This is a genomic window from Streptomyces sp. NPDC046866, from assembly GCF_040704625.1.
Lineage (GTDB): Bacteria > Actinomycetota > Actinomycetes > Streptomycetales > Streptomycetaceae > Streptomyces.
The window spans coordinates 55,039-96,290 of record NZ_JBEYXN010000028.1 but is presented as its reverse complement, the minus strand read 5'-3'; the positions used below and the strand labels follow the sequence as shown (position 1 = coordinate 96,290).

Sequence of the window (41,252 nt, the reverse complement as noted above, 5' to 3'; positions counted from 1 at the left end):
GCGCCCCATCCGCTGGCGAGTCTGGATAAATCCAGCCCGCGCGGCGTTTGAGCGCACCGGGCGCGAAGCGCCCGGAACCGGGTCCGGGCGGAGCCCGGTTTCGGGAACGGGCGGGGAGGGGACACCGCAGCGGCGCGGGCGGCAGGTGGCGCCGGGCCCTCGTGACAGGGCCCGGCGCCGGGCAGGGCCTCGGGGAGGAGCCCCGAGTTTCAGGGAAGCGCCGGCGCCTGGGCGGTGGAGCCGCGCACCACCAGTTCCGGCTGGAAGACGTACTCCGTGCGCTGGACGGGGGTACCGGCCACCGCCTCCAGCAGCGCCCCCACCGCCGCATTGGCCATGGCCCGCACCGGCTGCCGCACGGTCGTCAGCGGCGGATCGGTGAACGCGATCAGCGGCGAGTCGTCGAACCCCACCACCGACACGTCCTCCGGCACCCGCAGCCCCCGCTCCCGCACGGCCCGTATCACCCCGAGCGCCATCGGATCGCTGCCGCAGACGATCCCGGTGCAGCCGCGGTCCAGCAGGGCGCCGCCGGCCGCGTGCCCGCCCTCCACGGTGAACAGCGTCCGCTGGATCAGCCCTTCGGCCTCCGCGTCCGGCACGACCCCGACGAACCCCTGCTCCTTGCGCGCCGACGGCACGTACCGCGTGGGCCCGATGGCCAGGCCGATCCGCCGGTGCCCCAGGTCCTCCAGGTGCCGTACGGCCATCTCGGCGGCGGCCCGGTCGTCCGGCGAGATGAACGGGGCGGTGACCTGCTCGTTGAACCCGTTGATCATCACGAACGGCAGGCCGCGCGAGGCGAGCCGCTGGTAGCGGGCCGGGTCGGCGTGCGCGTCCGCGTGCAGCCCGGACAGGAACACGATGCCGGTGACGCCCCGCGCCTCCAGCTGCTCGACGAGCTCGTCCTCCGTGGCCCCGCCCGGCGTCTGCGTGCACAGCACCGGCGTGTACCCGTGGCCCGCCAGTGCCTGCTCGATGACCTGGGCGAACGCCGGGAAGATCGGGTTGGTCAGCTCGGGTATGAGCAGCCCGACCAGGCCGTTGCTGCGCCGCCGCAGCCGTACGGGCCGCTCGTAGCCGAGCAGGTCCATCGCGGCCAGCACCTTGTGCCGGGTGCCGGCCGCGACGCCGGCCTTCCCGTTGAGGACCCGGCTGACGGTCGCCTCGCTGACCTGGGCCTGCGCGGCGATGTCCGTCAGCCGGAGGGGCCCGTCCCCGGAGGTCACCCCTGCCACCACACCGCCGTGTCGGCGGGCAGCGTGTCCGGCTCCCCGAGTTCGCCGCTGGCCAGCAGTACGGTGCCGGGCGCGGGTATCGCGACCGCCTCGGCGGTGGTGTTGACGGTGCAGACGAACGAGCCGCGGCGGAAGGCGAGCACGCCCTCCGGGGAGGGCAGCCACTCCACGCCGTCGCCCGCGCCGAGGTCGGCCCGCTCGCGGCGGATCCGCAGGGCGCTGCGGTAGAGCTCCAGCGTGGACTCCGGGTCGCCGGTCTGGGCCTCGACGCTCAGGCCGGCCCACTCGGAGGGCTGCGGGAGCCAGCTGCCGCCGTCGCCGAAGCCGAACGGGGCCTCGGTGCCGGACCACGGGAGCGGGACGCGGCAGCCGTCGCGCAGCCCGTCCTGGCCGTTCTCCTTGAAGAAGGACGGGTCCTGGCGGACCTCGTCGGGCAGGTCGAGGACCTCGGGCAGGCCCAGCTCCTCGCCCTGGTAGACGTACGCGGAGCCGGGCAGCGCCAGCATCAGCAGGGCGGCGGCGCGGGCCCGGCACAGGCCGGCGGCCGGGTCGCCCTCGGCGAAGCGGGTGGCGTGCCGGACGACGTCGTGGTTGGACAGCACCCAGGTGGTGGGGGCGCCGACCGGGCGCATCGCGTCGAGCGACTCGTCGATGGTGGCGCGCAGGGCGGCGGCGTCCCAGCCGGTGGTCAGGTAGTGGAAGTTGAACGCCTGGTGGAGCTCGTCGGGGCGCACGTAGAGGGCGGTGCGGGCGACGGTGGGGGTCCAGGCCTCGGCGACGCCGATGCGCTCGCCCGCGTACTCGTCGAGGACCTTGCGCCAGGCGCGGTAGATCTCGTGGACGCCGTCCTGGTCGAAGAAGGGCAGGACCTGGTTGCCGAGCAGCTTGAGCTGTTCGCCGCGGCCGAGGTCGGGCAGGCCGGGGGCCTTGACCAGGCCGTGGGCGACGTCGATGCGGAAGCCGTCGACGCCGAGGTCGAGCCAGAACCGCAGGACGGAGCGAAACTCGTCCTGGACGGCGGGGTGCTCCCAGTTGAAGTCGGGCTGCTCGGGCGCGAAGAGGTGCAGGTACCACTCGCCGTCGGCCACGCGGGTCCAGGCCGGGCCGCCGAAGATGGACTCCCAGTCGTTCGGCGGCTCGGAGCCGTCCGCGCCGCGGCCGGGCCGGAAGTGGAAGCGCTCGCGCAGCGGCGTCCCGGGGCCTTCCCGCAGTGCCTGCTTGAACCACTCGTGCTGGTCGGAGCAGTGGTTGGGGACGAGGTCGACGATGATGCGCAGGCCCAGGGCATGGGCTTCGCGGATCACGGCGTCGGCGTCGTGCAGGGTGCCGAACATGGGGTCGATGGCCCGGTAGTCGGCGACGTCGTAGCCGGCGTCGGCCTGCGGGGAGGCGTAGAAGGGGCTGAGCCAGACGGCGTCGACGCCCAGCTCCTTCAGGTAGGGCAGTCTGCTGCGGATGCCTTCGAGGTCCCCCATGCCGTCCCCGTTGGAGTCGGCGAAGCTGCGCGGATAGACCTGGTAGATCACCGCTTCTCTCCACCAGCCGGGCAGGGTGCCGGGCGTGGTGGGGAGGCCACTGTCGGAAGTCACTGTGGCGAGGTGCTGGGTCATGTCGTCCTTGGAGAGATCGGGCCGGGGGTGTGTGGGGGCGGGCGCGGGTGGTCAGCCCTTGGTGGCGCCCGCCGTCATCCCGGCGACGAGGTGACGCTGGGCGAAGACGAAGAAGATCGCAGCGGGGATCGCGATGAGGACCGAGGCGGCCGTCATCGGGCCCCAGTTGGCGGTGTACTGGGTGACGAAGGTCTGCAGGCCGCCGGCGAGGGTGAGGTTCTCGTCGCCGACCATGAACGCGGAGGCGTACGCGACCTCGCCCCAGGCGGTGATGAAGGAGTAGAAGGCGGTCACGGCGAGGCCGGGCTTGGCCAGCGGCAGGATGAGCCGCCAGAAGGTGCCGAAGGGGGTGAGCCCGTCGACGCGCCCCGATTCGTCGATCTCCGCCGGGATGGTGTCGAAGAAGCCCTTCATCATCCAGGCGCAGAACGGCACGGCGATGGTGAGGTACGTGATGATCAGGCCGACGGGCTGGTTGAGGAGCCCGAGCTGTCCCATGAGGTTGTAGAGCGGGACGATCAGGATGGCCATGGGGAACATCTGCGTGACGAGCAGGGTCCACATGAGGGGCTTCATGCCCGGGAACCGGAACCGGCTGACGGCGTATCCGGTGGTCGCGGCGATGAAGACGCCGAGGACGGTGGTGATGCCGGCGACCAGGACGGAGTTGCCGAACCAGGTGAAGAAGGAGGTCTTGTCCACCAGGTAGCGGTAGTTCTCGAGCGTGGGGTCCTTGATGAAGTCGGTGCTGATCGCGCGGTCGGCGGGCTTGAGCGAGGTCAGCAGGACCCACAGCACCGGGAAGACGGCGACCACGGAGGCGACGACCAGCGTCGCGTGCAGTCCGACGGAGGCGAGCGGCGAGCGCTTGCCGCGCCCGCGGGTGTTCGCGGTGTTCGCGGTGTTCGCGGAGGTTGCCATGGTCACCACACCTCTCCCTGCTTGCGCAGCGAGCGCCGGTAGACCAGCGCGAAGATCATGAGCAGGGCGAGGATGAGCACGCCCCAGGTGGCGGAGCCGGCGAAGTCGCGCGGGCTCGCCACGAAGGCCTCCCGGAAGGCCTGGGTCACCAGGATCTCCGTGGAGTCGCCCGGTCCGCCCCGCGTCAGCAGGAAGATCACCGGGAACATGTTGAAGGTCCAGATGGTGGAGAGCAGGATCACCGTCATGCTGACGGAGCGCAGGCCGGGCAGGGTGATGTGCCGGAAGCGCTGCCAGGTGGAGGCGCCGTCCATCTCGGCGGCCTCGTACAGCTCGCCGGGGATGGACTGCAGGCCGCCGAGGAGGGCGACCATCATGAAGGGCACGCCGAGCCAGACGTTGACGGTGATGACCGAGAGCTTGGCCCAGGTCGGGTCGTCGAGCCACGGGATCGCCGAGATGCCGCCGCCTTCGAGGACCTTGTTGAGGATGCCGTTGTCGCGGTTGAACAGGAACCGCCAGGCGAAGACGGAGACGAAGCCGGGCACGGCCCAGGGCAGGATGAGCGCCATCCGGTAGGCGGCGCGGCCCCTGAACTCCCGGTTGAGCATGTTGGCCAGCACCAGGCCGAGCGTGAAGGTGATGGACACGCAGGCGATGGTCCACACCACCGTCCACACCAGCCGCTGCAGGAACACCGGGTCGCTGAGCACCGCCGCGTAGTTGTCGAGTCCGACGAACTCGTACGTGGCGTCGATGTGGTTGGCGCCGATCGTACGGGCCACGTTGCGCTCGTTGGCATCGGTCAGCGACAGGTAGATGCCGCGCAGGAGCGGCCAGCCGATGATGATGCCGAGGACGAGGACGACCGGGGCGACCATGGCCCAGGCGTACCAGTGCGTGGCGAACGCCCGCTTGAGCCCGCCGCGGTTGCCGGCGAGCTTCCCGCTGTCAGTCCTGCGGCTCCGGCCGCGGGCGACGTCCGTGTCGTCGCCCGCGGCCTTCGCCACCGACTGGCTGGTGTGAGCAGCCATGGTTGTCGTTACTTCCAGCCCTTGAGGATCTTGCGGAACTCGGTGCCGGCGGCCTTGGCCGCGTCCTCGGGGCTCGAGGCCCCGGTGACCGCCTTGGCGTACTCGAGCTTCAGGGGCTCGAAGAGGGAGCCGTTCTCCGGGATCCAGGCGCGCTGGACGGCCTTGTCGACGGCCGGCTTGAAGAACTGGACCATCTCGTTGGACTTGACGTCGGGCTGCTCGTAGGCGGCGGTCCGGGTCGGGAGCAGGCTGAGCTCCTTGGCGGACTGGACCTGGACGTCCTGCGAGGTCATGTACTCGACGAAGGCGTGCGCGGCGGCGCGGTTCTTGGAACCGGCGTAGACGGCGAGGTCGTGGCCGCCCTGCGGGCCGCCCGCCTTGACGGAGCCGGCCGGGACCGGGGCGACGCCCAGGTTGGCCTTGTCCGCGAACTGCTCGCCGGCGTAGGTGTCCTTGATCCCCCAGGGGCCGTTGATCATCATGGCGACCTGGCCGGTCTTGAAGGCCGTCTGCATGTTCTGGTAGCCGTCGGTGGAGTTGGTGATGGCTGCACCGGAGGCGACCAGGTCGCGGGCGGCCTTGAAGGCCTTGACGCCGGCCGGGCCGTCCACCGTGACGGTCTTGTTCTTGGCGTCGACGAGGTCGCCGCCCTCGCCGTAGATGAGCGGCAGGAACCAGTAGGAGTCGTCGCCGCGGAGGTACAGGCCGGTCTTGCCGGTCTTCTCCTTGATCTTGGCGCTGGCCGCCTTCAGCTCCTCCAGGTTGGTGGGGGGCTGGACGCCGGCGTCGGCGAGCATCTTCTTGTTGTAGAAGAGGCCGAGGGTGTCGATGACCTGCGGGACGGCGTAGGTCTTGCCCTCGTACTTGCCGCTGGCCGCGGCCTGCGGCAGGAACTCGGCGTCGACCTTCTTCGCCGTCTCGGCCGGGACCTGGTCCAGGTAGCCGAGCGAGGCGAAGTCGGCGACCCAGCCGACGTCGGCTCGGATCACGTCAGGGGCCTCGGCGCCGCTGCTGAAGGCGTTCTTGACCTTGTTCTGGGCGTCGCCGTACGGGACGTTGACGTACTTGACGGTGACCTTCGGGTGCTTCGCGGTGAAGGCCTCGGCGATCTTCTGGAAGCTGGCCTTCTCGGCATCGTTGGAGGTGTCCCACCACGTGACCGTGCCGGAGAGCTCCCCGCCGGCCTTGGTCTCGCCGTCGTCCTTGGTGTCACCGCCGCAAGCCGTCGCCGCGAGCGCCAGGGTCGCGACCAGCGCGGTGGCCGCTATGCCACGCCGCATATGAACTCCTTCGATGATCCCGGCCGCGCCCTCGCGGTCCCGAGTTGCAGGGAACGTAACAAGACTGAAAGCCGTCCGAAAGAGCTTGCGGCAATTTTCTGCAAGCACGGGGGATCGTTACATCCGTGTGTCCTGACGGTTGCCGCAGCTTGCTGGTCGTTCGAACTTCCTTCGGGGCGTCAGGCCCGCAACCAGGGGGCGTATGCAGGCGTTGACCCCGGTATGACCCATGAGCTGACCGCATCCCGGCTTGCAAGCGCTTCCAGCAAGACCGCCGAAAGCGGTGGCTGGTGGCGCGATGCCGTCATCTACCAGGTGTACGTCCGCTCCTTCGCGGACAGCGACGGGGACGGCGTCGGCGACCTGCGCGGGGTGCGCTCGCGCCTGCCGCACCTGGCCCGGCTCGGGGTCGACGCCGTGTGGCTGACCCCCTTCTACGTCTCCCCCCAGGCCGACGGCGGCTACGACGTCGCCGACTACCGGGCCGTCGACCCCCTCTTCGGGGACCTCTCCGACGCCGACGAGCTGGTCCGGGCCGCCCACGCGCTGGGCCTGCGGATCATCGTGGACGTGGTCCCGAACCACACCTCCGACCGGCACCCCTGGTTCCGCGAGGCCCTCACCGCGGGGCCCGGGAGCGCCGCCCGGGCCCGCTACCACTTCCGGCCCGGCCGCGGGCCCGGCGGGGCGCTGCCGCCCAACGACTGGGAGTCCGTCTTCGGCGGGCCCGCGTGGACGCGGGTCCCGGACGGGGAGTGGTACCTGCACCTGTTCGCGCCCCAGCAGCCCGACCTGAACTGGGAGCACCCCGAGGTCGCCGAGGAATTCTCCTCCGTCCTGCGCTTCTGGCTCGACCTCGGCGTCGACGGCTTCCGCATCGACGTCGCCCACGGCATGGTCAAGGCCCCGGGACTGCCCGACATCGGCCGCGGCGCCCAGGCGACCCTGATCGGCACCGAGCCGCTGCCCTTCTTCGACCAGGACGGGGTCCACGCCATCCACCGTGCCTGGCGCCGGCTCCTGGACTCCTACTCCGGCCCGCGCATCGGGGTCGCCGAGGCATGGGCCCCGACCTCCGAGCGGCTCGCCCTCTACGTCCGCCCCGACGAGATGCACCAGGCCTTCAACTTCCGGTTCCTGAACTGCCCCTGGGACGCGGCCGCGATGCGCACCGTGATCGACGAGTCACTGGCCGCGACCACCGCCGTCGGCGCCCCCACCACCTGGGTCCTGTCCAACCACGACGTGGTCCGGCACGTCAGCCGGTACGGGGGCGGGGCGCAGGGCCTGGCCCGGGGGAGGGGGGCCGCGCTGCTGATGCTGGCGCTGCCGGGGTCGGCGTACCTCTACCAGGGCGAGGAGCTCGGCCTGCCCGAGGTCTGCGACCTCCCCGACGAGGTCCGCCAGGACCCCGCCTTCCGCCGCACCGCCGGGCAGGACGGGCTGCGCGACGGCTGCCGCATCCCGCTGCCGTGGTCCGGCCAGGAGCCGCCGTACGGGTTCGGCCCGGCCGGGACCTGGCTGCCGCAGCCCCGGGACTGGGCGCCGCTGAGCGTGGCGGCGCAGACCGGCGACCCGCACTCCACGCTGGAGCTGTACCGGGCCGCCCTGGAGCTGCGGCGGGCGTTGCCGGGGCTGGGCGCGCCGGAGGCCGGCCCGCTGACCTGGCTGCCGGCCCCCGACGGGGTGCTGCTGTTCACCCGGCCCGGTTTCGCCTGCACCCTCAACAGCCGGCCGAAGGCCCTGGAGCTGGCCTCGCCGGGGCGCCCGGTGCTGTCCAGCGCGCCGGTCGAGACGGACGGCAGGACCGTCCGCCTTCCCCCGGATTCGTGCACGTGGTGGGCTTTGTAGCGTGCGCCCGGTACAGTCCAATCCCGTGACCGCACGGCTTGCCGACATCGCAGCCCAGGCGGGGGTCAGCGAAGCCACAGTCAGCCGCGTGCTCAACGGCAAGCCCGGCGTGGCCGCAGGCACCCGCGAATCCGTGCTGGCCGCGCTCGACGTCCTCGGATACGAGCGGCCCGTGAAGCTGCGCCAGCGCAGCGCGGGCCTGGTCGGGCTGATAACCCCCGAGCTGGACAATCCCATCTTCCCGGCGCTCGCCCAGGTCATCGGCCAGGCGCTGACGCGCCAGGGGTACACCCCGGTGCTGGCCACGCAGACGCCGGGCGGGTCCACCGAGGACGAGCTGACCGAGATGCTCGTCGACCGCGGGGTCTCCGGCATCATCTTCGTCTCCGGCCTGCACGCCGACACCACGGCCGATATGGGCCGATATGACCAACTGCGGGCGCAGGGCGTCCCGTACGTCCTCATCAACGGCTTCTCCGACAAGGTGCAGGCCCCGTTCGTCTCCCCCGACGACCGGGCGGCCATGCAGCTCGCCGTGACCCACCTCGCCGCCCTCGGCCACACCCGGATCGGGCTCGCCGTCGGCCCCAAGCGGTTCGTGCCGGTGCTGCGCAAGATCGAGGGCTTCCGGCTCGGGATGAAGGAGCGGCTAGGCCTCGACGAGGCCGCGGTCGAGGAACTCGTCCAGCATTCCCTGTACACGCTCGAGGGCGGGCAGGCGGCCGGTGCAGCCCTGATCGAGCGCGGCTGCACGGCGATCGTGTGCGCCAGCGACATGATGGCGCTCGGCGCGATCCGGGCCGCCCGCCAGCGCGGGCTGCGGGTGCCGCAGGACGTCTCGGTGGTGGGCTTCGACGACTCCCCGCTCATAGCGTTCACCGACCCGCCGCTGACCACGATCCGCCAGCCCGTGCAGGCCATGGGGCAGGCCGCCGTCCGGACGCTGCTGGAGGAGATCGGGGGCACACCGGCCCCGCACAGCGAGTTCGTCTTCCTGCCCGAGCTGGTCGTCCGCGGGTCCACCGCGTCCGGTCCGGGGCAGCGGCGGGGAGCCCCTACTCCGCAAGGCTGAGCGGCTGCGGCCAAGACCGTCCCGAGGGATGATCGGAGGCAGGAAGCCATCTGGCAGACTCTTTTCCCATGGGTGAAGCGAGCGTGAACACACTGGAGATCCGGACGGACGTCTCGTCACCCGTCGTGGTCGACGCCACGTCCCGACCGGAGGCCCCGGGCGCCCTGCTCACCCGCCTGCGGGCCCCGCGCCGGCCGCGGATCTGGTTCGAGGTCCTGCTCATCGGCGTCAGCTACTGGACGTACTCGCTCATCCGCAACGCCGTGCCCGAGCAGAAGGCCGCGGCGCTCGCGAACGCCGACTGGCTGTGGGGGCTGGAGCGCAGCCTCGGCATCGCCGTCGAGAAGACGGTCAACCACGCGGTGAACTCGGTGACGTGGCTGGTCGTCGGGATGAACTACTACTACGCCACGCTCCACTTCGTGGTCACCCTCGGCGTACTCGCCTGGATCTACCGCTTCCATCCGGGGCGGTACGCCGCCGCCCGCCTCGTCCTCTTCGCCACCACGGGCGTGGCGCTGGTCGGCTACTACCTCTTCCCGCTCGCGCCGCCGCGGCTGATGAACGGCGGGGGCTTCATCGACACCGTGCTCGTCCACCACACCTGGGGCTCGATGGCCTCGGGCAACCTCAAGCACATGTCGAACCAGTACGCGGCCATGCCCTCGATGCACATAGGGTGGTCGCTCTGGTGCGGGCTGACCATGTACGCGGTGGCCTCCGCCCCGTGGGCGCGGATCCTGGGCCTGCTCTACCCGACGGCCACGCTGGTCGTCATCGTCTCCACCGCCAACCACTTCTGGCTGGACGCCGCCGGCGGCATGCTCTGCCTGGCCTTCGGCTACAGCGTCAGCCGGGCCTGGTACGGCTCCCTGCCGCACCGCCTCCCGCGCCACCCGCTGGCCACGGGCCCCCATCCGGCGACCGCCGCCGTGCTGAACCGCTTCCGCACGCGGCGCGCCTAGCGCCTGCCCGCTACTGCTGCCCGAAGGCCATCCACTTCCCCGGCACGGCCAGCGGCTCGAACCCGGCCCGGGCGTAGACCTCGTGGGCGTCGGCGGTGGCGAGCAGGATCCGGCGCAGCCCGTACGGCTCCAGATGCTCCTTCACCGCGGCGACGAGCGCCCCGCCGAGCCCCTTGCCGCGGACCCCGGGGTCCACGTAGACGTCGCAGAGCCACGCAAAAGTGGCCCGATCGGTGACGACCCGGGCATAGGCGACCTGGGCGCCCGACACGCGTTCGTACACCCCGAAGTTCAAGGACCCTGCGATGGCCCGGTCCTGCTTCTCGCGGCTGCGCCCGAGCGCCCAGTACGCATCCTGCGACAGCCAACGGTGAACCAGCGCGGCATCGAGCCGCGCCGTGTCGGTGGAAACCTCGAACCCCTCGGGCAGTCCCGTGCTCATGCGGGCATCCAACCAACCCCCGCGCGGCCGGGGCGAGCGAATTCCGGCGGGACGGGGCGTTGTCAGTGGCGGGTGCGATGCTGACACCAGTCCACATCACGGAGAGTCACAGGGGGGCGGTCGCCATGGCCGACAGCGAGCAGGCGGTATCCGCATCCACGACGGGCGGGTTCGAGGCGAGGTGGTTCGCGACCGACCTCGGCGCGTACCGGCCGTGCGACTTCACGTACCAGGCCTACGCGTACGACAGCGTGCCCCCGCTCGATCCGGCCCGGTACACCGGCGCCTTCGACTGGGCGGGCGGCGGCGGTGCGGGCGAGCCCCTGCCCGAGCTGGTCGCGGAGCTGACGGCCCTGGCGGAGGATGTGTCGGCACACGGCCTGACCCTGCCGCCGGAGTTCACCGCGTTCCAGACCGGCTCCCACACCTCACGCCTGCTCGACGCGGTGTCGGTGACCGCCTGCTGGACCAGCCTGTCGCGGCCGCTGCCGAGCCCGGTCGAGCCGGGCGCGTTCCTGGTCCGGTTCCTGCGGGACCAGCAGGACTGCCTCCACTGGTACCTCTACCTGCGGCCGACGGGCGAGGCGTTCGTCGTGGTCTCGCCGGTGGACCACGAGGCCGACGCGGACGCCATCCCCCTCGAGATCCGGCAGCAGTCGATCGTGTGGTGCGCCCCGTCGTTCGAGGAGTTCGCCCACCGCTTCTGGATCGAGAACTGCCTCTGGCACGAGATAAACGGCGGCGGGGACGCGTCCCGCCTCGAGCCGCAGCTGCGGTCCTACCTGGACCACTACGCGAGGCAGCCCGCAGGCGCGTGAGGCGGGGCAGGGCCGGCGCGGGGGCCGCCACACCTGCGGGTCCCGCAGCGACGAGAAATCCTGCAGCTCGAGGTTCCGTTCCGGCCGCGCACATCGGCTGCGCGCCGGGACCAGAACACGCCTCCGTACGGCACCGAAGGCGCAATGCACAGCCAGGTTCACGACCCAGATGACGAGTCGCGAGAGGGTGACTATCATGGGTGGAAGAAGGCCGCAACTGCGGGATGCGCTCTCATATACCCGCATGGAATGCGAGGTCTGAGAATCTTGCGTTCCTGTGCATAAGGTTCGCGGCCCCAATAAACCGGGTTGACGGCGTATACGCCCTCTTAATATTCACCCGGTGACCGGAGACCTCCCTCTACGTTGCGAGAGGAGGCAGGGCGATTTCGTGCCGCAATGAGTTCCACAACTGCGAGAGGTTGTGAATCATGCATGCAACCAGAGCGAACCGGCTCTTCGCCGTGTCCGCCATCGGTGTCCTGATGGCGGGTGGCGCCGCGCTCGGCGCCGCGGGTGCTGCCTCGGCAGCCGTGCCCACGCACCCCGTCACCTCCGTCGCCTCCGTTTTCCACGGCGGCGGTGGGGATGACGACGGCGGCTACGGACACCACGGCGGTGGGTACGACGACGATGACTGGGGCGGAGGGTACGACGACGACGACTGCTGACGCGTCGAATCACCCTGTGCGGTCCGCCGATCCGGCGGTCCGCACTTACATTCCCTGTGATCCTCAGCGAATTGATTCCTCGTCGGGCCCTGCGTGCCGCGACATACCGCTCATCTCTTCCGGGGCGCAGGCCGGCCGCCGCATCTCGTACCACGCACGGCATACGCCTCGGTCCTGAGCAGCCCGTGCGGACGGCGGTTCCCGTACGCACCGAGTTCACCCGTCCTGAAAATCCCACCACGCAGGTCCGGGCAGGCCACGTCGCACGAAGCAGAAAGTCCGCTTTCGCCGGATCGAGGTTTCCACGACCCGGTCGGCCGGCGGCCGGTGGCGCCCGACGCATAAAGACAAATAACCGGGGGGAAATGACCTCGCCAAACCACCCCCCTCCCCCTCACCCGGTCGGGTGAAAGCGGCCAACCCGGCTGGCGCATATGCCATTTCGCGGTGCAAGCTCAGCCTCGACAACCCCACACACGCGAACGGCCCTCGCACGGGACTGCCATCCCGTCGAGGGCCTAACCGCCGAGGAAGCGAAGGACCTTCCCCATGGCTGATCGGCAGCCTAGCGCGCCCGCATGCCCTCCGTCGGGCATCCGGCACATCAACCGCGAGCACCGCGACCGGTACGTCAAGATCGGCAACCACCTCGCCCAGCACCGCGAGCTGAGCATCACGGCGATCGGCCTGGCCACGCACATCCAGTCGCTCCCGGCCGGGGCCAGGGTGACGGTCAAGTCCCTCGCCGAGCGCTTCCCGGAAGGCGAGGTCCGGATCGCCTCCGCCCTGCGCGAGCTGGAGCGGCACGGGTACCTGGCGCGCTTCCACGAGCGGCTGTCCACGGGCCGGGTGGTCACCCGTACCGTCTCGTACAACAACCCGCCCGCGCTGAAGGCGGAAGCCGAAGGCGAGCAGCCGCCCCCGCAGCCGAAGCAGTGTCCCGCCCCGGACCCCGTACCGGCCCCGGCGGGCGAGCCGCAGCCGCCGCTCCCGGAGCCGACGGCCGCCCCCACTCCCGAAGCGGACGCGGAGGCGCGGTCGCTGCTGGCCCGCCTGCGGCTGCGGGATCCCCGGCTGGTGCTCTCGGAGCGCGACGTGGCCCGCCTGGCCCCGGCCGTGGCGGCCTGGTTGGAGCGCGGTCTGCGCCCGGCAGCGGTGACCGCCACCCTGACCGGCGGCCTGCCCCTCACCCCCATCCACTCCCCGTACGCCCTGCTGGCTCACCGTCTGCGCGAGCTGATCCCGCCCCGCCTCCCGGACCATCCGGCGCCCGGGGGCCCGTACCCCGGGAACCGCGAGGTTCACCCGATCCAGACCTGCCGGACCTGCGACCGCGTGGCCTTCCGCTCCCCCACCCCCGGCGACTGCTCGGCCTGCGCTGCGCCCGCGGCCGCCTGAACCGGCCGGCTGTCAGCCTGCCGTGCGATGCTCGGGGGCGCGTGATCACGACAGACAAGGGTGGGGCAAGAGCAGTGGGAGCGAGTGGCGAGCGGCCGTCCGTCAGCGACGAGGAGTGGGCCGAGTTCGTGCGGCGGGCCGCGGAGGAGCCCGGGCAGGGGCCCAAGGAGCCGTCCGCGCGGGCGCGGATGGTGACCGAGCGGCTGCGGCAGGAGGATGCCGAGCGGGCCGCGGCCGCCGGGCGCCGCGGGAGGTGGTTCCGGCGGAAGGCCGAGCCCGTGCGCAACGAGCCGCCCGGCTGGCGGACGGGGCCGGCCTGGCAGGAGAGCAGGCGCGGCCGTGGTCGCCTCAAGCCGGCCCTCGCCGTCGTGCTGATCGCCGGGCTGGCCCTCGTGGTGCTGAAGCCGTCGCTGCTCATCGACCGGCTGACGGGCAAGGCCGACCAGGACGCGAAGAACCGGCAGCCGCTGGCGGCGGAGTCGGTGCGCCCGACGGCGCCGCCGACCGGACAGCACCCCGACCGCCCCACCCTGAAGGAGCCGTTCCGAGGGTCTCCCGCCGTCCAGTGGGCCGAGGGGGAGGCCGCCATCGAGCTGCCCGAGGCGAAGGCGCTCGGCGGGCTCACGGCCGAGCAGGTCGCGGAGGGGCTGAAGCGGACCAAGCAGCTGCTGGTGCTGTCCAACCTGGACCCCGCCACGCTGGGCGGCGGCCGGCCGGAGGCGGCGGTGAAGCTGCTGGAACCGCGGCAGGAGAGCGTCCACGGAATGCTGGTGAAGGGCCTGGAGGCGCCCGGCAAGGACCAGGACCCCGTAGGGATGTTCACCCGCTTCGACCCGGCGGAGGTCCGGCTGGTGGGCAGCGTCGTCAAAACCCGCGGACGGATGACCTTCGAAGCCGGGCAGCGGCCCGGTGAGGTGCTGGTCAAGGCCGACTACACCTTCGTGTACCCGCTGGTGCGGGCGAAGGCTGGCTCGGACGAGGTTGCCCGGACCGTCGTCCGCCGCCAGCTGACCGTGGCCCTGGACGACCCGCAACGGTACGCGGTGACGGCGGGCACCTTGGCGGTGGTCGACTACCCGAACGACATAGGCAACTCGGCGTGCGGCGTCCACGACGGCTTCCTGCACCCGTCGTTCCCCAGCGACGCCCGGCCCGCGGGAGAGGCCCCGAGCGGCCCGCCGACGGATCCGTACGACCGCAGCAGGGACATCGGCCGCCAGGACGACGAGGGCTGCGGCGTGGTCACCCGCACCTGACGTCCCGCCGGGCTCGGTCCGCCGCCGGATGCCCGCTCAGACGGTCGTCGACCGGAGCCGGTGCGGCATGTTCCAGCCCTCGGCGAGTCTTGACGGGTGCACGTTGCGCCCTCCGCCGAAGAACTCGCAGAACTTCATGATCAGCGGGTCCCAGCCGAGCGGGTCCACGTGGTGCGTCCCCGGGATGACCAGGTCTTCCTCGACATGAGCGCGAAGGACCTCGACCTCGAAGGCGGTGGCCTGCGGTTCGGGACCGCCGAAAGGACGGGCCGAGACGACTCTGCATTCCAGCTGGACCGGGCATTCCGCGACCCTCGGCGCCCGGACCAGGTCCGATGCCTGCTCGGTCAGCTGCGCGGTGGAGAACTTGTCCGGCTCGTAGCGGTAGCCCTGCTTCGCCTTGTAGTCGGGCACCGCCGGCTTTCCGGTGGTGAGCGCGAGCCGGTCGACGGTATCGACCATCGCGGACGAGGGCAGATTGAGCACGCACTCGCCTTCCCGAAGCAGGTTTGCAGTGGTCTGGGCGTTGTTCCCGAGACCGAGCATGCAGGACTGGCCGAGCCACCACGCCGAGGACATCGGCGCGAGGTTCGCCGTACCGTCTTCGTTGAGTGTGCTGATCAGCACCACCGGGGTTCCGAAGTACAGGACCTTGAGCCCGGGGACGACGTGCATGCGAGGCGCCTTTCGCGTCAGTGGCAGACGGAGGGGTCCGCGATCAGGGAGCACACGAACCGCCGCTGACTCTCTCGCGAGCGGGACGCCGACGCTGGCGGTAATACGACGTCGCGCTCCGGACGAGTGGAGCGATCGTCCGGAGCAGGCCCGGTGCCGACCGGGACCCGCTCCTAGCCGGCGTAGAAGAGGTCGTCGACGACGGCTCGGGCGCGGCGGGTGGTGCGGCGGTAGTCGTCCAGCATTTCGCCGACCGTGCCCTCTGCGTAGCCCAGGTAGCGGCCCACGGCGCCCAGTTCGCGCGCCTCCGAGGGGAAGGTGTCGCCCGCGCGGCCGCGCACCAGCATCACCGCGTTGCGGACCCGGGTGGCCAGGACCCAGGCCTCGTCCAGGATCTGGGCCTCCTCGGCGGGGATCAGGCCGGCGGCCCGGGCGGCGGCCAGGGCCTCGCGGGTGCGGGTGGTGCGCAGGCCCGGCTCGGCCCAGGCGTGGCGCATCTGCATCAGCTGGACGGTCCACTCGACGTCGCTGAGTCCGCCGCGGCCCAGTTTGGTGTGCAGGGTCGGGTCGGCGCCGCGCGGGAGGCGCTCGGACTCCATGCGCGCCTTCAGGCGGCGGATCTCGCGGACCGCGTCGTCGCCGAGGCCCTCGGCGGGGTAGCGCAGCGGATCGATCAGCTCGATGAAGCGGCGGGCGAGGTCCGGGTCGCCGGCGACGGGTTCGGCGCGCAGCAGGGCCTGGCTCTCCCAGGTCAGCGACCAGCGCCGGTAGTAGGCGGCGTAGGAGGGGAGGGTGCGCACCAGGGGGCCGGAGCGGCCCTCGGGGCGCAGGTCGGCGTCGATGAGCAGCGGCGGGTCGGCGGTGGGCAGCTGGAGCAGGCGGCGCATCTCGGCGATGACGGCCTGGGCGGCCCTGGCGGCCTCCTGCTCGTCGACGCCCTCGCGGGGCTCGTGGACGAAGAGGACGTCGGCGTCGGAGCCGTAGCCGAGTTCGTGCCCGCCGAAGCGGCCGACGCCGATGACGGCGAAGCGGGTGGGCAGGGTCTCGCCCCACTGGTCGCGGACGGCGGCGCGCAGGGCCCCGGCGACGGTGGCGGCGGTGAGGTCGGAGACGGCGTTGCCGACGCGGTCGACGAGGGCGCCGCGGTCCTCCTCGGCGGGGCTGTCCTCCGTACCGTACGAGGCGATGATGTCGGCGGCGGCGGTCCTGAAGAGCTCGCGGCGGCGAACCCCGCGGGCGGCGGCGACGGCGGCCTCGGCACTGTCGGCGCGGCCGACGGCGGCCAGCACCTCCTGTTCGAGGGCCTCGTGCGTCCGGGGGTGGAGGCCCTCGGGGTCGCCGAGGAGGGCGACGGCCTCGGGGGCGCGCATCAGCAGGTCGGGGGCGAGGCGGCCGGCGGACAGGACGCGGGCCAGGTTCTCGGCGGCGGCTCCCTCGTCGCGCAGGAGGCGCAGGTACCAGGGGGTCTTGCCGAGCGCGTCGGAGACCTTGCGGAAGTTCAGCAGTCCGGCGTCCGGGTCGGCGGAATCGGCGAACCAGCCCAGCATCACGGGCAGCAGGGTGCGCTGGATGGCGGCCTTGCGGGTGACGCCGGAGGCGAGTGCCTCCAGGTGGCGCAGGGCGGAGGCCGGGTCGGCGTACCCGAGGGCCTCGAGGCGCTGGCCGGCGGCCTGCGGCGAGAGCCGGGTCTCGCCGGGGGCGAGCTGGGCGACGGCGTCCAGGAGCGGCCGGTAGAAGAGCTTCTCGTGGAGGCGGCGGACCACGGTGGCGTGGCGGCGCCAGGCTTTGTTGAGCTCGGCGACGGGTTCGGTGCGCAGGCCGAGGGAGCGGCCGAGGCGGCGCAGGTCGGCCTCGTCTTCGGGGACGAGGTGGGTGCGGCGCAGCCGGTAGAGCTGGATGCGGTGCTCCATGGCGCGCAGGAACCGGTACGCGTCGTTCAGCTGGGCGGCGTCGGCGCGCCCGACGTAGCCGCCGGCGGCGAGGGCGTGCAGCGCGGCGAGGGTGGTGCCGGAGCGCAGGGCGGGGTCGCTGCGGCCGTGGACGAGCTGGAGCAGCTGCACGGCGAACTCGACGTCGCGCAGGCCGCCGGGGCCGAGTTTGAGCTCGCGGTCGACCTGGGAGGCGGGGATGTTGTCGACGACGCGGCGGCGCATCTGCTGCACGTCGGCGACGAAGTTCTCGCGCTCGGCGGCCTGCCAGACCAGCGGTGTTATGGCGTCGATGTACTGGGCGCCGAGCTCCGGGTCGCCGGCCACGGCGCGGGCCTTGAGCAGGGCCTGGAACTCCCAGGTCTTCGCCCAGCGTTGGTAGTAGGCGAGATGGGAGGCGAGGGTGCGGACCAGGGGACCGTTGCGGCCCTCGGGGCGGAGGTTGGCGTCGACGGGCCAGATGGTGCCCTCGACGGTGGTCTCGGAGCAGATCCGCATGAGGTGGGAGGCGAGGCGGGTGGCGGCCTGGAGGGCCTTGGACTCGTCGGCGCCCCCCGCCGCGTCACCGACGAAGATGACGTCGACGTCGGAGACGTAGTTCAGTTCGTTGCCGCCGCACTTGCCCATGGCGATGACGGCGAGGCGGCACTGCGCCGCGTCTTCGGGGGCGGCGGCGCTCGCGATGCGCAGGGCGGCGCGCAGGGTCGCGGTGGCGAGGTCGGCGAGCTCGGCGGCGGTCTGGGCGACGTCGATGGTGCCGCAGACGTCGCGGGCTGCGATGGAGAGCAGGCAGCGGCGGTAGGCGATGCGCAGCGCGACGGGATCGTGGGCCTGGGCGAGGCAGTGCTCGAACTCGGCGAGGCCCGGGTGCAGGTCGGCGGCCTCGTAGGTGACGAGCGCGTGCCAGTCGCGGGGGTGGCGGGCGAGGTGGTCGGCGAGGGCCTCGGAGGCGCCGAGCACGCCGAGGAGGCGGTCGCGCAGGGGTTTGGCGCTGACGAGCGTGTCGAGGAGGACGGGGCGCTCCTCGGCGGACTGGGCCTCGGCGAGGCGGACGAGGCCGCGGAGGGCGAGGTCGGGGTCGGCGGTGGCGCCGAGGGCGTCGAGGAGGGTGGGGTCGGTGCGGACTCCGGCGAGCGCGTCGGAGTCGAGCAGCCGGGCGGCGGCCGAAGGGTCGGTGAAGCCGCTGCGCAGCAGCCTCATGAAGGTACTGCTCCTGCGTCCCGGGGTGGTCACCCGCCGCCTCCTGCGTACGTACGTCTGCCGTGTGCGCTGCCGCTGTTGCCGGTGTTGCCGGTGTTACCGCCGACGGCGGCAGGTTCCCTCGTGCACCTGGGGCGAGCCTAGCCGGAGCAGGCGTTCGACTCACGGCGTGTCCCTGCACGTACCATGAGGCGGATTGTCGGATTATCTAATCGCTCGCCTGAACACTGACCCTTTCGGCGGCCTCCGACACCGGGGGCTGGGGGCCTGCCTGCCCTGCTGCCGACCCGGCCACGAGGACCCACATGCCCGACGGACACCCCGGCACGGGGCCGCGGCATGCCGGTCCGCCGGGCGCGGGCTGGGAGGGGTACCCCGACCCGGGGTACGCGCCCCACGACCCGCACCCCTACCCGGACGTGCACCCGGCCCCGCCCGCGACGGGGCTGCCCGGTCCGGGCGTGCCGCCGGTGATCGGGGGCACGCCGCCGCATGCGCAGCAGCCGGCCCCGTCGGCGTACGGCCACCCCGACCCCGGGTACGAGGCCCTGGCGCCGCACGCCTACCCGGACGTGCATCCGGGCCCGGCGGGGTACCCCGGGCCGTCGGCATACGGGCACCCCGCCCCCGGCGGCGCGGGCATGCCGCCGTATGCGCAGCAGCCGATCCCGTCCTGGGATGCTGAGGCCGCGGGCGGCTCCGCGTGGCCGGACCACCGGTTCGCGGCCCCCGGCCACCCGGAGTCCCCGCGGCCCGCCCACGAGTTCACCCCCGCCCCGCCCGAACCGGCCTGGCAGGGCCACCCGTCCGAGGCGCATGGAGCTGCCGGTGCGGCGCAGCCCCGGGAGGCCGCGGCCCGGCCGCCGGGCTCCGGCGTGCCCGCAACCGGCCCGGCCACGGCCGGGTACGAGGAGGAGCCCTGGGCCGGCTCCCCCGTCGGCGCGCCGTACGACCCCGGCCACGGCGACACCGGCCACCCCGACGCAGCCGCCCCGGCATCCGCCCCGGCCGACCCGCCCGGCCCCGGCCGCGCCGCGGCCCGCCGCGCCCGTACGGGCACCGCCGACGCAGCCGCAGAAGCAGAAGCAGCCGACCGGACCGGCGCAGCCGGGGCCGCAGCCCCGCGACGGCGCGCCCGCACCGACTCCCGTACGGCCGAAGCGGAATCCGCAGCCGGGCGCCGCACCACGCGGCGCGCCGCACGCCGGGCCCGTGGTGACGCGGACGAAGCACCGGACGGTGCGCGCCGGGGCCGGGGCGACGGCGCCGAGGCAGCCCCGCACGCCGCCCGCCGGGCCTCCGGCGGGAGCCGGAGCGGGAGCCGGGCCGCCCGGGGCCGGGTCGGGCGGCGGCTCGTCAAGGCCGTGGGGTTCCTCGCGGCCGTGGCCGCCGGCAGCATGCTCGTCCTCCGCGGCAACGAGGCGCTCGGCGGCCTCTCCGCCCGCCCCGAGCCCCCCGCCAGGACGGCGGCGGCCGGGGCCGCCGGCGCCGCCGAGGCACCCGACCCCGGCCGGGTGCTGCAGGTCGTCGCCCACCCGGACGACGACCTGTACTTCATGAACCCCGACCTGCGGTACTCCATATCCGCCGGCCACCCCGTCACCACCGTGTACCTCACCTCCGGCGAAGCCGACGGCATCAACGCGGGCGAGGCCAAGCAGGCCTCCACCCCGCCGAACAAGCCCGCCTACGCCGAGGCCCGCCAGAACGGCATCCGCGCCGCGTACGCCGCCATGGCCACCGGCGACCGCACCAGCGCCTGGAAGCGCACCACGGTCGCCACCCGGGGCGGCGGCCACGCCGAGGTCGACGTGCTCGCCGCCAAGCCCGAGGTCAACCTCGTCTGGCTCCAGCTGCGCGAGGCGGGCAGCGTCTACGACGACGTACCCGACAGCCTGCGCGGCCTGTGGAACGAGCGGACGGCGCGGCTGGAATCGGCGCTCGCCTCCGGCAGCCCGGTCAAGCAGCGGTTCTCGTACTCCAAGGACCAGGTGGTGCAAACGCTGGTCGGCGTCCTGGAGCAGTACCGGCCCACCACCGTCCGCGCGCAGGACCCGACGCCCGGCCGCTTCCCCGACACCAAGCGGTACACCGACCACCAGGACCACTTCTACGGCGCCCGCTTCGTGCAGGCCGCCCTCGGCGCGTACGCCAAGGAGGTCAAGGACCGCCCGCACTTCGCGGTGCAGAACTACGTCGGCTACTTCAACGGCTCGCTGCCCAGCGCCCTGGACCCGGACGAGGCCAAGCGGAAGCTGGACATCATGGAGATATACGCCTGGCGCGACAGGCAGAACCACTGCGGCAGCGGCGCCGGCTGCGGCGACCTGAAGGTCGCCGACCACCCCGCGGGCAACAACTGGACCTCCTCCATCAACTACGCCCGCGGCACCGGCACCTCCTGGCTGGCCTCCGACAAGGACCACGGCCTGTGGGCCTTCAAGGTCCTCGACGGCCAGGTCGCCCTGTGGCACCGCGCCGGCCCCATCGGCCCCTGGAGCGGCCCCGACCTGCTCCCCGGAACGGGCATGGACCCCGGCATCTCCGCCGTCGCCCTCCCCGACGGCCGGATCGCCGCCTTCGGCACCCGTACGTCCTTCGGCGCGCGCCCCGCGGACTACCGGCGCGAGGTCGTGTACGCGGTCCAGAAGGCGCCCGGGGCGAAGGAGTTCGGCGACTGGCAGTCCCTGGGCACGCCCGAGACGGCGGACGACACCTGGACCTCCGACATCAGCGCCCCCGCCGTCTCGGCCGACGGCACCGGCCGGCTGGCGGCGTACGTGCGCGACGGCGCGGGCACCCTGCGCGGCCGCGTCCAGGGCGCGGACGGCGGCTGGAGCCCGTGGGAGCGGTACGGCGGCAGCGACCTGCACGGCACCCCCGCGACCGCCGCCGACGGCGCCGGGCGGCGCATGGTGTTCGCGGCCACGACGAAGTCGGTCACGGCCTGGGCGCAGCGCGAGCCGGGCGCCCCGCTGGGCCCGGCCGCGCCGACCGGGCTGCCGGACACCACGCTGCCGCTCACCGCGGAGGGCCGCGAGGGCGGGGTGCGGCTGTGGTTCCGCAAGCCGGGCTCGGGCAATGTCCGTACGGCCCTGGTGACGGGCGGCGAGGGCGGGCCCAAGGTGAACAACATGACCGACCTGGGCGGGCTCCAGGGCTTCGGCGCGGTCGCGGCGAGCGGGCACGTACTGGCGGGCCGCTCGGCGGGCGGGCAGCTGGGCTCCGACCTGGGGCAGGGCCGGGCGTGGGAGCGGTCGGGGCTGATGTTCGTCGGAGCGCCGTCGGCCGCGATGACCGGCCGGAACACGGTCAGCCTGGCGGTGGTGGGGCTCGATGCGCGGCTGTACGTGACCTCGTCGAGGGACGAGGGGGACGCGTACCTGGCACCGTGGCAGCCGGTGGGCCCGCGCAACGCGGGACGGTAGACGGGACGCCAGGCAGGACGTCGGGCGGAGCCGGACCGCACCAGCGGCGGCCGCCCACGTACCGGGCGCCCACGGACCAAGGGGGCCACGGACCAAGGGGGCCACGGACCAAGGGGCCCACATGCCGACCCGCATCCGCCGACCGCAGCCCCACACGGCACAATCGCATCCGGTCTCTTTCGGAAAGCACGAGTCATCGAGCACATCGGTGAACCAAGTCCCCCGATTTGGCCTCTCACTGACTGTCAGCGGTTTTTCCGCCCGGAACGACCCCAAGGCGAGACCTGATGCCGATTGCCCGCCGCCGCTTCCTCCTCGCGGCCCTGCTGCCCGTGCTCACCGTCGGTGCCACCGGCGTGCTCGCCGTCGCCACTGGCGAGCAGACGTCGGCCGAGGCCACCCAGGACAGGAACCCGGCCGCGGCCGTCCCGGCGAGCGTCACGTCCGGAACCGTCGTCCAGGTCGTCGCCCACCCCGACGACGACCTGTTCTTCATGAACCCCGACCTCAGCCGCACCCTGGCGGCCGGCACCTCGCTCACCACCGTCTACCTCACCTCCGGCGAGGCCGACGGCCGCAACGAGGCCAACGGCGGCGCCGCCCGCGACCCGGAACAGCCCGCCGACCGCGCCCACTACGCGGAGGCCCGGCAGAACGGCATCCGCTCCGCCTACGCGCAGATGGCCACCGGCGACCGCACCAGCCCGTGGAAGCGCTCCGTCATACCCACCGACGGCGGCGGTTCCGCCGAGCTCGACGTCCTGGTGGCCCGGCCCGAGGTCCACCTGGTCTGGCTGCAGCTGCGCGAGGCCCGCAACCCCACGGCGGAGAACCCGGACAGCCTGCGCGGCCTGTGGAACGGGAAGATACCCGCGCTCGGCGCCCAGCTCTCCTCCGGCAGCCCGGTCAAGCAGCCGCCCGCGTACACCAAGGACCAGGTCATACAGGCGATAGCCGGGATCCTGGCCCGGTACCGGCCGACGACGATACGCATGCAGGACCCGACGCCGGGCCGCTACCACGACACCGGCAAGTACACCGACCACCAGGACCACATGTACGGCGCCCGCTTCGTGCAGGCCGCCACCGCCGCGTACGCCGAGCGGGTCGCCGACCGCCCGCGGTTCGCGGTGCAGAACTACCTCGGCTACCACAACGGCAGCCTCCCCCACGCCCTGGACCCCGAGACCGCCGAGACCAAGCTCGGCTTCCTCAAGACGTACGCCTGGCTCGACCACGAGAACTACTGCGGCAGCCCCTCCGGCTGCGGCGACCGCAAGGTGGCCGGCAGCCCCACCGGCCGCAACTGGGCCCAGTCCCTGCGCTACGCCCGCGGCGACACCTCCTCCTGGCTGACCGCCGGCACCCCCGGCCGGCTGTGGGCCTTCGCCGCCCTCGACGGGCAGATGGCCGTCTGGACCCGCCAGGGCCACCCGGACCGCTGGACCGGCCCCGCCCTGCTGCCCGGCACCGGCATCGACCCGGGCGCGAGCACCGCCCGCTTCCCGGACGGCCGCATCGCGGTCCTGGCCACCCGCACCACGCTCGGCCCCGACTACCGGCGCGAGGTGGTCTACGCCGTCCAGGCCGCCCCCGACGGCCCGTTCGGGGCGTGGCAGGTGCTCGGCACCCCGGAGACGGCCGACGAGGACGGCACCTCCGCGATCAGCACCCCGTCGGCCGCCGTCTCTCCGGACGGACTGCTCACGGTGTACGTACGCGACTCCCACCGCACGCTGCGCGCCCGCCTCCAGCAGCCCGACGGCACCTTCGGCCCCTGGCAGCAGCTCGGCGGCGAGGACCTCCAGAGCGACCCGGTGACGGCCACCGACGCCGCCGGGCGCCGCCACGTGTACGCCACCACGGCGAAGACGGTCGTCGCCTGGATCCAGCCCGCCCCCGGCGCCCCGCTGGCGGGCCCCTTCCCGACGAACCTGCCGGCCACCACGGTCCCGCTCACCGCGGTCCCGGAGGGCGCGGGCATCCGCCTGTACTTCCGCCGGCCCGACTCGGGCGTGGTCCGCACGGCCCTGGCCACGGCGGGCCCCGGCGGCAAACCCCAGCTCTCCAGCATCGCCGAAGCGGGCGGCCGGGCCGGCTACGGCGCGGTCGGCGTCGCGGGCCGCCTCCTGTCGGGCCGCGCGGACACGGGCACGATCAGCACCACCGGCCTGGGCGGCCCCCCGGCCTGGACGGAATCGAAGATGCTCTACGCAGGCGCCCCGGCCGGCATCCTGGAACAGGCGGGCGCCACCACCACGGCCGTCCTGGGCCTGGACGCCGAACTCCACATCACCACCACCCCACCCACCACCCCCGACCCCACCCAACCCCCCCGAACCACCTGGCGCCGCGCGGTACTCCCCCAGACCTAGTACTGCAACGGTGTTTGCGGTGACGGTTGGGCAGGTGGCTCGTCGGTTCCATCGAGGGTGGGGAACGTGGTGGTGCCCGGTCGTGGGCGGGTGAACCGAAGGCTCTGCACGAGCGGTTTGTGCACCGTTTCGGACGCCGGCGTATTGAGAGCGCGGCGAGCGGGATCTCGCCGTCCGCTGCAACCCTCAGGGCCTCCACGGCCTCATCCGAGCGCGCTCTGTTCACCGACGGCGACGTGGTGCGTTCCCGCTACCGCAAGCCCCTGTGCTGACCGGCATGCCTGGAACGCCCCCGGGTGCGGCGCACCGAGGCGGAGCTGTGGGCGGAGTTCGAGGAGCTCCTCCCCGTCATCCTCGGCTCCCTGCTCGACGTCACCGTCAAGGTCCGCGCCGCCCAGGCCCGCGGACATGCGGATGACGTCGTCCGAGTGGCCGCACTGCCTCACCCAGCTCTACACGCGCGACGGCCTGCGCGCCGTATCGAAGGGGTGGCCGACCGCCGGCAAGGTCCTCTCCGACCGTCTCAAGCGTCTCCAGCCCGTCCTGGGCGCGCGCGGTGTCGTCGTCGACTGGGGCACCTAGACTGCCCGCTCCATCGAGATGACCCGCCCGCCGCTCCCGTCGCCGACCGAGCAGGGCGGGATGTTCTGGACCGCGCCGCACGGGCCGCCGATGGCCGCCGCCGAGCAGCGGCCCGACCCGTGGTTCGAGCGCTGGTAGCCCGCCGACTGAGGGCTACGTACCGTCAGAGGCCGTGCCCCGGCTGGACATGGTCAAGGCGCTCTTGCGGACCGGTCCTACGCTGGAGGCATGGCCACCGATCCCTTGTTGAGACAAGGCCCCGACTCGACGGATCTGGTCCTGCGCACCGGCCCGACCGGGCCGGTGTGGAACGCGCTGATCTCGATGGGGCCGGCGCTGTTCACTCCCCTCGCCTTGGGCGTGCCGACCCTGGTCGTCGCCCTCTGGATGGCGCTGGCCGGGGCGCGGGCGTCGACCGTGTTCGTGGTGGTGGGAGTGATCGCCGGGCTGGAGTACCTGATCGGCTGGCCGGCGCTGACCTTTTCCCGGGCCCGGGACATCCTGCGGGTGGAGTTCGCGCCAGCCAGGGTGCCCGCGTCCCTGCGGTTGGTCCGGGCCGCCGGGCCGGACGTCTGGCTGCCCGTCAATACCCTGCGCGAGGTGCGGCTGATGCACAAGGTGGTGGAGCCGTACCAGGGGGACTACAAGCCGGCCGTCTCCACGCTCGAGCTGGAACTCGTCCTACGGGGCGCCCGGGAGCGGATCGAGCTCCCGTTCGCCGGCGACCCGCAGCGGCTCGCCGACGCGTTGAAGGCTCTGCTCGGCCCGGCTGGGACCGTGGTGGCGCTGCGCACCGAGCGCAGCAGGCGCGATCGTCCGCAGCCCAACTCCCGCTGGACGTCCGGTGGTTCGGCCTCAGTCGGCTCGGGTGGCGGCTAACCCCGGGCTGCCCGTGGCGCTCCCCGGCCGGGAGCGCCCGTCGATGCAACTCCGGGACGAGGGGCCCGATTCCACGCTGACGGCCCAGGGAGGGGCCAGGGCGAGTGAGACGGGTCAGGGCCGACGGTTCGCCACCGTCGGCTCCGATCGCCAGTTCCAGGCTCTACCTGGTCTGAACCGCGGTTACAGGACCGGGAGGTTCTTGCGGAGTTCGAAGGCCGTGACCTCCGAGCGGTATTCCTCCCACTCCTGCTTCTTGTTGCGGAGGAAGTCATGACCAGCTCCGCCCACCTGCCGCCCATGCCATCGGAGCTGTATCCAGCGGGACCGCAGACGTCGTAGTTGGTCGTCGCTGGTCGCCCTCGGCCGCCCTCCGACGGCCCAGGGACGGCCCAGACGTCGGCGGAACCCACGACCTCTTCGTCCCGAATGAGGTCCGGCCCGCGGAGCAACCTGCCGCGATCGGAATCGACGCAGGTCGAAGCGTTGGCAATCGTTGGTCAGGAAGGCGTCCAAGAGCCTTCCTTCTCAAGATTTTCTCCCCAGCTTCTCCCAGAGCGTCCCCCCACAGCGGGACCGGTCCGTACACGCCGCTGTATGTGTGAACCCGTAAACGGCTCAGCAGTTGGTCACGTACCAGGTCGCTTCTTCTTGCGGAGCTTCCGTAACTCGGCTTCTGCTTCCTTCCTTTGCTGCTCAGCCTGCCCACGTGGAGTCCAACGTCCCTGGTGCTTGGCACACTGTCCGCTCCCGATGATCGCCTTGTTCTTGCAGCGGCCCCCACTCTCGTTCCGGGCTCCGCACGTCGGCTGAGTCACTCTCCTTGCACCCACTTTCTCTCCTGCGGCCATATGGACGCCGGCATCGTCCCGCCGCGGACGCGGTGAGGGAAGGCGCAGAGGGAGCGAACGGGAAGCATGGCGGAGCACCCGGCTCCGGAGGCCCCGCGCGTCCCACGTGTTCAGCTGGTCACGGGCCTGGAGGCGCTATTGCCTGCTCCGCCGGTCCGCGAATGGGCTGCGAACCCAACCTGTGCCGCACGGTCGGCGACAGCTGCTTTGTAAGTTCGCCTGGTCGAGCACGGCATCACGGGATCGACTCATACAGGTAAGAGGGGTGCACCTCCACAGCCAGCGTGGATCTGCCGACGTACCCTGGCGTTGCCGTCAACGGTTGCCGTCAGCAGCGGCGGGCCCCTAGAGTCTGTTGCGAAAGTGGATCTTGTTCGTTGATGATCACCTGTCGTGGGACGTGATGATCTGACGAATGGCCAGTGGGCCCGGCTTGAGCCGTTGCTGCCGACGGGCATCAAGCCGGGCCGTCCGCAGGTATGGACGCGGCGGCAGTTGATAGACGGCATACGGTGGCGGACCCGGACCGGCGCTCCCTGGCGGGACGTGCCCGAGCGTTACGGGCCATGGGACCGGGTCTACGACCTCTTCCGGCGCTGGCAGCGAGACGGGACGTGGGCCCGGATCCTCACCCAGCTCCAGGCCGAAGCTGACGCCAAGGGCCTGATCACCTGGGACGTGAACGTTGACTCCACCGTCTGCCGGGCCCACCAGCACGCCGCTGGAGCGGCGAAAAGGGGGACCTCCAGAAGGAGCCGCCCGGCGGCGTCTTCGTCGAGCCGGCCGACCACGGACTTGGACGCTCCCGCGGCGGACTGACCAGCAAGATTCACCTCGCGGTCGAGCAGGGACAAAAGCCGCTGTCGGTGGTGATCACGGCCGGGCAGCGGGGCGACTCCCCGCAGTTCGAACCCGTCCTGGAGGCGATCCGGGTGCCCCGGGTCGGGCTCGGAAGGCCGCGCAAGCGGCCGGACCGTGTGCGGGCCGACAAGGCGTACGACTCCCGGAGTAACCGCTCCTACCTGCGCAGACGCGGAATCAAGGCGACGATTCCGGTTCCTGCGGACCGGGTCCGCAACCGGCTGAAGCGCGGTTCCCGCGGCGGCCGCCCGCCAAAGTTCGACAAGGACGACTACAAGCAGCGGCACGCGGTCGAGTGCGGCATCAACCGCCTCAAGCGCCACCGGGCGGTCGCCACCAGGTACGACAAACTCGCCGTCCGCTACGAAGCGACCGTGCTGGTCGCAGCCATCAACGAATGGCTGTGACCAGCATTTTCGCAACAGACCCTAGTGCTCCCCTCCCGCTGCAGGGCATACGGCTCCGGAGAATGCGTCGATCGTAGCCGTCAGCCCTGCTGACGCGCAGCGGAGCAAGAGCCGTAAGGGCACGGGCAGCGACTACACCGGAGAGGCGCCGTGGCCGGCACCGTCAACACCACCCTTGGAGGCCCGCTTGGCGAGGATCGCTGCCCCTTTCACCCCAGGCAGCCGTCGGGCGAACTGATCGTCACAGGCTGTTCTGGATGGCAGGATTAGGGGAGTTTCGAGTGGGGGGCCGTTCGTGGCTGTACGCAAGACCATCCAAGTCGTGCCGAGAGCACGACGCACGCTGACTTCGCTTCGCAACCTGGGTTACGACCTGCGTCACGCGGTGGCAGACATCGTTGACAACAGCGTCTCCGCAGATGCGACGGATGTGCACGTCACGGTGCATTTCGACGGCGCACGCTCCTGGATACGCATCTTGGACAACGGGCGAGGCATGAACGCCGACACATTGACCGAGGCGTTCCGCTACGGAAGCGAGCGCGATTACGGCAGGACGGAGTTGGGGCGCTTCGGCTTCGGACTCAAGTCGGCCTCCACTTCGCAGTGTCGACGAGTGACCGTCGTGTCGCGTGCAGAGACTCCAGGCGCCGAGCTGGAGGCCCGTCAGCTCGACCTCGACCACATCGATAGGGTCAACGACTGGCAGATCTTCGATCTCACTCCGGACGAGTTGCCCGAGCCGGCCCGGTCCCTGCTCGATGACGCTTCCGGCACGGTCGTCCTGTGGGAAGGCCTCGACCGCCTCCTGCAGTACCAAGACCCCTTCGGCGGATGGGCGAAGAAGCAACTGATCTCCCATGCTGAGGACATCGACGAACACTTGGGCATGGTGTTCCACCGCTTCCTTGCTGGAGAGGTCGCCAACCGGGAGCCACTCCGAATCACTGTGAACGGGACTTCCGTAGAAGCATGGGACCCCTTCTGCCGTACCGAGCCGAGTGCCGCGGCCCTGCATGAAGAGGACATCGAGGTGTCTTCTTCGGAGGGCAACGGGATCGTGCATCTGAGTCCGTTCGTGCTTCCCAACCAGAACCACTTCTCCTCACAGGCTGCATGGAAGCGAGCCTCTGGGCCCAAGAGCTGGAATCGGCAGCAGGGTTTCTACATCTACCGAGCCGACCGGCTGATCCAGTCCGGTGGCTGGTGTCGCCTACGAGCCGTCGAGGAGCACGTCAAGCTCGCTCGCGTATCTCTGGAGTTCTTCCCCGAGCTCGACAGCGCCTTCGGCGTGAACGTCGCCAAGGCCTCTGTCACGCTGCCCGCGGAGCTGCGCAAGGAGCTCACCCCACTGGTCAAGGACTGGAGCCGGGTCGCTGATGCTGCGTACCGGCAAAAGCAACGACCTCCGAACCCGCAACCTCGACGGACCAGGACGACAGGTGTCGCATCGACCCCGTCAGTGCCCACCGCGCGTACGCCCTCAAGCGATCACAGTCACAGTCTTGAACGAGACTCGAGCCCCAAGCCCGCAACTTCACCATCCACATTGGTGGATCATCGGGAGGTTGGCACAGTCTCGCGTGTACCGGGAGCTGCACCACAGTCAGCTCGTCAGGCGCTGGAAGCCGCCGCAGAGCAGGCCGGTGAGAGTCAGGCGCTCAGCAGGATCGCATCCGCCCTTCGCACCATGTCCCCGGAGACAGCTCATGACCTCGGTTGGTGACCGCGTAGAAGCACACCTGTTCGTCCTCAAGGCCATCATGGACAGAGACAAGCTGTCTCTTGAGGAAAGTCTCTCGCGTTACCCCGGTCTTGTACCGCAGGAGGATCACGACGCTGTTCGCCGGTACTGGGAACAACAGCAGCGGACCACCACGATCATCCGCAGAGTGCGTCCAACCGAGCTCAGCGCCACGGGCGGGCCGCGTCCTTGGTTCGACAGCTGGGACACCGCCGAGGGCTACTACTGGGCACGTCAGCGGCGCTTCCTCAGCCACATACTGCGCCGGGAAGACTACGAGATTGACAGCGTCGACCTGGCAAGCGACCGAGTCCTGGCTCACCTCGAGAACCCGCGACACCCTGAACCGTTCAGGGTGCGCGGCTTGGTCGTGGGCCATGTACAGAGCGGGAAGACCAGTAACTTCTCCGCCCTGATAGCCAAGGCTTCCGACGCCGGCTACAAAATCATCATCGTGCTTTCCGGTCTCCACAACACGTTGCGCCTGCAGACGCAGAGGCGCCTTCAGCGCGACCTCGGCCACGAGAACGTTCCGCTTCCCGCAGGAGTCGGACAAGGCGACCCGGACAAGTACTGGACCTGGTTGACCCGCGACGACCTCGATGGCGACTTCGATCCGGGCGTCAACGTCGGCCCTCTGCAGGGACAGAACCAGGTCATCCTGGTAGTGAAGAAGAACAAGACACGCCTGGAGAGGCTCCTCAAATGGCTCGAGAACAAGGTTCCTGAGCATGTCCCGGTCCTCGTGGTCGACGACGAGGCCGACCAGGCGTCGGTCAACACCGGCGGCAACCGCCCAGATGACGAGCCAGTGTCTGAGGTCCTTGACCTCAGGGCAGCAGACTTCGACGGTGACACACCGGCAGACGCCGAGCTGGATCCCAGCGCAATCAACCTTTGCATCAGGAGACTGCTGCACTGTTTCGCACGTGTGTCCTACGTTGCCTATACGGCGACCCCCTTCGCCAACATCCTCATCAACCCCAATGCGGAGGACCGCGTAGGTGGGGACGACCTGTTTCCACAGGACTTCATCCTCACGCTTCCTCACCCTCCAGGCCACAATTACGTCGGCCCTGAACGCTTGTTCGGCCGCGAACAGCTCCCAGGTGAGGCAGACCAAGTCGACGGGCTTGACGTTATTCGGCTCGTGCCTGAGACCGAAGTAGAGCAGGTGATCCCTCCAAGGGGAAAGAAGAAACCCTACTCCCCCAGGATCCCGAAGACCCTCAAAGCTGCTCTCATGGACTTCCTGCTGGCGACTGCCGGCCGGATGGAGCGAAGCGGAACCGATCAGCCTTGCACCATGCTCGTGCACATTGACATGCGCAAGGAGGCCCAAGACAAGCTCGCAGCAGCGATAACTGCCGAGCTCGGTCACATGCGTCAGCAGTGGCGCTATGACCGTGAAAACTTCCTGCCCACGCTGAGAGATCGATGGGACACAGAATTCCGTCCCCTCACCTCGTCGGTGGACCTCGACAACGACGCACCGTTCGAGAAGCTGGAGCAGCACTTGAACGCTCTACTCACTCCCGGAGTAGAGGTCCGCGTCCTGAACTCAAACCACGAAGACGAGCTCGACTTCGAAAGCGAACCGGACCTCAAAGCAGTCTTGGTGGGCGGAAACAAGCTCTCGCGGGGCGTCACCGTCGAGGGACTTCTCGTCTCGTACTTCGTGAGACGCAGCCCCTACTACGACACGCTTCTGCAAATGGGGCGATGGTTTGGATACCGAGGTGATTATGTCGACCTGACCCGCCTGTACAGCACCCAGAGGCTCGTCACGTGGTTCCACGACCTAGCCACGATCGAGGAGGAACTTCGGCGGCAAATCGAGCACTACGCGCGCCGAAAACTCACACCGCTGCAAGCAGCACCACGGATCCGCAGCCACGAGAAGATGCTGCCAACAGCTAAGAACAAGATGAAGGACGTCTCACTCAAGCAAGAATCCTTCGACGGCAGGAAACTCCAGACCCTCCGGTTCCCTTTTGACGAACCCACCATCCTTGACCTGTGCAGCGAAAATCTCCGAGCTGCCCGGACTCTCCTAGGACCCCTGGGAGCACCACACGTAGAGACTGGCCGTCTGATCTGGGAGGACGTCGATGCTGAGGCAGTCGTTCGCTTCATCGACCGGTTCCGATTCAGCGAGCAGAGCGCTTTCGACGTGCACTCCGTGGCGAGTTACATTCAGGCACAGACGCAACACAATGAACTGGTGTCCTGGCGAGTAATGGTCTCCTCACTTAGCAGCCCGCAGAGGGAGCACCGCGCAGTGGACTTGGGCATCGCGGGACATCCCGAGGTGGCAATGATCCAACGCAGCAGGCTCGCCAAGGACCCCAGTTCACTGGGTGTGGTCACCGATCCGGAGGATGAGCTGCAAGGCCTCACCGAGACCCAGATCAAAGAGGCACACAGGCTGCAGGAGGCGGGAGAGTTCACCAGGCTTGGCGATGCGCTCAGGTCCCAGCGGTCATCGCGAGAGGGATTGCTAGTCCTCTACCCCATCGATCCGAGCAGCGACCGCGGCGCTAACACGCAGAACCGAAGAAGGTTGTTTGACGCGGAATCCGAGCAGCCGGACTGTGTTTTGGCGTACTCGGTTTCCCTTCCCTACTCCAATAGCCCGAGCAGTCTTTCCTACGTGGTCGGACAGAAGGCAAAGCGCCAATGAACGCGGCTGAACTTGAGTTCCTGTGGAGCCAGATCCCCAATGCCCCAGCCCCGGGCCTGCTCTCTGCGGAAAGGTTGCCGACCGATGACATGTGGGCCGCGGTAGACACGGACAGGCACTGCCATCTGCTGCTCCGAGTACCGCCGGGCACACAGGCTCCGAGTACCATGACTAAGGGGCTTCAAGTCAGAGTGGGCGAACACCAGGTGGCTGGTCAACCCGTCAGTGACTATCTCGATATTGCCTGCCTAGACGCAGCAGCAGTGACCACCTTCGCTGCTGTAGCCGCTGACATCATCCACGCTGCTGAAGGGCTCAGTGGAGCGGAAAGGGCAGTCGCTGTGGGCGACGTTCTTGAGCGTTGGAAGTGGTTCTGGGAGGTGGATTCCGGCCGTCTCACCAGCAACGACGCCTTGGCCCTCTTCGCGGAACTGTGGTTCCTCGTTCGGTGGGCCGGCGTGACACCTGCGCACATCGACGCCTGGACAGGCTCTGAAGGGTCCCGCCACGACTTCCAATGGCCCAATTCTTCCGTGGAGGTCAAAGCGACCGCCCGTGGAGGTGACGCCGGAAGCGTCCACACCATCCGGAGCCTGGATCAACTTACAGCTCCGGAGACCGGGGATCTATTTCTGTTCAGCCTCCGGGTGACCCGAGATCAACTCGCCAACAATACGCTTCCCAAGCTCGTCGACAGAGTTGCGGCCGACTTGGCTGATCACCCGGTTGCCCGAGAACGGTTCCTACAGAAGGTTGGAAAGCGGGGATACAGCCCTGCCCAACGCAAGGCCCATGAGACCCCCTACCGCATTGTTGAAGAATCGCTGTACCAGGTCGCAGATGGCTTCCCCTGCCTAACTCTTAATTCTTTTCCTGACGGGCTGCCGGGCGGGGTTGTGAGAGTGTCCTACGACCTCGACCTGACTGCTTGTGGTCCCTGGCTCATCTCCACCAACCCTAGCAACTGGTCGCCCGGCTGATTTCTGTACCGAGCTTCCCGGGCGTCGACCGCACCGTCTCCTCCCGGCAGCATGAAGAGACCACCCAGCAGCGGGGTGGTCTCTTCCGGAACGGGCACCTCGGAAGCGAGAGAGATTCCTATGGCTGAGTCATCCGCACTCCTCCCCGGTTACGCTGGCGAGCACCAGCCGACGATCCGGGAGTGTGCGCCGAGGATGGGACCCAAGACGCAGAGGGTCTACGAGACGATCAGGTCTTGGATCGAGTCGGGTCGGTTTGCCCCCGGCGACAAGCTGCCGTCCGAACGCACCCTGAGCGCTGAGCTTGAGATCGGCCGTACTGCCCTGCGGCAGGTGCTCGCCCGGCTTGCGAGCGAGCGCTTCATCAGGGCATACGGGCGCAGCGCCTACCGCATCGTGGGCGGATCCGAGGTGCCCGCACCGGGCGAGCTGGAGCCCTGGAAGATCCATGGCTCCCGCCGCATCTACGAGAACCGTTGGGTGAACCTCGACCTGGTCGACGTGGAGCCGCCCGGCGTCGAGCGCTTCGAGCACCACGTCGTACGCCTTCACCACGTGGCGATCACCGCCGTCGTGGATGAGCAAGACCGTGTGCTCATGCTGTGGCGCTACCGCTTCGTGCCGGACCAATGGGGCTGGGAGCTACCCGGCGGTATCGTGGACGCCGGCGAGGATGCCGCCGTCACGGCTGCCCGGGAGACAGAGGAAGAGACTGGCTGGCGGCCGGCCACGGTCGAGCACGTGGTGACCTACCAGCCGATGATCGGCATGGTGGACTCGCCCCACGAAATCTTCGTGGCCCGCGGCGCGACGAAGGTGGGGGAGCCGACCGACGCCGAGGAAGCCGGGCATGTCGCGTGGATCCCCCTGGACGAGATCCCGGGGCTGATGGCAGAGGGCAAGCTGATGGGCTCTGGAACGCTCGTCGCCCTGCTGCATCTGCTCTCCTCGCGGCCTACAGCCGCCCGGTAAGCAACTCCACGCGCCGGCGATACCGCACGGACCCCGTGCGGTTCGCCAATAGCCGTGCCTGCTGAAGGTGTGAACGCGCTTCGTCCAGCTCACCGCGGGCGAGGTGTGCTTGCGTGAGGTCGCTGTGCAGGCCAGACCTGGCGCGAACGAACGACGGGTCGACCGTGCCCAACGCGGCATACAGCTCTTCCATCGCCGCACTGTCGCCGAGCGTCGCGAGCACGTTGCCGCGCCAGCGAGCAAGGTGGCCACCGTTGAGGAAGATGCTCAGCATGTCGGCGTCTCGGGCCTCCACACCATCCGGAAGCATGGCCTCCGCCTGCTCAAGAGCGCGCCGGGCATCGTCACCCATGCCTGCCGCAGCGCACAGCTCAGCTTCCGCCGCGCTCAGCCACGCTTTCAGTCGCGGAGAGTGCCGGTCGGCGTAGGTGCGCTGTGCGTCCCGGATCAGTTCGACCGCCATCTCTGGGCGGCCGGCGTCGCGCAGCACGTAGGCCTGCTCGCCCATCGCGTGCGCGAGGTAGAGCGGAGCGTCAGCATCCTGGGCCGCGCGCTTCGCAAGTTCGTAGTGTCGCCATGCCCGCTCGACGGCCCCGGCGTCCAGCGCCTGCCACGCCGCAAGGGTGGCCGCACCGGCCAGAGCGGTTGCGATTGGCCGACGCGTGCCGGGGAGCACGGCGAAGGTCAGCGCATCCTCCATCCCGACCAGATGGCCTGCCATCTGGTCTACAAGGCCAGCGGCGCCCATCTGCCGGTCCATCGTCCGCAATAACTCGGTCTGGTCGAAGAACGTCTGCACCATGGTCTCGCTGATGCTCCGTGCCGAGTCGATTCGGCTGAGCAGGTCCTCGTACCCGTCGGTTTGCTGAGGGATCAGCTTCACGGGCTCACCCCGCAGTTCGGCATCGGTGACGCCAAGCAGCGGCCGCAGGATCACGGCGTACCGCTCGCTGATGGCGCGCTTACCGTTCTCCCACTCCGAGACGTAAGTCTTCAGGCTTGCCGTGGACGCGATGTCCAGGAGCCGTTGTTGCGCGTACCGCTCCATTTCGAAGATCAGCCGGTCCTGCGACCATCCCCGCGCCGTCCGTACGGACCGTAAGCCCATGCCCACGTGCATCGCCTCCGAGTGAGTGCGCGCTCCCGGCCGGTCAACCAAATCGCCGCAGGTGGGAGCGGGTTAACACCTTTGAGGTTAACCCCAGTTGGCTATCGGCGACCCCCGGTTCCGCCGTTTCCTGAAGTCACGCCGGGCAGCACCAAGACACCTCACCGAACACAGAAGGGGTTGCATCTGGTGCGCACCAGATGCCATCCTTCTGGTGCGCACCAGTTGAACCCTAAGGGGTCCGGCTAGGTCTGCCCGAACACGCCCGGAGGGCCCTCGAAAGGGGCCTGAAGGAAGCACTCGTTCCTTGAGAACTGAACAGCGTGCCAAGTGAGATGAGACGGGGCGTGATCCCCGTCCCCATGGCGACGGGTTGTCGTCGGCGGCCACTTTTTCCGCGTGCTGGCTCTGGAGAACGCCCCTTGGGGTGCCACCCGGTGCGCGCCGCCCTGCTGGCGTCAGAGCAGTGACGATGACGCACCCGAATCTCAGGCTCGGGACCGGGGCGCCGTGGCAACGGCGTGCCGGTGAAGCCTCGCCCCTCTGACTCGGAGGCTGCTGTGTTCCTTCGACATCTTCGGGCGCCGCCCGTGCTGGACCCTTACGGCCGGCCATGCCCCTCGTGTCATCGCACGACCGCCGTGCGAGGCGGATCCCGGCCGAACTGCCGGTTCCGCCCGCACGGCCCTCTCACCCTTCCGCGGGACTCACAGCTCTGCGGCCGGTTGCCTCCCCCCGCCCGTCACGTACGGGCGGGGGGTGGGGAGCCGGGGCCGGCGCGTCCGGCCAGGTTCTGAATCACGCCGTACCGAACGCGGTGCGGCTCCCGGCGGTGCAACGCCGGGAGCCGCGGTTCGGGCCCGTTCCTGTCTGAGAGGAGCAAGACCCAATGAAGTCCATCGCTGCACTTCGGAGCACCGTTACCACCCTGCCGCCGGACCTGGAGCCGACGGGCGCGGAGCTGGACGCGGTCGAGGCTGAGATGCCGCTGGTGCTGGCCGAGGTCGAGTTGCTGGACGCGCTGATCGCGCTGCTGGACCGGTCGGCGTCGGAGTTCAACGGTCGCCGGATCCGCCGGGCCCGCCGGCGCGTGCTGGCGGCCCGCAGGGCCGCGGCGAACAAGGCGCCCGCGACCACCGGCGAGGTGGCGTGATGGCGCGGGCGCAGATGGTCTGCCGGTCGGGCCCCTGGCGCCTGTACGTGGTCCAGCCCGGCCAGCCCTACTGGCCGACGCACACCTTCACGGATACCGCGGTGCCCACCCTTGCGGAGCGTTCACGGGCACTGAAGGCCCTGGGCTTCGCGTTCACGGGCCCGCCTGAGTGGTCGTGGGTCGAGGACGCCGAGCAGTACGGCAACCCCGACTCGCCCGTGCTCCTGATCGCCGTGACGCACGTCGTCCCGGCCATCGGGGGTGCGGCGTGAGCGCTGGCCGGGCCCTGACCCGGCCGCAGAAGTTCGTGCTGGGCGCCGCGTTCGTGCCGATGCTCGCCACCGGCGGCGCTGGCGGGGCGGGGACGTTCTCCAACATCAAGGGTGCCTACGGCTCTGGGACCGCGCTCGGCGCGGTGGCCGCGGGTGAGGGCGCCACCGCCGTTCTCGCCTTGGTCCTGCTCGGGCTGACCATGCTGGGGCAGGCTGCCCCTCTGGTGGTGCGGGCCGGGCTGTGGCTGCTGCCAGCCGCCGCATCCGTCATGTCAGCCATGGCCGCGGACGGACCGGGCCCCATGGTCATCTACGCGGTCACGCCGATGGGCATGTGCGTGTCCGCGGAGGGCATGGCGTTCCTGGCTCGCCGGATCGTGGTCCACACCGACGGCCGGGACGCCGAGGCCGAGCACCGCGCCGCCGCAGTAGTGCGGGCGCTGGCATTCCACCGGGCGCGCGCCGCCAACCACCCCGACAAGCGGATCCGCAAGTCGTCCGAGCGGACGTCGTGGAGGCTGGCCCGGAACGTCGGCGCGGGCGATGTCTCGCTCGGGACCCGTCTGCTGGACGTGCAGCGCGAGCGGGTCACCACCGGTGCGGACGTCGCGCTGGCCGACATGTTCGCCGTGGCCGTCACACCCGAGCGTCACGCCGTCACGCCGTCCGTGACGCCCGCCCTACCGCCCGCCCCCGAAACGCCGGCGCCACTCGCCCGTCCGGGGACCGAGGGCAAGGTCGTCACGGTGCCCCGTGACACGGAAGACACGCAGGTCAGCCCTCAGGTACCCGGGGTCGAGAAGGAAAACGCCGCGGTAGGCGTCACGCCCGTGACGCTGGACGAGATCGCGGCCGTGGCGGGCGTGCCCACACCCCGCCCGGCCGAGCCGCTCTCGGACGCACAGCTCGTGGTGGTCCTGCGGCACCTGCGCTACTCGGCCGACCCGCCGCTGTCCTACCGGCAGGCCGTCACGGCCTTCCGTGACGCCGGGTTCGTCGGCGGCGAGCAGCGCATCCGCAAGGCCTGGGGCGCCCTGATGTCCCAGGAAGAGAGCACCCCATGAGCACCCTGCCGGTCTACCAGTGGCGGCTCGCCCCGGACGGGTTGGCCACGCGGCGGCAGCTTCGTGCGGCCGGGCTTCGGCCTGGCGGCCAGGACGTCGCAGCCCAGCTCGAACGCCCCCGCCGCCGACGCGGGCCGCTCGTCGCGTTCCTGTACCGCGTCGACCACGCGGTGCCGGTCCGGCCGATGACCTCGTCCCGGTGGGCTGCACTCGCCGCCGCGAACCTGGCCCGTCGCACCTGCCCGACCTGCGGGCGGGACGCCGGCTACGTGATCCCCGCCCGGCTGGGTGAGTGCGTGCGGTGCGCCTTCCCCGACTCCGAACAGTGCGCCGCCTGAACCCCACCACCGTCGTAAGGAGTTCTGCTGTGTCTCGCCGTACGCGGCCCCGGGCCGCTTCGACCGTGCGGATCCCCCGCCAGCGTGGGGGCCAGCCGGTCATCCTCGTTCTCAGCCCCGAGCCCCAGCCGCTGATCACCCGCGCCGCGCTGGCCGCTGGCCGGTGGGCATGGAAGCACCGCCGTTCCTGGGCACCCACCGGCCTCGCCACCGCCCTCCTGGTCCTGACCGGCGCCATCCACGTGACCGAGCCGCGCATCGGGTGGGCCTTGGCCGTGTTCGCCCTGGCCCCGGCCGGTGTGTGGGCGTGGGGCATGCTCCGCCGCCGTCCCACCTCCCGGCAGGCCGTGGTCTGGCGGGCCCTGCTCGCCGCGTTCGCCGCGGCCGGCGGCGCGTGGGTCGCGCTGGCGGTCGGGTTCGGGCCGGCACACCCGGCCCTGTTCACCGCGTGGGCCGTGCTGACGCTCATCTCCCAGACGGGCTGGCTCGTGGCCCGCCGCCTGTCGTCCGTGACCGAGAAGGAGACCCGTTGATGGCCAACACCACGTCGGGCATGAACTGGGGTGCGAACGGCGCCGGATGGAAGAGCGCGGGCGGGCAGCAGGCTCGCACGCAGCGGGCCCGGACCACGCCGCGGCCGGGTGCGAACGGCTCCCAGAGCAAGACGTTCAACAAGTCGTTCTCGCCCGGCTTCACCCTGAACGTCAACGCCGGCGGCGGCCGCGGCAACAACGGCGGCGGGGGCCGCCGCACCTCCGTGGCCGGGGGCGGGCAGGGTCGGAACCGCTCCCTGCTCCCGGCGCCGGAGTTCACCTCCCCCGCCCAGGTCCGCGAATACTGCAACGCCGTCCGCGCCGCCGGCGTCGCCCTCTCGATCGAGGTCGCGATGGGCGCGGAGATCCTCAAGGCCACTCTCGTGTCCGTCCCGGACCCCGACGGCCGGATCGGCGGTTCGCGGTTTAGGGCGGCGAAGGTGGCGCGGAAGATGCAGCGCGCCGCGGACGCCCTGCGGGACGCGGCGAAGAACGCGGCCGCGACGTACGCGGCCTTTCAGCAGGAGTACGAGGAAGAGATCAACCGCGTCCGCCACCGCGCCCGCCGCCCCTCGGCGCCGCGCATGGACTGGAGCCAGCTCTAAGGAGGAGTGATGGCAACCGCTGAACGCACCCAGCGCGCGGAGCAGCAGTACGAAGACCAGCTCCGCGGCGCCTCCGACGGCTCCGGCATCGGCGCGTACGTCCTCCACCGTGCCAAGCCGCACCTGCCGCCGTGGCTGTGCACGGCAGGCGTCGGTATCGCCGGAGCCCTCGGCAGCCTGCAGTGGCAGGGCAGCGCCGCCGCCGGCGTCGGCCTGACTCTGGCCTCGGTCGCGCTGACCGGGGTCACATGGTGGGCCGGCAAGGCAACCGGGCAACAGCGCCGCATGCACTCGGCCATCACCGTGGCCGCCGGCTCGGCGTGGCTGACCGGGGCCTGCCTCGCTGGCCCCGCCACCGGGCCCCTGCCCGACCTGTACCTGATGGGCGGCCCGGCGCTGGCCCTGTCATGGAACATCCGCATGGTGCTGCGCCGCAACGTCGACGGCACGGCCGCCGGCAGCACGGACAAGGGCCTGCTGGAGAAGGTCGGACTGGCCCGAGCGCAGATCGGGGCCACGTCGGTGGAGCCGAACCGGGTCACGGCGAAGATGGCACTGGAGGCCGGGGAGCAGACCAACGACGACGTGGCGAAGGTGCTCCCGCGGATCGCGTCCGCCCTGGACCTGCCCAAATCCGCCGTCCGCTACATGCCCGACCCCGACTCCGCCCGCCGCGGCGAACTCGTCATCGTCCCCGAAGACATGCTCGCGCATGTCGCCGAGTGGGCGGGCCCGTCCGACCTGGGCGGCAGCATCGCCGAACCGCTGGTCATCGGCCGCTACGACGACGGCTCCCCGCTCCTGCTCTGGCTCCCCGGAGACCTCGAGATCAAGCGCAACAGCACGCATCTCCTGATCGCGGGCGGAACCGGCTCCGGCAAGGGCGAGACGGCCCTGAACCTCATGGCGGAGATCCTCTCCCGCCGGGACGTGCTGCTGTGGGTGTCGGACCCGAAGATGTTCCAGGACTTCCGCCCGCTGCTGCCGGGGATGGACTGGGCGGCTGAGGGCGGGCCGGACACCGAGGTCATGGTGGAGGCCATCAAGGCCGTCATCCCCGCCCGCACCCGCTGGCTGGGCGCCCACGGCTACCGCCAGTGGGTCCCCGAGGCAGCGGAACGGCAGAACAGCCGTGACCACACCTGCCGTCCGGACGGGCGGCCGTGCGGGTGCGCGGGGATGCCGTTCCTGGTCACGTGGATGGAAGAGGCGGCCAACACGCTCCGGCTGATGGGCGACGACGCGTTCACCGGGATCGCCCAGGAGGCCCGCTCCGCCGGCGTGTCCCTGATCGTGTCCCTGCAGCGTCCCTCGTATGACCAGATGTCCACCTCCACCCGGGCGTCCCTGCCGTCCGTGATCGCCCTCGGCTGCGACCCCCGCGACGAGGGGTTCTCCCTCCCCGAGGCGGTCATCGACGCCGGCGCTCACCCGGGCGCCTGGGGCAACCGCAAGCCCGGCTACTGCTACGTGGTCTCCCCGGGCATCCCCGAGGACCGCTACCCGTCCCCGGGCCGCACCCTCGCCGTCCCCCACACCGCCACCCCGGCCCTCGAAGACCTGGCCGGGTGGGCGCAGTCCCACGGCGCGCCTGCGGACCCGATCACCGCCGGCGCGGCCCGCGCGGTGGCCGGACAGAACTACACCGGCCGCACCGCCCCCGGCGCCGCCCCGGCCCTCCCGGCCACCCCCGACCAGGAGGAGGACGTGAGGGTGGAAGCGGAATCGTCCGGGCTCCTCGTGGATCCGGAGGACGCCGGCATCGACCCCGAGGCCGAGCTGCCCGGCGGGGAAGAGGGGGACGACACGCCGCTGTGGGAGTCCCCGGGCCACAAGCCGTCCCCGGAGGAAGCGCGGGAGCTGTTCGCGGACGCGCTGGACGACTTCGAGGCGGCCGGGCGGATGGTGGTCGGTCCGAAGGACTTCATCGACTGGTGCGACCGCCACAACCTCTCCCGCCCGTGGGTGTCCGCCCGTCTGAAGGACGCGGCCCTGGACGGCCGGCTGGAGCCGACCTCGGTCACCGGCCGGTGGCGGATCGTCCCCAACCTCAAGATC

At 70.8% G+C, this 41,252-nt stretch carries 32 protein-coding genes and 1 pseudogene (1 of these 33 running past the window's edge); 23 read left to right on the top strand and 10 right to left on the bottom strand.

Going from position 1 to position 41,252, the window contains the following annotated elements; all coding sequences use genetic code 11:
- Nucleotides 1-209: 209 nt before the first annotated feature.
- The 5 genes from AB0953_RS30360 to AB0953_RS30340 are packed head-to-tail and all read right to left on the bottom strand — an operon-like array spanning nt 210 to nt 6,083.
- Nucleotides 210-1,229, bottom strand: coding sequence for a LacI family DNA-binding transcriptional regulator (locus AB0953_RS30360; protein WP_366862775.1), 1,020 nt, complete (start codon nt 1,227-1,229; stop codon nt 210-212).
- Nucleotides 1,226-2,848, bottom strand: a complete 1,623-nt coding sequence (locus AB0953_RS30355; protein ID WP_366862774.1) for a glycoside hydrolase family 13 protein — start codon at nt 2,846-2,848, stop codon at nt 1,226-1,228. Before AB0953_RS30355 ends, AB0953_RS30360 begins: the two co-directional genes overlap by 4 nt.
- A gap of 51 nt (nt 2,849-2,899) precedes the next feature.
- On the bottom strand, nt 2,900-3,769 hold the full coding sequence (locus AB0953_RS30350; RefSeq protein WP_366862773.1) for a carbohydrate ABC transporter permease: 870 nt from the start codon (nt 3,767-3,769) through the stop codon (nt 2,900-2,902).
- A 2-nt stretch (nt 3,770-3,771) separates the two neighbouring features.
- Nucleotides 3,772-4,803, bottom strand: a complete 1,032-nt coding sequence (locus tag AB0953_RS30345; RefSeq protein WP_366862772.1) for a sugar ABC transporter permease — start codon at nt 4,801-4,803, stop codon at nt 3,772-3,774.
- 8 nt (nt 4,804-4,811) lie between these two features.
- Nucleotides 4,812-6,083 carry an extracellular solute-binding protein gene (locus tag AB0953_RS30340; protein ID WP_366862771.1) on the bottom strand — a complete coding sequence of 424 codons (1,272 nt, stop codon included), beginning with the start codon at nt 6,081-6,083 and terminating at the stop codon, nt 4,812-4,814.
- A gap of 222 nt (nt 6,084-6,305) precedes the next feature.
- Between AB0953_RS30340 and AB0953_RS30335 the strand changes: the two genes are divergently transcribed.
- From AB0953_RS30335 to AB0953_RS30325, 3 genes are all read left to right on the top strand, one after another.
- Entirely contained in the window at nt 6,306-7,934 is a 1,629-nt protein-coding gene (locus AB0953_RS30335; RefSeq protein WP_366862770.1) for a glycoside hydrolase family 13 protein, read from the top strand.
- Between the two features lie 25 nt (nt 7,935-7,959).
- On the top strand, nt 7,960-9,006 hold the full coding sequence (locus AB0953_RS30330) for a LacI family DNA-binding transcriptional regulator (protein WP_366862769.1): 1,047 nt from the start codon (nt 7,960-7,962) through the stop codon (nt 9,004-9,006).
- Nucleotides 9,007-9,074: 68 nt separating this feature from the next.
- Complete coding sequence (locus tag AB0953_RS30325; protein WP_366862768.1) at nt 9,075-9,971, top strand: phosphatase PAP2 family protein; 897 nt, start codon at nt 9,075-9,077, stop codon at nt 9,969-9,971.
- 10 nt (nt 9,972-9,981) lie between these two features.
- Here AB0953_RS30325 and AB0953_RS30320 read toward each other — a convergent pair whose 3' ends face one another.
- Nucleotides 9,982-10,413, bottom strand: a complete 432-nt coding sequence (locus AB0953_RS30320) for a GNAT family N-acetyltransferase (RefSeq protein ID WP_366862767.1) — start codon at nt 10,411-10,413, stop codon at nt 9,982-9,984.
- Nucleotides 10,414-10,538: 125 nt separating this feature from the next.
- Between AB0953_RS30320 and AB0953_RS30315 the strand changes: the two genes are divergently transcribed.
- The 4 genes from AB0953_RS30315 (at nt 10,539) to AB0953_RS30300 (ending at nt 14,556) form a co-directional block, all read left to right on the top strand.
- Nucleotides 10,539-11,231 (top strand): hypothetical protein, encoded by a 693-nt coding sequence (locus AB0953_RS30315; RefSeq protein WP_366862766.1) that lies wholly within the window; start codon nt 10,539-10,541, stop codon nt 11,229-11,231.
- A gap of 431 nt (nt 11,232-11,662) precedes the next feature.
- Nucleotides 11,663-11,902: a hypothetical protein gene (locus tag AB0953_RS30310; protein ID WP_366862765.1), complete on the top strand. Its 240-nt coding sequence runs from the start codon at nt 11,663-11,665 to the stop codon at nt 11,900-11,902.
- Between the two features lie 549 nt (nt 11,903-12,451).
- Entirely contained in the window at nt 12,452-13,300 is an 849-nt protein-coding gene (locus tag AB0953_RS30305; RefSeq protein WP_366862764.1) for a helix-turn-helix domain-containing protein, read from the top strand.
- Between the two features lie 74 nt (nt 13,301-13,374).
- Nucleotides 13,375-14,556 (top strand): hypothetical protein, encoded by a 1,182-nt coding sequence (locus AB0953_RS30300; RefSeq protein WP_366862763.1) that lies wholly within the window; start codon nt 13,375-13,377, stop codon nt 14,554-14,556.
- A gap of 36 nt (nt 14,557-14,592) precedes the next feature.
- Here AB0953_RS30300 and AB0953_RS30295 read toward each other — a convergent pair whose 3' ends face one another.
- Nucleotides 14,593-15,231 carry a flavin reductase family protein gene (locus AB0953_RS30295; RefSeq protein ID WP_366862762.1) on the bottom strand — a complete coding sequence of 213 codons (639 nt, stop codon included), beginning with the start codon at nt 15,229-15,231 and terminating at the stop codon, nt 14,593-14,595.
- 173 nt (nt 15,232-15,404) lie between these two features.
- Complete coding sequence (locus AB0953_RS30290) at nt 15,405-18,392, bottom strand: bifunctional [glutamine synthetase] adenylyltransferase/[glutamine synthetase]-adenylyl-L-tyrosine phosphorylase (protein ID WP_366862761.1); 2,988 nt, start codon at nt 18,390-18,392, stop codon at nt 15,405-15,407.
- A gap of 272 nt (nt 18,393-18,664) precedes the next feature.
- On the opposite strand from AB0953_RS30290, the gene AB0953_RS30285 reads away from it, so the two are divergent.
- From AB0953_RS30285 to AB0953_RS30270, 4 genes and pseudogenes are all read left to right on the top strand, one after another.
- Nucleotides 18,665-21,787, top strand: coding sequence for a PIG-L family deacetylase (locus AB0953_RS30285; protein WP_366862760.1), 3,123 nt, complete (start codon nt 18,665-18,667; stop codon nt 21,785-21,787).
- Nucleotides 21,788-22,074: 287 nt separating this feature from the next.
- Nucleotides 22,075-24,162 carry a PIG-L family deacetylase gene (locus tag AB0953_RS30280; protein WP_366862759.1) on the top strand — a complete coding sequence of 696 codons (2,088 nt, stop codon included), beginning with the start codon at nt 22,075-22,077 and terminating at the stop codon, nt 24,160-24,162.
- 203 nt (nt 24,163-24,365) lie between these two features.
- Nucleotides 24,366-24,744, top strand: a pseudogene (locus AB0953_RS30275) (ATP-binding protein); the annotation flags it as partial.
- 228 nt (nt 24,745-24,972) lie between these two features.
- On the top strand, nt 24,973-25,623 hold the full coding sequence (locus tag AB0953_RS30270) for a hypothetical protein (RefSeq protein WP_366862758.1): 651 nt from the start codon (nt 24,973-24,975) through the stop codon (nt 25,621-25,623).
- Nucleotides 25,624-25,806: 183 nt separating this feature from the next.
- Here the strand turns inward: AB0953_RS30270 and AB0953_RS30265 are convergent, their stop codons facing one another.
- On the bottom strand, nt 25,807-25,914 hold the full coding sequence (locus tag AB0953_RS30265) for a glutamine synthetase (protein WP_365592845.1): 108 nt from the start codon (nt 25,912-25,914) through the stop codon (nt 25,807-25,809).
- Nucleotides 25,915-26,867: 953 nt separating this feature from the next.
- On the opposite strand from AB0953_RS30265, the gene AB0953_RS30260 reads away from it, so the two are divergent.
- The 5 genes from AB0953_RS30260 to AB0953_RS30240 all read left to right on the top strand — a co-directional run bounded on the left by AB0953_RS30260 (nt 26,868) and on the right by AB0953_RS30240 (nt 34,121).
- A protein-coding gene (locus AB0953_RS30260; protein ID WP_366862757.1) for an IS5 family transposase occupies nt 26,868-27,742 on the top strand; the annotation gives its coding sequence in 2 pieces (ribosomal slippage) (nt 26,868-27,261 and nt 27,261-27,742; 876 coding nt in all).
- Nucleotides 27,743-28,037: 295 nt separating this feature from the next.
- The gene (locus AB0953_RS30255; RefSeq protein ID WP_366862756.1) at nt 28,038-29,468 is read left to right on the top strand and encodes an ATP-binding protein; all 1,431 of its coding nucleotides are present in this window, start codon (nt 28,038-28,040) and stop codon (nt 29,466-29,468) included.
- The gene (locus AB0953_RS30250) at nt 29,452-32,169 is read left to right on the top strand and encodes a Z1 domain-containing protein (RefSeq protein WP_366862755.1); all 2,718 of its coding nucleotides are present in this window, start codon (nt 29,452-29,454) and stop codon (nt 32,167-32,169) included. Before AB0953_RS30255 ends, AB0953_RS30250 begins: the two co-directional genes overlap by 17 nt.
- Complete coding sequence (locus tag AB0953_RS30245) at nt 32,166-33,149, top strand: PD-(D/E)XK motif protein (protein WP_366862754.1); 984 nt, start codon at nt 32,166-32,168, stop codon at nt 33,147-33,149. Before AB0953_RS30250 ends, AB0953_RS30245 begins: the two co-directional genes overlap by 4 nt.
- A 195-nt stretch (nt 33,150-33,344) precedes the next feature.
- Nucleotides 33,345-34,121, top strand: coding sequence for an NUDIX domain-containing protein (locus AB0953_RS30240; protein WP_366862753.1), 777 nt, complete (start codon nt 33,345-33,347; stop codon nt 34,119-34,121).
- Here the strand turns inward: AB0953_RS30240 and AB0953_RS30235 are convergent.
- Entirely contained in the window at nt 34,105-35,235 is a 1,131-nt protein-coding gene (locus tag AB0953_RS30235) for an XRE family transcriptional regulator (protein ID WP_366862752.1), read from the bottom strand. The genes AB0953_RS30240 and AB0953_RS30235 overlap by 17 nt on opposite strands.
- 883 nt (nt 35,236-36,118) lie before the next feature.
- On the opposite strand from AB0953_RS30235, the gene AB0953_RS30230 reads away from it, so the two are divergent.
- The 7 genes in view from AB0953_RS30230 to traB are tightly spaced (at most 29 nt apart) and all read left to right on the top strand, a layout consistent with a single transcriptional unit that may run on beyond the window.
- A complete protein-coding gene (locus tag AB0953_RS30230) occupies nt 36,119-36,382 on the top strand; it encodes a DUF6284 family protein (protein WP_366862751.1) in 264 nt (87 codons plus the stop codon).
- Nucleotides 36,382-36,654 carry a DUF6303 family protein gene (locus AB0953_RS30225; protein WP_366862750.1) on the top strand — a complete coding sequence of 91 codons (273 nt, stop codon included), beginning with the start codon at nt 36,382-36,384 and terminating at the stop codon, nt 36,652-36,654. The genes AB0953_RS30230 and AB0953_RS30225 overlap by 1 nt, the downstream gene beginning before the upstream one ends.
- Nucleotides 36,651-37,718 (top strand): hypothetical protein, encoded by a 1,068-nt coding sequence (locus AB0953_RS30220; RefSeq protein WP_366862749.1) that lies wholly within the window; start codon nt 36,651-36,653, stop codon nt 37,716-37,718. The genes AB0953_RS30225 and AB0953_RS30220 overlap by 4 nt, the downstream gene beginning before the upstream one ends.
- Nucleotides 37,715-38,056 (top strand): RRQRL motif-containing zinc-binding protein, encoded by a 342-nt coding sequence (locus AB0953_RS30215; RefSeq protein ID WP_366862748.1) that lies wholly within the window; start codon nt 37,715-37,717, stop codon nt 38,054-38,056. The genes AB0953_RS30220 and AB0953_RS30215 overlap by 4 nt, the downstream gene beginning before the upstream one ends.
- 29 nt (nt 38,057-38,085) lie before the next feature.
- On the top strand, nt 38,086-38,589 hold the full coding sequence (locus AB0953_RS30210; protein ID WP_366862747.1) for a hypothetical protein: 504 nt from the start codon (nt 38,086-38,088) through the stop codon (nt 38,587-38,589).
- Entirely contained in the window at nt 38,589-39,194 is a 606-nt protein-coding gene (gene traA, locus AB0953_RS30205; protein ID WP_366862746.1) for a plasmid transfer protein TraA, read from the top strand. The genes AB0953_RS30210 and traA overlap by 1 nt, the downstream gene beginning before the upstream one ends.
- Before the next feature lie 9 nt (nt 39,195-39,203).
- Nucleotides 39,204-41,252, top strand: partial view of a plasmid transfer protein TraB gene (traB, locus tag AB0953_RS30200; RefSeq protein ID WP_366862745.1) — the 5' portion only. The gene runs 6 nt beyond the window's last position; 2,049 of the gene's 2,055 nt are visible here — the first part of the coding sequence; its start codon is at nt 39,204-39,206; the stop codon falls past the right edge of the window.

Coding starts and splice junctions, on each gene's coding strand:
- AB0953_RS30355 (WP_366862774.1), bottom strand. CDS start 2,848: ATGACCCAGCACCTCGCCACAGTGACTTCCGACAGTGGCCTCCCCACC.
- AB0953_RS30350 (WP_366862773.1), bottom strand. CDS start 3,769: ATGGCAACCTCCGCGAACACCGCGAACACCGCGAACACCCGCGGGCGC.
- AB0953_RS30345 (WP_366862772.1), bottom strand. CDS start 4,803: ATGGCTGCTCACACCAGCCAGTCGGTGGCGAAGGCCGCGGGCGACGAC.
- AB0953_RS30340 (WP_366862771.1), bottom strand. CDS start 6,083: ATGCGGCGTGGCATAGCGGCCACCGCGCTGGTCGCGACCCTGGCGCTC.
- AB0953_RS30335 (WP_366862770.1), top strand. CDS start 6,306: ATGACCCATGAGCTGACCGCATCCCGGCTTGCAAGCGCTTCCAGCAAG.
- AB0953_RS30325 (WP_366862768.1), top strand. CDS start 9,075: ATGGGTGAAGCGAGCGTGAACACACTGGAGATCCGGACGGACGTCTCG.
- AB0953_RS30320 (WP_366862767.1), bottom strand. CDS start 10,413: ATGAGCACGGGACTGCCCGAGGGGTTCGAGGTTTCCACCGACACGGCG.
- AB0953_RS30315 (WP_366862766.1), top strand. CDS start 10,539: ATGGCCGACAGCGAGCAGGCGGTATCCGCATCCACGACGGGCGGGTTC.
- AB0953_RS30310 (WP_366862765.1), top strand. CDS start 11,663: ATGCATGCAACCAGAGCGAACCGGCTCTTCGCCGTGTCCGCCATCGGT.
- AB0953_RS30305 (WP_366862764.1), top strand. CDS start 12,452: ATGGCTGATCGGCAGCCTAGCGCGCCCGCATGCCCTCCGTCGGGCATC.
- AB0953_RS30295 (WP_366862762.1), bottom strand. CDS start 15,231: ATGCACGTCGTCCCCGGGCTCAAGGTCCTGTACTTCGGAACCCCGGTG.
- AB0953_RS30285 (WP_366862760.1), top strand. CDS start 18,665: ATGCCCGACGGACACCCCGGCACGGGGCCGCGGCATGCCGGTCCGCCG.
- AB0953_RS30280 (WP_366862759.1), top strand. CDS start 22,075: ATGCCGATTGCCCGCCGCCGCTTCCTCCTCGCGGCCCTGCTGCCCGTG.
- AB0953_RS30270 (WP_366862758.1), top strand. CDS start 24,973: ATGGCCACCGATCCCTTGTTGAGACAAGGCCCCGACTCGACGGATCTG.
- AB0953_RS30250 (WP_366862755.1), top strand. CDS start 29,452: ATGACCTCGGTTGGTGACCGCGTAGAAGCACACCTGTTCGTCCTCAAG.
- AB0953_RS30245 (WP_366862754.1), top strand. CDS start 32,166: ATGAACGCGGCTGAACTTGAGTTCCTGTGGAGCCAGATCCCCAATGCC.
- AB0953_RS30240 (WP_366862753.1), top strand. CDS start 33,345: ATGGGACCCAAGACGCAGAGGGTCTACGAGACGATCAGGTCTTGGATC.
- AB0953_RS30230 (WP_366862751.1), top strand. CDS start 36,119: ATGAAGTCCATCGCTGCACTTCGGAGCACCGTTACCACCCTGCCGCCG.
- AB0953_RS30225 (WP_366862750.1), top strand. CDS start 36,382: ATGGCGCGGGCGCAGATGGTCTGCCGGTCGGGCCCCTGGCGCCTGTAC.
- AB0953_RS30215 (WP_366862748.1), top strand. CDS start 37,715: ATGAGCACCCTGCCGGTCTACCAGTGGCGGCTCGCCCCGGACGGGTTG.
- traA (WP_366862746.1), top strand. CDS start 38,589: ATGGCCAACACCACGTCGGGCATGAACTGGGGTGCGAACGGCGCCGGA.